This window comes from Streptomyces sp. NPDC060002, from assembly GCF_042737245.1.
Taxonomy (GTDB): Bacteria; Actinomycetota; Actinomycetes; order Streptomycetales; family Streptomycetaceae; genus Streptomyces.
In genome coordinates, this window is record NZ_JBHWUW010000004.1 from 168,945 (window position 1) to 226,249 (window position 57,305).

Below are 57,305 nucleotides of genomic sequence, written 5' to 3' on the forward strand. Positions count from 1 at the left end.
TAGGAACGGGCGCACCCCTCACGTCGGCTGGCGGCGCGCGGCTGCCCGCCCCGAGCACGGCACCGCGCACCGCCATCCGACTCCGGCGCACCCTCCCCCACTCCCGGCATCGCCCGAGCGGGAGGGACCCCCACCGACTCCCCTCGGCCCTGAGGGAGCCGGCGCCGAATCACGACCCGCACTCGGCGAGAGCCTCCGTCACCGAAGCCCTCGTCGTCCCCTCTCGGCGAATCGCTGACCACAAGCGTGATCAAATGGACACGTCGCGTCAACACCTGGACGGCGATTTATTACTTAAGTCCCCTTTGTGGTGGGCGCGCACGGAAGCACAGCCGGGCGCACCGATGCCGACCCGGACCGTTCGCGACAGCGCTTTCTGCGCCCGTGCACCGCGAGCCGCGGGGCGCTCCGTACCCGTGCGCCCTCGCCCGCCGCCCACAGCACCGGCCACCCGGCCGGTCACATCGCCGGTCACATCGCCGGTCACCCGGGCGGTCACATCGCCCGCATCACCGGCAGCCCGACGCCCGGTCGCCGCTCAGACGACCTCGTAGGCGAGCCCTCCGTAAGCCGGCTCGGACGCCGCCGGGACCGCGCCCCGGCACTCCTCCGTGCCCCCGTGGTCCGCCTCGGTCCCACCGGCCCGCGCACAGCGGTCCAGTTCGCACCAGATGCGCTTGCCCGCACCCTCGACGCTCCAGCCCCAGCGGTCCGCGAGGCCGTCGACCAGGGCCAGACCACGGCCACCGGTCGCCTCGTCGCCGGCACACCGGGGCACGGGCGCCCGGTCGCTGGTGTCGGCGACCTCCAGACGGACGGTGGACGGCTCGGCCGTCCCGCCCGGCAGGGAGAGCCGCAGCACGGCCGGACAGCCGGTGTGCACCACGGCGTTGGTGACCAGTTCGGAGACGAGCAGGATCAGCGTCTCGGCGAGCGGCTCCTCGTCCCCTATTCCGGACCCGGCGAGGCGCGAGCGGGCCCACCTGCGGGCGCGCCCCACCTCAGCGGGGTCGGGCCGGATCTCCAGCTGCACTTGAAGCACCTGCACCGCTCACACCATCCGAACCGGCGGACACATGGCCGTGCGCCACGCAAGCCACGCGAGCCGCGTGTGCACCATGACGACGGGGGCCACGATCGTAGCCATTTTCTGCATGGCCAGGACAACAGCCAGAGGCAGGGTGACGGAACGTGAATCCCTTACGAGACAGCTTGGTTGACATACAGTCACCTCAACAAGCGCTTCGGGCATATTCCAGCGCGAAGGAGTACCCGTGCGGCATACTGTGCGACGCTCGTTGCGGGGAGTCGAACAGGCGGGCGCCAGAAGCCCGTCCGCCCTGCGAGCGGCGGCGCGCACCGCCGGATCCGGCACCGCCCCAGGGGCACCGTCGGCATGGCTCGTGCTCGGAACCACTCGCATCCCACAGAAGGTACCGGAGAGGCCCGCCGACTCCGGGCCGTGACGGGTCACGCATCGGACACAACCCGGTATCAACGCTCCGTGATTCCGGTATGCCACAATCCGCGACATCCGTACGGCCGTCCCCGCGCGGCCCCCGCCTTCACCGCAGGCGGGCGCCGCTAACCGCCCGCCCCGGACAGCAGGTCGGCCGCGAGCAGCTCCTCACTCTCCGTGCCGCCGCCCGCACGCCGGGTGCGCAGCCAGGCCCGCTTGAGCAGCAGATGTACGTCCGCCTCCCAGGTGAAGCCCATGCCGCCGTGCACCTGGAGGCAGTCGCGCGCGCCGCGTACGGCAGCCTCGTCGGCGAGCAGCCGGGCGGCCGCGATGTCGGCCGGGTCGGCGGTGACGGCGGCCGCGTAGACCGCCGCGCGGGCCACCTCGACCCGCACCAGAAGTTCCGCGCACAGATGCTTGACCGCCTGGAAGGCGCCGATCGGCTGCCCGAACTGTTCGCGCGCCCGGGCGTGTTGCACGGCCAGCTCGCACGCGCGCGTGGCCGTGCCGAGCTGCTCCGCCGCGGTGAGGAGAACGGCGACGGGATCGACGGCCGCCGAGGCGCCCGGAACCCGGTGCAGCGGTGTCAGCGGGTCCACCGACCGCAGCGGCACGGCCCCGCCGGTCTCTCCGCACACGACGTCCGCCTCCGTCAGCCACTCCACCAGTCCGCCGCCGTCCACGGCCGCCACGACCGTCTCCCCGTCGGCCGCGCCGGGCACGCGGCCCGCCGCGAGGTGGGTGGCCACCAGCGGCCCCGGCAACAGGGCCCGGCCGGCCTCCTCGAACGCCAACACGGTCTCGGGCAGCCCGAGTCCGACCCCGCCGTCCGCCTCGGGCAGCCGCAGCGCGAAGAAACCGGCCGCCCCCAGCTCCCGCCACAGCGCCCGGTCCAGCCGCCCCGGCCGGTCCACGGCGGCCCGCAGCGCCGCCCGGTCGAAGCGGCGCGCCACCAGCTCCCGCATCCCGTCACGCAGGGCCCGCTGGTCCTGCGTCAGTCGAAAACGCATGTCGGAGAGTTCACCGTCCCTTCGGCAGACCCAGGATCCGTTCGGCCACGATGTTCCGCTGGATCTGGGAGGTTCCGGCCGCGATGGTGTACGAGAGGGAGGACAGCCGGTCGTGGACCCACGGGCGGCCGGCGTCGAGGGACTCGTCGCCCAGGACGTCGGCGGCCGTGTCGTACAGCTCCTGGCGGGCCTGCGAGTACCTCAGTTTGAAAACCGAACCCCCGACGCCCGGCAGGCCGCCCTTGGCCTCCGCCTCGCTCACGTTCCACTGCGTCAGCCGCCAGAGCGCCCGGAACTCGGCGTTGAGGGCGCCCAGCCGCCGCCGCAGGGCGGGATCGTCCCAGCGGCCGTTCCTCCGTGCCTCCACGGCGAGTTCGCCCAGCACGCGCCGGCAGGCGACGACCTCGCCCACGAAGGCGGTGCCGCGCTCGAACGACAGCGTCACCATCGTCACCCGCCAGCCGTCGTTCTCCTCCCCCACCCGATGGGTGACCGGCACCCGCACCTCGTCGAGGAACACCTCGGCGAACTCGGCGGATCCGGCGAGGGTGCGCAGCGGCCGTACGGTGATGCCCGGGGCGTCCATGGGCATGGCCAGCCAGGTGATGCCCTTGTGCTTCGGTGCACCCGGATCCGTGCGGACCAGCAGTTCGCACCAGTCGGCGACCTCCGCGTGCGAGGTCCAGATCTTGGACCCGCTCACCACGTAGTCGTCGCCGTCGCGCCACGCGCGCGTGCGCAGCGCCGCGAGGTCCGACCCGGCGTCGGGCTCGCTGAAGCCCTGGCACCACACCTCCTCGCCGCGCAGGATGGGCGGCAGCCAGCGTGCCCGCTGTTCGGCCGTTCCCTCGGCGGCGATCGTCGGCCCGGCGTGCAGCAGCCCGACGAAGCCGGCCCCCACATAGGGCGCGCCCGCCTTCTCCGTCTCCTCCAGGAAGATCAGGCGGACGCCCGGCGAGGCCTGCCAGTGCACATCGGCGTACCCGGCGTCGTACAGCGTCCGCTGCCAGCCGAGGTCGTAGGCCCGGCGGCCGGGCCAGTCGTCCGGGGACGGCTTCGGCGGGAGCGTGGGCAGCACCTTGCCGAGCCATTCGCGCAGCCGGGCCCGGAACCCCGCGTCCTCGGGGCTGTCCGCGAGGTCCATGGTCCTGGTCCCCGTCCCGGCTACTTGTCGAGGTCCAGGTCCAGCATGCGGATCGCGTTGCCCCGCATGAGCTTGTAGACCGTCTCGTCGTCGAGGCCCTTGACGTGGTCGAGGGCGACCTCCTTGGTGTGCGGGAAGGTCGAGTCGACGTGCGGGTAGTCGGTCTCGAAGGTCGCGTTGTCGCGCCCCACGACGTCCAGGGACGCGACCCCGTGCTTGTCGCGGAAGAAGCAGCAGAAGATCTGCCGGTAGTAGTACGTGGACGGCGGCTCGGGGACGATGTCCCTGACCCCGCCCCACGCGCGGTGCTCCTCCCAGACGTCGTCGGCACGCTCCAGGGCGTACGGGATCCAGCCCATCTGACCCTCGGAGTAGGCGAGTTTGAGGCGCGGGAACTTCACCAGCACCCCGCTGAAGAGGAAGTCCATCATCGAGGCCATCGCGTTGTTGAACGAAAGGGACGCCTGGACGGCCGGCGGCGCGTCCGGCGAGGCGGCCGGCATCTGCGAGGACGAACCGATGTGCATGTTGACGACAGTCCCGGTCTCCTCGCACACCGCGAAGAACGGGTCCCAGTACCCCGAGTGGATCGACGGCAGCCCCAGGTGGCTGGGGATCTCGGAGAAGGTCACCGCGCGCACCCCGCGGGCCGCGTTGCGCCGGATCTCGGCGACCGCCAGGTCGATGTCCCACAGCGGGATCAGGCAGAGCGGGATGAGCCGCCCGCCGCTGTCCCCGCACCACTCCTCGACCATCCAGTCGTTGTAGGCGCGCACACAGGCCAGCGCGACCTCCTTGTCGTGCGCTTCGGCGAAGGTCTGTCCGCAGAAGCGGGGGAAGGAGGGGAAGCAGAGGGAGGCCTCGACATGGTTGAGGTCCATGTCCGCCAGCCGGGCCTTCGGGTCCCAGCAGCCGCGCCGCATCTGCTCCCGGGTGATGCCCTCCAGCGTCATCTCGTCCCGGTCGAAGCCGACGGCGGCGATGTTGCGCTTGTACGGGAACTTCAGGTCCTCGTAGATCCACCAGTCGGTGGGCTGACCGTCCGGGTCCATCGTGATCTGGTACTTCCCGGCGACGTAGGCGAGCTCGCCGATCCCGGCGGTGAGGGGTTGCGGGCCCCGGTCCCGGTACTTCTGCGGCAGCCAGGTCGCGAAGAGGTGCGCGGGCTCGATCACATGGTCGTCGACGCTGACGATGCGCGGCAGTTCGGTGCTCATGGCTTCCCCTCCGCCTGGCGGAACGCCAGTTGTCCGATGGACGTGTCCGGTGCGCCTGTCCGATGGGCCGTCCCGACCGGCCATCCGGCCTGCCGTGCGGCCGGCCTGCTCTCCGGCCTGCCGCCCCGCAGCGATCTGATGACCCGTCAGATTGGCTCTCCCCAGCAGGCTAGCCCCCGCCCCCTGGACCGACAAGGCGACCAGCCCTACGCTCTGCCCAAATCTGACAGTCCGTCAGTTACGCCAGGGGGCCGACGTGAACGACATCGCCACCGCCACCGCCACCGCCCACGAGCTGAGCGCGTCCCGCACCCTCTGGGACCTGCTCGCCCGCCGCGCCGACCGCACCCCCGGCCGCCGGGTCCTCCTCCAGGACGACCGGGCCCTGACCTTCGGCGAGCTGCGCGAGCGCGCCGAGCGGGTCGCGGCCGGGCTGCACGACATGGGCGTACGCCCCGGCACGGTCGTCGCCTGGCAGCTGCCGACCCGCCTGGAGACGGCCGTCCTGTCCTTCGCGCTGGCCCGCCTGGGGGCCGTGCAGTCGCCCGTCATCCCGTTCTACCGCGACCGCGAGGTCGGCTTCGCACTGCGCGAGTCGAAGGCGGAGTTCTTCGCGGTGCCCGGCGTCTGGCGGGGCTTCGACCACGCCGAGATGGCACGGCGGCTGGGCGCGAAGGGCGTCTTCGAGGCGTACGACGAGCTGCCGGACGGGGACCCGGCCGTGCTTCCGCCGCCGCCCGCCGAGGGCACCTCGGTGCGCTGGATCTACTGGACCTCGGGCACCACCTCCGACCCCAAGGGCGTGCTGCACACCGACCGTTCGCTGATCGCGGGCGGCTCCTGCCTCGCCCACGCGCTGCGCCTCACCGCGGACGACGTCGGCTCGATGGCGTTCCCGTACGCCCACATCGCCGGCCCCGACTACACCGTCATGCTGCTGCTCTACGGCTTCCCCGCGGTGATGTTCGAGCACTTCGCGCTGCCGGACGCGCTGGAGGGCTACCGACGGCACGGGGTGACGGTCGCGGGCGGCTCGACGGCGTTCTACTCGATGTTCCTCGCCGAGCAGCGCAAGCGGCCGGACGCGCCCCTGATCCCCTCGCTGCGGCTGCTCGCGGGCGGCGGAGCGCCCAAGCCGCCCGAGGTGTACCACTCCGTCGTGCGCGAGATGGGGGTGCAGCTGACCCACGGGTACGGGATGACCGAGGTGCCGATGATCACCATGGGGGCGCCGGACGACACCGCGGAGAACCTCGCGACGACGGAGGGCCGGCCACCGCAGGGCATGCGGATACGCGTGGTGGAGGGCGAGGTGCGGCTGCGCGGGGAGGCCGTGTGCCAGGGGTACCTGGATCCCGCCCAGACGGCCGAGGCCTTCGACGCGGAGGGGTTCCTGCGCACCGGCGACCTGGGGCACGTGACCGACAGCGGGCATCTGGTCCTCACCGGGCGGCTGAAGGACGTCATCATCCGCAAGGGGGAGAACGTGTCGGCCAAGGAGATCGAGGACCTGCTCGCCGCCCACCCCGCCGTCGGGGACGTGGCCGTGGTCGGCCTGCCCGACGCGGAGCGCGGGGAGCTGGTGTGCGCGGTGGTGGAACCGGCGCCGGGGACCGGGGAACCGTTGACGCTCGAGACGATGACCTCGTATCTGCGCGCGGGCGGACTGTCGGTCCACAAGCTGCCGGAGCGGCTGGAGGTGGTGGACGCCCTGCCGCGCAACGAGACACTGCGAAAGGTACTGAAGTACAAGCTGCGCGAACGCTTCTCCCGATGAGTACCGCTCGGGTGGCTGCCGCTCGGGCGACCTCTGCCGGGTGACTGCCGCACGGGCGACCTCTGCACGGGCGACCTCTGCACGGGTGACTGCCGCACGGGTTACTGCCGCACGGGTGACTGCCGCACGGGTGACTGCGGCACGGGTGACTGCCGCACCGGCGACCTCTGCACGGGTGACTGCCGGTCGGCTGTGTGCCGGTCGGCTGTGTGCTACTCGGCGACCGTGAAGTAGCGGGCGAAGGCGGGGACGATCTCGGCCTCGCCGACCTTGCCGTCCGCGTCGGCGTCGAGGACGGCGGCGGCCCCCCGGGCGACCTCTTCGGGCGCTCCGAGCGCCCTGAGCACCCGTACGGTGTCCGCGACCGTGGCCCGGCCGTCGGCGTCGCTGTCGGCGATGTCCAGGGCCGCGTGCAGGAAGGGGCGGGCGATCTCGGCGAACCGCTCCGGGTTGTCGCGCAGGCGCTTGACCGCGCCGTTCACGAACTCGTCCCGGGTGATGCGCTGGTCGCCGTCCCGGTCGGCGATGCCGGCCATGCCCTGCCAGAACGCCTCGGCGCCCGCGTACAGCGCCTGCCCCTTGTCGGACCGGGCCGCGGTGCCGAACTCGGCGAGCAGCGCCTTGGCCGCCGCGGCGAAGTCCACCCGGTCGATATAGCCGTTGCCGTCCTGGTCGAAGGTGGCGAACCGGGCGGCGATCCTGCGTTCGTACTCACTGCTGACCATGTCTTCTCGGGCCGCCTTACGTCATCGCGTGGAGATGCTGCCGGTAGTGGTTCCGGCAGGGAGCGTACGACGCCGACGACTCCCGGGCGGCGGGAAAGCGGCGCCTGTGCCAAGACCGGGGGAATTCCGGGACGAGGGTGTAGCGGAGCGAGCCCCCCGTCGGCTCGCGCGGACCTACGCCGAGAGCGGCTCCGTCCCGTCGTCCACGGCCGCCGCGAGGTCCCCGTAGACATCGAAGAGGCGGCGGACGCCCAGCGCGCCCAGCACCCGGTTGACGTGGGAGCCCTCCGCCGCGCCCCGCGCGGGAAGTATCAGGCGCAGGCGTCCCCGGCAGGAGCGGATGAGGCGGCGCGAGGCGATGAGGACGCCGACGCCGCTGGAGTCGCAGAAGTACACCTCGGAGAGATCCAGGACGAGACTGTGGCGCCCCTCGGCCACCTCGTCGTGCACCTTCTGCCGCAGCACCGGCGACGTCACCAGGTCCAGCTCGCCCGACACATGGAGCACGGCCCATCCGCCCTGCTCCAAGCCGGTCACTTTGAAGGCCACCACCACGCCCTTCGCTCGCTGTAGCTCGCGGAAACGGAAGCTGCTCCTTCGCTTCCTTGCAGCGCGGCTGCCCAGCGGCCGTGCCCCGAAACGCCGAAGCAAAAACAGAAACAGAGAGAAAGAGGCTTGTTCCAGTCGCATCCCGTCCGGTTCGATCCTTGTCTGTCGGGTAGGCACCGCCCATACCACCCTCTCGCGGACAGGGGGCGCACATTGAAACAAAGGGGCGTGCGTTGTCGGACGTGCCGACTACATTCAAGGTGACGGTGGACGCACGCTGGACACACGCACGGTCAGAGACACGCGCACGGGTGAAGGGGGGGCCACATGGCGAAGAAGGACGCACCGCCCCGCTGGGACCGCAAGATGCAGCAACGACTCGCGCGCGGTGAGGCGGCCGCCCTCGGCGAGCTCTATGACCGGTTCGCTTCGCTCGTGCACGGTCTCGCCCATCGCGTGCTCGGGGACGAACGGGCGGCCGACGGGATCACCCGCGAGGTCTTCGCGCATGTCTGGGAACACCCCGACTCCTACGACCCGAAGCAGGGCCCGCTGCGCACCTGGGTCGCCGCGTTGACCCACCGCCTCGCCGTGCAGCGCCTGCGCGCCACCGAGACCGCCGCGCTGGCCGAGGCCGGCCCCGGCTCCGCCGAAGCGACCGAGGAACTGGAACACAGGGTGCGGCACGCCTCGGTCGCCGCCCGCGCCGACTACATCGTCCAGGCCATGCCCGCCCCGCTGCGCGCCGCCCTGGAACTGGCCTACTTCCAGCGGCGCGACTACCGCCAGACCGCGGTCGACCTCGGCGTCACCGAGGACGAGGCCCGCCGCCGGCTCCGCCTCGGCCTCCAGCTCCTCTCCACCGCCCACGACTCCGCGTCCCCCGGCGCACCGCCCGGATACGGAGGTGCTGCGTGAGTGGCGAGAACGTGTTCCCGCCGCCCGGGAACGGCGGAGACGAAGAGGACATGAAGAGGGACCAGGACCGGGATCAGGAACGGGATCAGGAACGGGATCCGAAGGAGGGCAGGACGACGGCGTCCGGCGACGACGGCAGCGACGGCAGCGACGGCAGCGACGGCAGCGACGGCAGCGACGGCAGCGACGGCAGCGACAACGGACCGAGCCGCTTCGGCGGCGGTGGTTCCGGTGGCCGGAACGGCACGCCTCCGGCCCGCGACCCCGGCCGCCCGCCGCGCATCCCGCTCCCCCGCGCCTCCGTGGAGGACGTCGGGCTGCCGCTGCCGCCGGCGGAACCCGCCGGCCCGGGGCCGCTCACGCTCGAGCACCCGGTGCTCAAGTCCCTGCTGGGCGCCTGGGCGCTGGCGGCCTGCTCGGCCGAGGAGACGGAGGCCGTAGAGGAGCACCTCGGCGACTGCGGGGCCTGCGCGGACGAGGCACGGCGGCTGCGCGAGGCAGTCGGCCTGTTCCAGCGCCCGGAGAGCCTCGACCTCGACCCGGGCCTGCGCACCCGCGTCCTCGACGGCTGCCTGGCCCGGCGTCCGCCCCGCATCCCGGTGCCCGTCTGGGCGGCGTCGTACGACGCCGAGACCGCGCGGCTCGACGCCCTGCTCCAGGACTTCGGGGACGCCGAGTGGCACGCGCCGGTGCGGCTGCGCTGGTTCCGCGGCGAGGGCGCCACGAGCCGCCGGACCACCGTCGCCGGAGTCATCGCCCACCTCCTCGCCGTGGACGGGCTGGTGGCCGTCGCCCTGGGGCTGGACGACCCGCTGGCCCCGCTCGCCCCCGACGACGGGCCGGGCAGGACGAACGAGACGGACAGGACAGACAAGACGGGCGGGACGAGCAGCAGTGCGGGCGAGACCGACGGGCGGGGCGGGTCTCCCGCGCCGGGCGGGACGGTGGACACACCGGCCCGGCGCACCGAGTCGTTCTGGGCGGGCTCGCACTTCCCGCCCACCCGTTCCGTGCGCGGCCCCTGGCGCGAACAGACCCACGCGCTCGTGCGGACGGTGTCCTTCACCGGCGGAGGCCCCGGCACCATGCCGGTGTCGTACGGCGGCTTCGAACTGCCCCTGCGCGACGCGATGCTGGACCGCGCCTTCGAGTGCTGGGTGCACGCCGAGGACATCGCGGAAGCGGTCGACTACCCCTACGCACCGCCCGCCCCACGCCACCTGCACGGCATGATCGACCTCGCCGCGCGGATGCTGCCCGAGACCCTCGCGGCCCGCCGCCGCGCCGGGCTCGCCGCTCCCTCGCGCACGCGTCACCTGGTGACCGCGGGCCGCCCCGGCCGCAGCCTGCGCCTGGAGATCGAGGGCTCGGGCGGCGGCCAGTGGCTGATCCCGCTGGACTCACCGGGTGCGGTGGGCTCCGCCGACCACGAGGTGGCCCACGTCGCCCTGGACGACGTGGAGTTCTGCCGCCTGGCCGCCGGCCACGTCTCCCCCGAGGAGGCCGCGGCGGGCCAGCTCGGCGACCGCGAGGCGATCAGGGACGTGCTGTTCGCGGCGGCGTCGCTGAGCCGGATGTAGCCGGGCGGGGCCGAACGAAGCCGGATGTAGCCGGGCGGGGCCGAACGAAGCCGGATGTAGCCGGGCGGAGCCGAACGAAGCCGGGTGCAGGGGCTGAGCCGTCGGCGGGACTGCGCGACGCGACGGCTAGGCGAAGACGACCGTACGTCGCCCGTTGAGCAGGATCCGCCGCTCCGCGTGCCACTTCACGGCCCGCGCCAGCGCCTGGCACTCCACGTCCCGTCCGACGGCGACGAGCTGGTCCGGCGTGACGCCGTGCCCCACGCGCTCGACCTCCTGCTCGATGATCGGCCCCTCGTCGAGGTCGGCCGTCACATAGTGCGCCGTCGCCCCGATCAGTTTCACGCCCCGCGCGTGCGCCTGGTGGTACGGCTTGGCGCCCTTGAAACTCGGCAGGAAGGAGTGATGGATGTTGATGATCCGGCCGCTGAGCTGCTTGCACAGGTCGTCGGAGAGGACCTGCATGTAGCGGGCGAGGACGACCAGCTCGACGTCCTGCTCCCGCACCAGCTCGAGCAGCTGCGCCTCGGCCTGCGCCTTGTTCTCCCTCGTCACCGGGATGTGGCGGAAGGGGATGTTGTACGAGCCCACCAGCTCGGCGAAGTCGGTGTGGTTGGACACCACGGCCGCGATCTCCACCGGCAGCGCGCCGATACTGGCGCGGAACAGCAGGTCGTTCAGGCAGTGCCCGAACTTGCTGACCATCAGGACGACGCGCATCTTCTCGTCGGCCCGGTTGAGCTGCCAGTCCATGTGGAAGGAGTCGCCGATCGCCGCGAAGCTCGCCCGGAGCTTGTCCACGGTCACCGGGGGCTCGGCCGAGAAGTGGACGCGCAGGAAGAACAGACCCGTGTCGTGGTCGCCGAACTGCTGACTGTCCTCGATGTTGCAGCCGGTCATGAAGAGATAGCTCGACACGGCGTGCACGATGCCCTGCTTGTCGGGGCAGGAAAGGGTGAGGACGTACTGGTCGTCGGCCGTCGCCGCGGCTCGGGTGGGCTGCGCGTTCATGCCCGACAGGGTCGCACACCGGCCCACGCCGTGGGCAATCGTCCCGCAGGACGGAACACGGCGCCCGCCCCGCTGCCCCCGGACCCGCTCGCGACCTACGCGGCCCGCGTCATGATGCGCAACACCTCGAGGGTGCGCGGCGGCGCGTCGGCGTCGTCACCGTCGCTCGCCGCCATCCGCACGTGCGCGTCCCGCGCCGCCCGCACCGCCTCCGGCCACGCCTCGTGGTCGACGTACGCGGAGACCTGGGCGTCCGGCCCGACCTGGTGCATGATCCGCAGCACCCGCAGCACCGCGGTGTCGACGAGGGCCGCCTCCTGCGAGTCGCGGAAGATCGTGCCGACGTACTTCTCGGCGGACCAGTTGTCGAGCCAGGTGTCCTCGACGAGGCGGTACACGGCGTCGGTGACGTCCCCGTACCCCTCGACGCCGGCCAGCCAGACGTTCTGCTGGAACACCGGGTCGGAGAGCATGTGCAGCGCGGAGCGCACATTGCTGCGCCAGCGCCACCACGGCATGTCGTTGAGTGGCATGCCGCCCATGGTGGGGGAGCGACGGCCGCGACGGGAAGAGTTCTCCGAACCTTGCACGGTCATGGATCGTACGTTTCCCGGTCCCACGTACTTCAAGTGCCCCTGCAATTCACCTGGCCGTCACCACCCGTTGACCGTGGGTCACTCCCAGGTTGGTGATGTGACGAAATCGTGTGTGTCCATGACCGGCAAGCGACGCACGTCAACGCGAAGCACCTTCCTCCCCAGGTCCTTCCGCTTCACCAGGTCCGTCAGAGCGACCGCCCTCTCGGCGGGTGCCCTGGCCGCCTGCGCGTCGCTCGCCGTCGGCTGCGGGGTCGTCCCCGGTGTCTCGGGGGGCTCCGGGGACGACCCGATCGTCGTCATGACGTGGGCGCCCGAGGGGACGTCCGCCACCAACAAGCCGGGCATGCCCGCCTTCGCCCTCGCCTACGCCCGCTGGGTCAATGCGAACGGCGGCCTGAACGGTCGCAAGCTCAAGGTCCTGACCTGCAACGACCACAACGACGCGGTGTCCGCCGCGGCGTGCGCCCGGCGTGCCGTCAAGGAGAACGCGGTCGCCGTGGTCGGCTCCTACAGTCAGCGCTCCGACGCCTTCTTCCCGCACCTGGAAGGCGCCGGCATCCCCTACATAGGCGGCTACGGCGTCACGAACGCCGAGTTCACCAGCCCGCTGTCCTACCCCGTCAACGGCGGCCAGCCCTCGCTGCTGGCCGGTCTCGGCAAGGAGCTCGGCACGACCTGCGGTCCCGTCTCGCTCGTCCGCCCCGACACCATCGCCGGCGACGCGCTGCCCCCGATGCTCGACGCCGGACTGACCGCGGGCGGGCACGACAAGGCCGAGGACCAGCGGGCGCCGGAGGACGCCACCGAGTACGGGACGCAGGCCGAGGCCGCCCTGGAGAACGCGACCGGCGACTCGGCCGGGGGCAGGAAGGGGTGCGTGGTGACCGCGCTCGGGGACCGCACCGCCACCTTCATGGACTCCTTCCGGCGCACCCGCGAGGACCACCCCGGCATCCGCACCGGCACCGTCCTCGGCAGCGTCGACCAGACGGTGATCAACGCCGCCGGCGCCGCCTCCGGACCCTTCGAGGGGGCTTACGTCACCGGCTGGTACCCGGTGACGAGCGACCCGGCCTGGGCGCCGATGAAGAAGGTGATCAGCGAGGAGGCGTTCTCCGACACCCGGATCGACCCCACCGACACCGGCGTGCAGACCGCCTGGATCGCCTACACCGTGTTCCGGCAGGCCGTGGAGTCGCTGGACGGCGGCGAGGTGAGCGCCAACTCCGTACGGAGCGCCCTGGACGACGGTCTGAAGGTCACCACGGGCGGACTCACGCCGACGCTCCGCTGGGAGTTCACCGACCAGCTCGCCTCCATCGGCTTCCCCCGCCTGGTCAACGCCGAGGTCACCCTCCAGGCCGTACGGAAGGGCCGGCTCGTGGCCGCCAAGAAGGGCTTCGTGGACGTGACGAAGACCCTGGAGAAGGCCGACGTCGACTGACCCGCCCGACCCGCCCAGGCGTCGGCGTCGGCGTCGGCGTCGGCCGGACCGTGTCTACAACTGCGTGGGCTGGCGCTCCGTCAGGCCGTAGGTCCGCGCGATCTTGTTCCACAACTTCGCGGCCTGCGTCTTCTGGGCGCTGGCGGTGCCGCTCGCGCGGTTGCCGGCCTGGGTCTCCGAGGTGGTGCGGGCCGAGCCCTTCTTGCAGCTCTTGTTCCTGCTGCCGGCGACCTGGTCGGCCCAGGCCGCGTAGTGGCTGTCGGCGGACGCGGACGCCTGCCACGCCTTGGTGAGGGCGGTGGTCAGCGCCGCGTGGTCCGGCAGCTGGTCGACCTTCAGCGCGGACAGCCTGGTGACCAGTTCGGTGCGCTGCTTCGCCGCGTCCCGCAGGTCCGTGGCGGCCTGGGCGAGATTGCCGCACGCCTTCACGTCGGCCACCGCGCTGATCACACTGGCCCGGCTGCTGCCGCTGTCAGCGAGCAGCTTGTCGAGTTCGACGGCCTGCTGCTCGGCCGCGCCGGTGGTCGCCGACGCGGACCCCTCGGCCGCGGGGGCCGACGCGGCGACGGTCTTGCTGTCGTCCCCCTCGCCACCGCCGCCACCCGCGAGCAGCGCGCCCGCGCCGACGCCGACGACCGCGAGAGCCACGCCGATCGCCGCGAACAACGGCAGCCGCGAGCCGGTACGGCCTCCCCGGCCGCCGCCGTCACGCGCCCCGCGCCGCCCGCCCGCCGCCGGGTCACCGGGCGGGGTGTGGGCGGTTTGCGGGGAGCGGGCGGCGGGTCCTGCGCCGTAGCCCGGCGCGCCACCGCGCCCGCCCGGGCCCCCACGGCCGCGTCCGGGGGTCTCCGGCCCGGAGAAGCGCGGGAGCTGCTGAGTGGACCCTTGTGGGCTGTCGCTGCCCGGCCCGCTGCGGAAGAGGTTCTCGAACTCGGCGGGCGGCTGCCGGTCCCCGCCGTCCTGCGCGGGGACGGGCGGGATGTACTGCGTGGGCTCGGAGTCGGAGTACGCGCCGGGCTGCGTTCCGGAGGCCGGCATCGGTCCCGGGGCGTTCTGCGGGGTACGGCCCAGGTACTGGGTCGACTCGGCCGGAACCTCGGGCGGCAGCGCGCCCGGTGCGACCGGCGGTATGTACTGCGTGGCGCCCTCGTCGACCGGGGCGGCGGGGACCGGCGGCAGGTACTGCGTGGCACCGTCGTCGGCCGGGGCGGCGGGGACCGGCGGTATGTACTGCGTGGCGCCCTCGTCGGCCGGGGCGGCGGGGACGGGCGGCAGATACTGCGTGGCGCCCTCGTCGGCGGCGCCGGGCGCGGCGAACGGCGGCAGGTACTGGCCGCGGCCGTCGGCGGCGGGGCCGGCCGGGACCGGCGGTATGTACTGCGTCGCGCCGTCGTCGATCGAGGCGGGGGTGGCCGGCGGCAGGGGTGCGCCCGGCGCCGGTGCGCTCTCGGGCGGGAGCGGGCCGGCGCCCGCAGGGGCGCCGCCGTTCCACGGGACCGCCTGCCCGCCGTTCCACTGGGCCTGCGGCTGGTGCGGGTGCTGTGACTGGTGCTGTGGCTGGTGCTGCTGGTGTCTCTGGTCCGTCAGGCCCGGTCCGTCCGTCTGGTCCGCCGGAAGCGGCCAGCCCTGGGCGGGCTGCTGTGGGGCGGGCTGCTGCTGGGCGGCTGTCTGGCCGCCGGGACCCCAGGGATCCCCCCAGGTCTGCCCGCCGGCCGGCGCCTGCTGCCCGTACTCGGGCTGCCCCTGGGGCGGGTGCTGCCCGTGCTGACCGTGCTGTCCGTAGTCCGGTTGCCCGTACTGCTGCTGCCCGTACTCGTCCTGGCCGTACTGCTGCTGCCCGTACTGCTGAGCGCCGTACTGACCGGGGTGGTGGCCCGACGGCGGTCCCGACGGCGGTCCGGGCGGCGGGCCCTGGCGGGGCACCGGCCGCGGTGCGCTCGTCGTCATTCCCGGCAGCAGGGGTTCCCCGCCGTCGGAGGGCAGCACGATGCCTTCGCGCGCGGGTTGCGCCGAGGGCTCCTCGCCCTGTCCACTCTGCGTCACCGGGACTCCTACGAATGGGGGACCTTCGGAATCGTCGGTTCACGCTACCGGGTCCCCCGAACCCCGTGCCACGCAGCTCAGATCGTGATCTCCCTTCCGCCGGGTTCGGCTGTGACATCGGTGACAGATCCGGAGCGCCGCGCGCTGTATCCGCCCTTCTTCCGCGCAACCGTGCCGTTTCCCGCGCGTTCACGCGGCGGCGCCCCGTCCTTCACGCCCCGCCCCCTCACGCCGCGGTCTGCAGCTCCAGTCGTGCCCCGAACTCCCTTACCACCGACTCGTCCCGGAACGGTTCCAGTCGCTGCTGGAAGTCCTCCAGGTACTCCGCGCCCCGATTGGAGCGGAGCGTCTCGAGGAGCTCGACCGCCTTGAGGCCCGTGTGGCAGGCCTGTTCGATCTCGCGCTGCTGCACCTGCGCGGTGGCCAGCAGGACGTAGCCGATCGCGCGCCGGCGCGCACGGCTCTCCGGGTGCCCGGCCAGGGACTCCTCGGCACAGCGCGCCGCCGCCTCGGCCTGGCCCAGGTCGCGGTGGCAGTGCGCCAACTCGTCGGCCAGATAGGCCTCGTCGAAGTGCGCGATCCACGCGGGGTCGTCTCCGGCGGACGGATCGGCCGCCTCCAGCGCCGACACCGCCCGCCCGGACGCCGCCTGCGCCCCGCGCGCGTCCCCGAGCAACGCGTGGCCGCGCGCCTCCGCCGCGAGGAACATCGCCTCCGCGCGCGGCGTCACCCGCCCCCGCGTTCCCTCCTGCGCCGCGCGCGCCAACTGCGCGATCTCCCGCGGGTTTCCGAGCTGCGCGGCGAGGTGGCTCATGGAGGCGGCGAGAACGTATCCGCCGTACCCTCGGTCGCCCGCCGCCTGGGCGAGCCGCAGCGCCTGGATGTAGTAGCGCTGGGCGAGGCCGGGTTGGCCGGTGTCGATGGCCATGTAGCCGGCGAGTTCCGTCAACCGGGCCACGGACGCGAAGAGTTCCCGGCCCACCGCCTCCCGGTAGGAGCCGGCCAGCAGACCCGAGACGACGCTGTTGAGGTAGTGCACGACGACCGGGCGCACATGCCCGCTGCCGTACTGGTGGTCCAGGTCGACCAGCGCCTGGGTCATCGCCTTGACGGCCGCGACGTCGGAGAGGCCCACCCGTGGCCCGGCCGACCGTGCGACCTGCGCGTCGGGGGAGGAGATGAGCCAGTCGCGGCTCGGCTCGACGAGCGCGGAGGCGGCCACGGACGAACCGGAGAGGAAGTCGCGTCGGCCCACGTCACTGCGCCACAGTTCGCAGACCTGCTCGATGGCCCCCAGTACCGTCGGCGAGAACTGGAGACCCACGCCCGAGGCGAGGTTCTTGCCGTTGGCCATGCCGATCTCGTCGATCGTGACCGTACGGCCGAGCTTGCGGCCCAGCGCCTCCGCGATGATCGCCGGGGCGCGGCCGCGCGGCTGCTGTCCACGCAGCCAACGGGCCACGGACGTCTTGTCGTAGCGCAGGTCGAGACCGTGTTCGGCGCCGCACATGTTGACGCGGCGGGCGAGCCCGGCGTTCGAGCACCCCGCCTCCTGGATGAGCGCCTGCAACCGTTCGTTCGGCTGCCGCGCGACTAGCGGCCTTGCGGCCATGGGCACTACCCCCTGTGGCTGCGGTGACCGGGACGGCGGGTGCCCGCCCACACACCGAGTTGACGTGTCTTCCACCGAAAAGTTCCGGCCGAGAAGATCAATGCCCCACAGCCACAGTGAAAATGCGAGGCATGTGAGGATTGCCAAGACTTGCCGAGGAATACAGAGAATTGCCGGGTTACCGACGGAAGCCCGCCCCCTCTACCTGGTTACCCGCTCCCGCGCCCGTTCCTCCCGCGCGCCCCCGCCCGTGCACCCATGCGCCCCGAACGCGGAATCGATGCTCCTCCCCCGCGCAATGTGGCGGGCGTAACCCCTGGTGACGACTAGAGTTGTGTTCATCGTGGAAGAGACCATCGCGGGCGCCGAAGCCACTCAAATCCCGAAGCAGCGCGGGGAATCGCTGCTCGAGACCGCCGTTCGTTACGCCGAGGAACGTCATTGGGACGTGTTCCCCGGCACCTGGCTGGAACCCGTCGCCGGAGTGCAGCGCTGCTCCTGCGGCGACGGCGCGTGTGTGGCGCCTGGCGCGCACCCCGCGCGCCCCGACTGGGCGACCCAGGCCACCGGCAGCGCGACGGTCGCGCGCCGGATGTGGCAGAAGCAGCCGACCGCCTCGATCCTGCTGCCGACCGGGCGGACGTTCGACGCGATCTCCGTTCCGGAGACGGCCGGGTTCCTCGCGCTGGCGCGGATGGAGCGTATGGAGTTGACGCTCGGTCCGGTCACGTTGACGCCGGACCGGCGGATGCAGTTCTTCGTGTTGCCCGGGGCGTCGGCGAAGGTGCCGGACCTGGTGCGCAAGCTGGGCTGGTCGCTGGGCGCGCTCGATCTCCTGACGCTCGGCGAGGGCATGTACGTCGCCGCGCCGCCCACGCGGTTCGGGTCCCGGGGCGCCGTGCAGTGGGCGTGCCGGCCCACCGCCGCCAACCGGTGGCTGCCGGACGCGGAGGAGTTGATCTCACCGCTCGCCTACGCCTGCGGGCGCGATCGCTGACGGCGTCCTTTGATCCGCGTGGTCGGTCTTCGACGGCGGGTGCGGGTTCGTCGTGGTTGTTCGCGCCCACGCGGCGGAGTCGCATGTCGAGCAGAGTCCAGCGCCCCCGCGTGCGGCGTTCCGCCGTAGGGTTCGGGCATGACGTCCGTACGCGTGCGCAACCTCTGGAAGCGGTTCGGGCAGCAGGTCGCCGTCGCCGGGATCGATCTCGATCTGCCGTCCGGGAAGTTCATCGGGCTCGTCGGGCCGAACGGGGCCGGGAAGACCACGACCCTGTCGATGGTGACCGGGCTGTTGCGGCCCGATCAGGGGTCCGTGGAGGTCGTCGGGCACGACGTGTGGCGGGATCCTGTCGAGGTGAAGGCGCGGATCGGGGTGCTGCCGGAGGGGCTGCGGCTGTTCGAACGGCTGTCGGGGCGTGAACTCCTCGGCTACAGCGGGCGGTTGCGGGGGATGCCGGGACCAGAGGTCGACAAGCGGGCCACGCAGCTGCTCGACGTCCTCGATCTGGCCGGGGCGCAGCACAAGCTCGTCGTCGACTACTCGACCGGCATGCGCAAGAAGATCGGGCTCGCGGCCGCGCTGCTGCACAACCCCGAAGTGCTGTTCCTGGATGAGCCGTTCGAGGGCGTCGACCCGGTGTCCGCGCAGATCATCCGGGGCGTGCTGGAGCGGTACACCGCGTCCGGGGCGACGGTCGTCTTCTCCTCCCATGTCATGGAGCTCGTCGAGTCGCTGTGCGACTGGGTGGCGGTGCTGGCAGCGGGCCGGATCCGGGCGCACGGGACGCTGGAGGAGGTGCGCGGGTCGGCCCCCTCCTTGCAGCAGGCGTTTCTCGAACTCGTCGGGGCGCAGGGGCGGGACACCGCCTCCGACCTCGACTGGCTGGGCGGCGGGGCGGCCCGGTGAGCGGGCCGACCTCCCCGCCGGGTCTCGTCCCCACCGTCGTACGGCTGAAGCTGTCGCTGCTGCGCAACGGGCTGCGGCAGTCGGGCGGGCGGCGGGCCGCGTACGTCGCCTCGGCACTCGTCACGCTGCTGTTCGCCGCGCTTCAGCTGCTCGGGCTGATCGCGTTGCGCGGGCACGACCACGCGGTGTCGCTGGTGGTGCTGCTCGCCGCGGTGCTGGGGCTGGGCTGGGCGGTGATGCCGCTGTTCTTCCCCAGTGGTGACGAGACCCTGGACCCGACCCGGCTGGTGATGCTGCCGCTGCGGCCCCGGCCGCTGGTGCGGGCGCTGCTGGCGGCCTCGCTGGTGGGCGTCGGACCCTTGTTCACACTGCTGATGCTGGTGGGGTCGGTGGTGTCCGTGGCGCACGGGGCCGCCGCGTGGGCGGTGGGCGTGCTCGCCGTCGTTCTCGGGCTGCTGGTGTGCGTGGCGCTCGCCCGGGCCGTGGCCGCCGCCAACATCCGGCTGCTGACCAGCCGTAAGGGACGCGATCTCGCGGTGCTGAGCGGGCTGGTCATCGCGATCGGGGCGCAGGTCGTCAACTTCGGGGCGCAGCGGCTCGGGACGTCCGGTCTCGGGCAGCTCGATCCGGCGGCGGACGTGCTGCGCTGGCTGCCGCCCGCCTCGGCGATCGGCGCGGTGGACTCGGTGAGCGAGGGCGCGTACGGGGTGGCCGCCGCGCAGATCGCCGTCAGCGCGGGCGCTCTGGTGCTGCTGGTGCGGGCGTGGACGCGGAGCCTGACCCGGTTGATGATCTCGCCCGACGGTTCCACCCTCCGGGCGGCCGAGCCGGCCGCCCGGGAACGGCGGAGCTCGGCGGGGCTCGGGCGGCTGCTGCCGGGCGGGCGCACCGGCACCGTGATGGAGCGCGGACTGCGCTACATCTGGCGCGACCCGAAGACGAAGGCGGCCTGGGTGACGTCGCTGGCCATCGGGCTGATCGTGCCCGTCTTCAACGCCTTGCAGGGCACCGGCTCGATCTACTTCGCCTGCTTCGCCGCCGGGATGCTCGGCATCCAGATGTACAACCAGTTCGGGCAGGACACGTCCGCGTTCTGGATGGTCGCGATGACGATCTCCTCGCGCCGGGACGCGTATGTCGAGCTGCGCGCGCGGGCCCTGGCCCTGCTGCTGATCACCCTGCCGTACGCGACGCTGGTGACCGTGCTGACGACGGCGATGCTCGGCGACTGGTCGAAGCTGCCCGAGGCGCTGGGGCTGTCCCTCGCGCTGCTCGGCGCGATGCTGGCGACGGGCGCCTGGACCTCGGCCCGCTTCCCCTACTCGATCCCGCAGGAGGGCTACAAGAACGTCGCCCCCGGCCAGGCCGGTCTCGCCTGGATCGCGGTCTTCGGCGGGATGGTCTCGGCGGCCCTGCTGTGCGCGCCCGTCATCGCGGTGACGATCTGGCTGCACGTCACCGAGGGCGGGGACTCCTGGACCTGGCTGCTGCTGCCCGGGGGCGCGGTGTACGGCGCGGCGATCACGCTGCTGGGACTGCGCCTGGCCGCTCCCCGGACGGCGACGCGCCTTCCGGAGATCCTGACGGCGGTGAGCAAGGGCTGACCGCCCGGCCCGCCCGACCGGCCTGCTCGGCCGCCGAGGGACCGGACCGCAGGCCCCGGAGGGCCTCAGAGAGCTTGACGGGCCTCAGATGGCTTGGCGGGCAGGAGAGGCCTTCGGGGGGCTCAGAGGGCACCTCAGGGGGCATCGGGGGCGAGTACGGCGTCGAGGAACGGTTCGATCGCCGTGCGCCATCCCTCCGGCTGGTCGTAGTGCACGAGGTGCCCGGCGTCCACGACCTCCGCGTACGCGCCGCGCGGCAGGACCCGCACCATCTCCTGGGCCTCGGCGCGGCCGAGTTCGCCGTCCAGACCGCGCACCACCAGCGCCGGGCACTGGACCTGGGTGAGCTCCTCCCAGTGCGCGTCGTAGACCCAGGTCTCGCGGGACTTGAGCATCTGCTCGGGCTCGAAGACGGGACGCCAGCCGTCCGGCGACTCCTGCATCACCTCGGCGTAGAACTCGCCCCGGGACGGGTTCGGGCGCTCCACCCAGGGATCGTCCTCGCCGAACCACTTGCGGACGTCGGCGAGCGTGGCGAAGGGGGCGGGCCAGGACTTGAACCAGTCGCCCCACTCGCGCTGCGAGGCCGCTCCCAGCGCGGAGGCCCGCATGTCGCAGACGATCAGGCCCTGGACCAGGTCGGGGCGCTTGGCGGCGAGCTGCCACGCGGTGAGGGCGCCCATGGCGTGGCCGATGAGGACGGCCGGGGCGAGGCCGAGCTGCTCCAGGGCGGCCTCCGCGTCCTCGACATAGGCCTCGCGGGTGAAGGCGGCCTCGGGCGACTTCGCGCTCTGGCCGTGGCCGCGCTGGTCGAGGGCGACCGCGCGGTGCCGCTCGGAGAGCCAGCGGGCGGTGGACGACCAGTGCGAGGCCCGGCCCATCAGACCATGCAGTAACAGGACGCCCGGCCTGCTTCCGGCGCCGTTCTCGAGGGGCTCGGTGGGCCGCCCCCTCTCCCGCTTCCGCGCGGACTGGGGCGGAATCACGGGCTCCGCCACCGCATTCGCCGGGTCGCCCTTGGGCGGGTCACCGAACTCCCAGGCCGCCAGGCGTACGCCGCCCGCCCCGGTCACGTCGATGCGTCGCGCCATAGGTCCTGGCACCCCCTAGCCGTCATACCGCTGCGCTTCCGATGCCTTGGTACTGCCTTCAATCACCCGCAGGCTATCGAATGGCCTTTCGAGAAATGCACTCTCCGCGCACAACACCCCTCGTTCGAGTGACCACACTCAAGGAATGATCGCCGCTGCCGAGGGGAGACCTTCAACGGGAGGCGGACCGCTCGGGGAAATCGGTCCGAGGGGAATGACCCTGAGAGCTCGGGGCTCCGGGTCAGTACAGGGGAGGACAGGCCCCGGTGCCATACGGCACCGGGGCTCTCCACTGCTCCGCGGCACGGCATCCGGCCCCCCCCCTCAGGTCATATGCCCCACGCGACAGCCTGGCACGTACAGCGCCGGAGCGCTGCGATTCGACACAGGGAATCTGCGATTCGACGAGATCGACGGGACGGCCCAACTTCCTCACGCTCCCCAGGAGTTGAACAATGCTCAGCGTTTCGACGACGACCGGCGGTCGCCCCGACGACGCCCCGCGCCCGCCCCGGCGGAGCTCAGCGCTTCGCGACGAAGACGTGGGACGCGACGTCCGACTCCAGCTCGGCCGCCTCGCCGCCGCTGCCCACCAGGACACCGCCCGCCGACTCCGTCACACTCACCACGGAACCGGGCTGCACGCCCGCGCGGCGCAGCGTGTACATCAGCTGCGCGTCCGTCTGGATCGGCTCGCCGATACGGCGAACGACGACCGTCTTGCCCTCCAGGCCCGGGTCGAGGTCGGCCAGCGAGACCATGCCCTCGTCCAGGAACGGGTCGGCGCCGTCCTTCTCGCCCAGCTCCTCCAGGCCCGGGATCGGGTTGCCGTACGGCGACTCGGTCGGGTGCCGCAGCAGCTCCAGCACGCGACGCTCGACGGCCTCGCTCATCACGTGCTCCCAGCGACAGGCCTCGGCGTGCACCTGCTCCCACTCCAGGCCGATCACGTCGACGAGGAGACACTCGGCGAGGCGGTGCTTGCGCATCACGCGCGTGGCCAGCCTGCGGCCCTCGTCGGTGAGCTCGAGGTGGCGGTCGCTGGCCACGGAGACCAGACCGTCGCGCTCCATGCGCGCCACCGTCTGGCTCACCGTCGGCCCGCTCTGGTCGAGGCGTTCGGCGATCCGGGCACGCATGGGCACCACGCCTTCCTCTTCCAGCTCGAGGATGGTGCGGAGATACATCTCCGTGGTGTCGATCAGTCCGGACATGTGTGCCCCTCGATTAGCTCTGCTGGCTCTGCCGAAGGCTGAACGGCTCTCCGGCGCGTGCGCTGGCCCTGGAGTCAATTCTGCCGGATACCACTGACAAGCGTGCCGCGCCGTTGGAACGAGGCGGTTACATCGGGGCGCGCGCACCCGGCGCGGGCCGCCCGGCGCCCCGTCCGCCCCACCGTCACCGGGCGTATTGACAGCGCACTGGTCCAGACCGCACGGTGATCCGCGACACGGACATCCGCTACGGCAAAGGGGCCCTTCGGATGAGCGACCGCAAGCTCGCCGCCCAGTTCTTCGACGCCGCGATCGCCCTGCTCCAGCGGGCCCGCGACGAGGAGGCCGCCACCGTCGAGGCCGCCGGCACGCTGCTCGCCGACACCGTGGCCGCCGGCGGCCGCCTCTTCGCCTTCGGCGCCGGTCACTCCTCCCTCGCCGCCCAGGACGTCGTCTACCGCGCGGGCGGCCTCGCCCTGATGAACCTGCTCGCGGTCCCGGGCGTGGTCGGCGTCGACGTCAACCCCGCCACCCTCGGCTCCGCCCTGGAGCGCGTCGACGGCCTCGCCGGCGCCGTCCTGGACACCTCACCCCTGCGCGCGGGCGACGCCCTCGTCATCATCTCGCTGTCCGGCCGCAACGCCCTGCCCGTGGAGATGGCCCGGAACGCCCGCGCCATGGGCGTCCGGGTCATCGGCCTGACATCGGTGGCCTACGCCGCGGAGACGACGCCCCGCAACGTCTCCGGAACGTTCCTGAAGGACCACTGCGACATCGTCCTCGACTCGAAGATCGCGGTCGGCGACGCCGAGCTCACCCTCGACACCGTCCCCGCGCCCTTCGCCCCCGCCTCCACGGTCGTCACCTCGGCCCTCCTCCAGGCCGTGATGGCCACCGCGGCCGGCGTCCTCGCCGAGCGCGGCATCGAACCCCCGCTGCTGCGCTCCGGCAACGTCGACGGCGGCCACGAGTGGAACGGGCGGATCATGGAGGAGTACCGGGACCGGATCTTCTACCGCCGCTGAACCCGCGCCACCGGCGGCCCGGCGGGGCCGACCGTCCGACCGTCCGACCGCGCGGGTCAGGCGCCGTCGCCCCGGCCCGCCGCTTCGGCGGCTCCGGTCAGATCGGCGAGGTCCAGGGCCGCCGCCATCCGGACGGCGACATCCTCGGCGTAGGTCGCGTCGGAACGTTCGAAGGCCGTGCGGCCACCGCCGCGCAGGAACGTCACGACACCCAGGGTGCGGCCCCGGCTGCGCAGCACCGCGCACAGGGCGTGCACCGTGTCGTCGGGCCACAGGCGCGCCCGGGCCCACTCCCGCGCCTCGTCGGCCGGCACGGAGCCCACCCCGGCCCGCACCGAACCGGCCCGCGCCACGCACTGGAGGGCCGGGTGCGCCTCGCCGTAGCGGACGGGCAGGCCCGTGTGCCCGGTGAGCGCGGCGGGACCCGGCCCGCCCGACGGGGTGGCCGCGATCCGCATCAGCCGCAGCGGCCCGGCCCCCTCCGTGTCGGCCGAGGCGCCGCCCATCACCCGGTCGACCAGGGCGTGGTCGGCGAACCCGGCGAGCGCGAAGTCCAGGTGCACGGTGGCCGCCTCGGCGGGGTCCTCGCACTCGGCGGCCGCGCGGGCGGCCCGGTGCAGCTGGTTGGCGCGGAAGCGCAGCAGCGAGGCTTCCTGCTCGCCCTGCTTGGCCTCGGTGACGTCCTGGAAGATCCAGCCGACCCCGAGAGGCACCGGCTCCTCGGCGAGCGGCGAGGCCAGCCGCAGGAAACCGCTGCGCCAGCAGCGCCGCTTCTCGCCCTCCGGCGTGCGCACCCCGACCCACAGCTCGGCGGGGGCCGGCGGGGCGCCCTCGGCGAGGACGTGCGTCAGCGCGTTCTCCAAATCCTCGACGCCCCGGGTGAGCAGATCGCCCAAGGGGCGGCCCAGGGCGGCCGTACGGCCCGTGCCGAGCGCGCGGGCGGCGTGCGCGTTGACGACGGCGGGACGCAGGTCGGCGTCGACCAGGACGACCCCCCAGGAGGCGTCGTCGAAGAGGGCCTCGCTGAGCGCGATGGAGCGCTCCAGGTCGATCTGGGCGTGCACCTCGCTGAAGGCGAAGTACAGCCCCGCGGGTTTGCCGTCGGGTCCGCGCACGGCGGCGGACTGGCTGCGCACGAGGACGCGGCCGCCGTCCTTGGTCAGCAGCGCGAACTCGTGGACCTGGCGGCCCGGCGCGTGCATGGCGGACATCAGCCGGCCCTCGATGTCCTCGGCGTCGGCCTCGCGCACGGCCCATCCCGCGAAGCCGTGCCGGCCGACCGCCTCGCCGGCGCTCCAGCCGAGGATGCGCTCGGCCTCGCGGTTCCAGTGGGTGACGATGCCGTCGCCGTCGAACGCGCAGAGCGCCGCGTCCATGCCGTCGAGCAGCGCGGCGAGCAGATCGGTGCCGTCCGGGCCGACCGGGCCGATCGTGGTCTCCGCGCCGTCCGGGGGCGTGGGGCCGTCACCGCCCGACCGCTCGGGCTCGTCCGGCCCCAGCTCGTCGGTGGTCCCACTACGTCGGGAAGCACTCACCTGGACCCCCTGCAGGTTCGCTCACTTGCCCTCATTCAACTCGAACGTGACGCAGCCCACATATGGTTCCCGCAAGATTGCAGAGGAATCGTTGTACCGCGCCCTACTCATCGCGGGGCAGGAGCCGCAGGTCTACCCATTCCGCCGTCCCGCCGTCGAGCACGTACCGCTCGACCTCGACGAAACCGCGTGCCCGCGCGAACCGCAGGCCGTCCTCGTTGACGGCCAGCACGCATGTCTCGACCACCCGGGCGCCGAGCACGCGCGCGTGGGCGAGAGCGTGGTCGTACAGGGCGGCGCCGTGGCCGCGCCCCCGGTACGCGGGCAGCACGCGCGCGATGACGGTCGCCACCGCCTGCTCGCCCTCGGGCGGCCGCACGGTCGAGCAGCCGACGAGGACGTCACCGACGTAGGCGTTCTCCAGCCGGTAACGCCCCGCGCGCTCGCGCACCTCGCCGAGGGACATCGCGGCCGGCGGCACGATCGTGTTGTGGACGTACCGCCACTGTTCGAACGCGGCCTCACCGGCCACGACCTCTGTACGCAGACGAAGACCGGTCACGCGAGCAGGGAATCGTCTCCCGGTCCGCCGAGTCAACATCCGAGAAAAACACTTGAGCGACCGGAGATGGGTTCCTAGGGTGTGGCGTACCGAAGGAAAGGAGGTGGTCCGCAGCATGTATGCACACCGGACGTCGGAGGTGGCTGCGGGCTAGTGGCCCGTCGCCCACTGAGTGCGGTGCCGGACCGGCGCGTGTGAGTTGCGCGCAACCGGCCAATTCAACGCAGTCACCCGACCCGCGAGTCGCCGGTACGTCCGGCCGGCCCTCCTGAGCGAGGACCAGACTCGCGGGTCGCCTGCGTTTCCGGCCCTCGGCTTTCTGGTCCTAGGCGTTGCCGGCCCTCGGTTTTCCGGGCTCTCGGCGTTGCCGGCCCTCCGCCTCTCCGGCCCTCCGCCCGCAGGGTTTGCGGGGCGTGATCCGCGCCACGTACGGATCTTTCGTCAGGCAGTACCCTGGGCGCATGCTTGCGCTCGTTCGACGCCGCCACGTGGACTACGTCCGCGTCACGAGCATGGGCTGTCGACGCTCCCTCTGAGCCTCCAGCCCCTTCCGCGGTTCACATCCGCCTGCGTTCCCCCTCCCCCTTGCCCACTTGGCACCCGTGCGCCGCCCACCCACGGCGGCGGCCGGGCCCCGTACACCTGCGGACGTACCATGACGAACCCGTCGTACCAGCAACTGCCGATCATCGATCTCTCCGCCGCCGACCGCGGTCCCCAGGCGCGGGCGCTGCTGCACGCGCAGCTGCACAGTGCCGCGCACGACGTGGGGTTCTTCCAGCTGGTCGGGCACGGGGTCGGTGAGCGGGAGACCGGCGAGCTGCTGTCCGCCATGCGGGCCTTCTTCGCGCTGCCCGAGGCCGAACGGCTCGCCATCGACAACGTGCACTCACCGCACTTCCGCGGCTACACGCGGACCGGTGACGAGCGGACCGGCGGGCGGCAGGACTGGCGGGACCAGCTCGACATAGGGGCCGAGCGACCCGCCCGGACGCCCGGGCCCGACGAGCCCGCCTACTGGTGGCTCGAGGGGCCCAACCAGTGGCCCGCCGGACTGCCCGCGCTGCGGGCCGCCGCGCTCGCGTGGATCGAGCGGCTGAGCGCCGTCGCCGAGAAGCTGCTGCACGAGCTGCTCGCCTCGATCGGGGCGCCCGTCGACTTCTACGACCAGGCTTTCGGGGAACGGGCGCATCCGCATCTGAAGCTCGTGCGGTATCCGGGAAGCGCGGGCGACGGCGCCGGCCAGGGCGTCGGGGCGCACAAGGACTACGGGTTCCTGACGCTGCTGCTCCAGGACCAGGTCGGCGGGCTCCAGGTGCAGCGCGCGGACGGGCTGTTCCATGATGTCCCGCCGCTGCCCGGCGCCTTCGTCGTCAACCTGGGTGAGCTGCTGGAGGTGGCGACCAACGGGTATCTCGTGGCCACCAACCACCGGGTCGTGTCGCCGCCGAGCGCCGTCGAGCGGTTCTCCGTGCCCTTCTTCTACAACCCCCGTCTGGACGCCCGCGTCGAGCCGCTGCCCTTCCCGCACGCCTCCGCCGCGCCAGGCGTGACCGACGACCCGGCCAACCCGCTCTTCGCCGAGTACGGCTTCAACGAGCTGAAGGGCAAGCTGCGGGCCCATCCGCTGGTGGCCGAACGGCATCACGCGGAGCTGCTCAGCCCCGCGTGATGCCGTGTTCCGTTTCCGCCGGCGGGCCCGTCCTAGCCGCTGATGGCCCCGTAGCCCTCGATGTCCCGAGGGCTACGGGAGCCCGGTCCGATGTAACGGGCCGAGGGGCGGACCAGGCGGCCGGTGCGCTTCTGCTCCAGGATGTGCGCCGACCAGCCCGCCGTACGGGCGCAGGTGAACATCGAGGTGAACATGTGCGCCGGGACCTCGGCGAAGTCCAGGATGATGGCCGCCCAGAACTCGACGTTCGTCGCCAGGACCCGGTCGGGGCGGCGGGCGTGGAGTTCGGCGAGGGCCGCCTTCTCCAGGGCTTCGGCGATCTCGAAGCGCGGCGCCCCCAGCTCGCGGGCCGTACGGCGCAGCACACGCGCGCGTGGGTCCTCGGCGCGGTAGACGCGGTGGCCGAAGCCCATGAGCCGCTCACCCTTGTCGAGGGCCTGTTTGACGTACGCCTCCGCGTCCCCGGTCCGCTCGATCTCCTCGATCATGCCGAGGACGCGGGAGGGGGCGCCGCCGTGCAGCGGGCCCGACATGGCTCCCACGGCGCCGGACAGGGCGGCGGCGACGTCGGCGCCCGTGGAGGCGATCACCCGCGCCGTGAACGTGGACGCGTTCATGCCGTGTTCGGCGGCTGACGTCCAGTAGGCGTCGACCGCGGCCACGTGCTTGGGGTCCGGCTCGCCGCGCCAGCGGATCATGAACCGCTCGACGACGGACTGCGCCTTGTCGATCTCCCGCTGCGGGACCATCGGCCGGCCCTGGCCGCGCGCCGACTGGGCGACGTAGGAGAGGGCCATGACGGCGGCGCGCGCCAGGTCCGCGCGGGCCTGCTCGGCATCGATGTCGAGCAGGGGCTTGAGGCCCCAGACGGGCGCGAGCATGGCTAGCGCGGACTGCACGTCGACGCGGATGTCGCCGGAGTGGACGGGGATCGGGAACGGCTCGGCGGGCGGCAGGCCGGGGTTGAAGGCGCCGTCGACGAGCAGGCCCCAGACGTTGCCGAAGGAGACGTGGCCGACCAGGTCCTCGATGTCGACGCCCCGGTACCGCAGGGCGCCGCCCTCCTTGTCGGGTTCGGCGATCTCCGTCTCGAACGCGACGATTCCTTCGAGTCCGGGTACGAAGTCGGGCATCGGGCGGCTCCTCGTGATCTGTGCGACGGGATGTGCGGGACGGAAGGTGCGGAACGGGATGTGCGGAACGGGAGGTGTGAGACGGGACGCGTCCGGTGGATCGTGTGCGGAGGATCTGTGCGGCGGGTTGTGGATGACAGCGGGTGTGCGACGGGCGGCGCCGATGGTTCCACGGTCCTGTGCACCTCGGGTGCGAAGACTCGCGGTCCTGGGCGGTACTCCAGTGATGCCCCGTGCGGTCGTCGGTCACCCGACCGGCACCCCACCGGGACGGGACGGCGGCGACGGGTGCCTCTGCACCATATCCCCGAGTGCCACCATTGGGGAGTGGTCGCGGCACTCAGTGCCACCTTTGGTGGGCCGGTCTGCGGCGGTGGGTCATACGGCAGGATGACCACGTGACCGACGCAGACGCCGTCTCCCCCGGCCCCGCCCCCGATCCCGCCGCCATGCGCAAGCAGTACCGGGCCGAGGGGCTGTCCGAGGCCGAGCTGGCCGCCACGCCCGTGGAGCAGTTCGCCCGCTGGTTCAAGGACGCGGCCGTAGAGGCCCATCTCTTCGAGCCGAACGCCATGGTGGTCTCCACCGCGGACGCCGAGGGCCGGCCCGGCTCCCGCACGGTGCTGCTGAAGCACTTCGACGAGCAGGGCTTCGTCTTCTACACCAACTACGACTCCCGCAAGGCCCGCGACCTCGCCGAGAACCCGTACGTCTCGCTGCTCTTCCCCTGGCATCCGATGGCCCGGCAGGTCATCGTGCGGGGCGTGGCCCGGCGCACCGGGCGCGACGAGACCGCCGCGTACTTCCGGACCCGGCCGCACGGCTCCCAGCTCGGCGCCTGGGCCAGCGCCCAGTCCTCGGTGATCTCCACCCGCGCCGATCTCGACACCTCCTACGCCGAGCTGGCGGCCCGCTACCCGGAGGGCGAGCAGGTGCCGGTGCCGCCGCACTGGGGCGGTTTCCGGGTGGCCCCGCAGTCGGTGGAGTTCTGGCAGGGCCGCCTGAACCGGCTGCACGACCGGCTGCGGTACGTGGCGGAGGCGGACGGAAGCTGGCGGGTGGAGCGGCTCAGCCCGTGAGGGGGGCTTCGGACTGAGACCGGAACCGTCGGGACCGGGGGGCGGAGCCGTCGGACCAGGGGCGGGGCCGCCAGACCAGGGGCGGCGCCGCCAGACCAGGGGCGGGGCCGCCAGACCGGGGGCGGCGCCGTCGGACCGAGGCCAGGACCGTCGGACCGAGGGCAGGAACCGTCGGACCGAGGGCAGGAACCGTCGGACCGAGGCCAGGAACCGTCGGAGGTGGGTTCAGCCCAGCGTGTCGTCCAGCAGCCCGGCCCACTGCGCCACCACTCGCTCGCGGCGCCCCGCGTCGTCGGTGAGCAGGTTGGCGAGGCCGAGGCCGCGGGCCATGTCCAGCAGCCCCTGGACGGTCTCGCGGACGCCGGGCGCGGACTCGTCGGCGCCCAGGAGTTCGACGGCTATGCGGTGGCTCTCGCGGCCCACGCGGGCCTCCAGCTCGGTCACGCGCGGGCGCAGCTGCTCCTCGTTGGAGGCGGCCACCCACAGGTGCAGGGCGGCGCGGAAGAGGGGGCCGGTGTAGAGGCCCACGAGGGCGGTGACGACCGCGCGCCGGTCGCCCGTCGCACCCTGCGGGAACAGCGCGCGCAACGCCTCCGAGCGTTCCTCGGCGACGTACTCGACAGCCGCGGTGAAGAGGTCCTCGCGGGTGGGGAAGTGGTGCTGGGCCGCGCCCCGGGAGACGCCGGCGCGTTCGGCGACGACGGAGACCGTGGAGCCCGCCCAGCCGCGTTCGGCGAGACAGGCCACGGCGGCCGCCAGGAGCCGCTGCCGGGTGGCCCGGCTGCGGTCCTGCTTGGGCACCCGGTCACCCGACCCGCGGCCGCCCGGGGTGCGGTCGCCCGGGGTACGGTCGCCCGGGGCACGGCCGCCCGGGGTGCGGTCGTCCTGGGTCCGGCCGTCCTGGGTCCGGCCGTCTCCCGGGGTGCGGTCGTCCTGGGTCCGGTCGCCCGGGGTCCGGTCGTCCTGGGTTCGGTCGTCTCCCGGGGTGCGGTCGTCCGTGGTCACAACACCCATGGAGGATCCCGTCGTTCGAGGAAGGCCGTCATTCCCTCGCGGGCGTCGGGGCCGGCGAACAACGAGGCCGAGAGCCTGGTCATCTCGCCCGCGTCCTCGACGAAGGCCTCCAGCACCTTAGCCGTGAGCAGCTCCTTCGTCCTGGCCAGGGCCCCGGGTGCGGCCCGGCGCAGGCCGTCGAGGACGGGTGCGAGGGCTTCGTCCAGGTCGGCGTCGCCGGCCGACCGGGTGACGAGGCCGATCCGGGCCGCCTCGGCCGCGTCGAAGGTCTCGCCGGTGAGGCAGTAGCGGGCGAGGGCGCGCGGCTCGACGCGGGGCAGCAGCGGCAGCGAGATGACGGCGGGCGCGACCCCGATGCGCACCTCCGTGAACGCGAAGGTGGCCGTCCCGGAGGCGAACGCGATGTCACAGGCGCCGAGCACGCCCAGGCCGCCCGCCCGCACATGCCCGGCGACCCGGGCCACCACGGGCTTGCGCAGCTCGAGGAGCCGCTGGAGCAGCGCGGGCACCGCCTGGGGCGGCGGCGGGTCCTTCAGGTCGGCGCCCGCGCTGAAGGTGTTGCCGGTGTGGGTGAGGACGACGGCGCGTACGTCGTCGTCCTTGTCGCACCTGGCGAGCGCGTCCGTCAGTTCGCTCACGAGGGCGCCTGAGAGGGCGTTGCGGGTGGCGGGCGAGTCGAGGCTGAGGGTCTCGACTCCTCGGACGCGGGTCCGTCCGACCAGGGCGGTCGTCATGCACGCTCCCTCAGTTGGCGGCGCAGGATCTTCCCGGAGGCGGCGCGCGGCACGGCGTCGATGAAGGTGACCGCGCGGACGCGCTTGTAGGGGGCGACCCGCTCGGCGACGTACATCGCGATCTCGCCTTCGGAGAGGCCGGGTGACGTGGGCTGCCGGACCACGTACGCGTGCGGGACCTCGTTGCCGTCGTCGTTGTAGACGCCGATGACGGCCGCGTCCGCTATGCCGGGGTGGGTGAGCAGGAGGGCCTCGAGTTCGGCGGGGGCCACCTGGAAGCCCTTGTACTTGATCAGTTCCTTGACCCGGTCGACGACGAACAGCCAGCCGTCCGGGTCGACCCGCCCGACGTCGCCGGTGTGCAGCCAGCCGTCGCCGTCGATCATGTCGGCGGTGGCGTCGGGGCGCCCCAGGTAGCCCTTCATGATCTGCGGTCCCCGGATGAGGATCTCGCCGGGCTCGCCGACGTCGAGGTCCCTGTCGGGGTCGTCGAGGGAGACGATCCGCATCTCGGTGCCGGCGATGAGCTTGCCGACGGTGCCTGCGGGAGCGTCCCGCATGGCGTCGAGCGGGACGACATGGGTGCCCGGGGAGAGTTCCGTCATGCCGTAGGCCTGGCCGACCGGGGGCAGGCCCAGGCGCTCGGCGCAGGCGGCGGCGAGGCCGGCGTCCAGGGGCGCGGCCGCGCTGACGACGTACCGCAGGGACGACAGGTCGTACTGGGCGACCGCCGGGTGCTTGGCGAGGGCGAGGACGATCGGCGGGGCCACGTACAGGCCCGTGATGCGGTGGTTCTGGATGGCCGCGAGGAACGTCTCCAGGTCGAAGCGGGGCAGCACCACGACGGTGGCGCCCTCCCGCAGAGGCGCGTTCATCAGGGCGGTCAGGCCGTAGATGTGGAAGAAGGGCAGCACGGCGAGGATGCGGTCGCCGGGACCCGCGGACATCGCCGGCCGTAGCTGGGCGAGGTTGGTGGCGATCTGCCGGTGGGTGAGCATCACGCCCTTGGGGACGCCGGTGGTGCCGGAGGAGTACGGCAGGACCGCCACGTCCTCCACCGGGTCGATGTCCACCTGCGGTTCGGGGGCCGCCGAGGCGAGCATGTCGACGAGCGAGCGGTGCCCGGTGACGGTGTCACAGACGAAGATCTCCTTGACGCCGCCCGCGAGTTCGGCCGCCCGCCGGGCGGTCTGGAGCAGCGGGGAGACGGTGACGATCCAGCGGGCGGCGGAGTCGCCGAGCTGTTTGGCGAACTCCTCCGCGGTGGCGAGCGGGTGCACGGTGGTGACCGTGGCGCCCGCGCGCGTGGCCGCGTAGAAGGCGAGCGGGAAGGCGACGGTGTTGGGGCTGTGCAGGGCCAGTACGTCGCCCTTGCGGACCCCGGCCTCGGCGAGCGCGGCGGCGACCCGCCGGTGGAACCGGTCCACCTGGTCGTACGTGAGGGTGGTGCCGTCCGTGCCGTCGACGAGCGCCGGCAGTTCGCCGAACTCGGCGGCACGGCCCAGCACGGCGTCGTGGATGGGGAGTTCCACGGGCGGGACGTCTGCGAACTCGCTGCGGAACATGGTTCCTCCTCGCGCGCGCCGGACACGACGGTTGCCGGCTGCGGTCAGTACGACTTGGGCAGACCCAGGGTCTGGTGGGAGACGTAGTTGAGAATCATCTCCCGGCTCACCGGGGCGATACGAGCCACCCGGGAGGCGGTTATCAGTGAGGCGAGGCCGAACTCGCGCGTGAGGCCGTTGCCGCCGAGGGTGTGCACGGACTGGTCGACCGCCTTCACACAGGCCTCCCCGGCCGCGTACTTGGCCATGTTGGCGGCCTCGCCCGCGCCGACGTCGTCCCCCGCGTCGTACAGGTGGGCCGCCTTCTGCATCATCAGGCGGGCGAGTTCCAGGTCGATGTGGGCCTGCGCGAGGGGGTGCGCGATGGCCTGGTGGGCGCCGATCGGGCTCTTCCAGACGGTGCGGTCGCGCGCGTACTCGATGGCCTTGGAGAGCGCGTGACGCCCCATGCCGATCGCGAAGGCGGCCGTCATGATGCGCTCGGGGTTGAGTCCGGCGAAGAGCTGGAGCAGGCCCGCGTCCTCGTCGCCGACGAGCGCCTCCGCCGGGAGCCGCACGTCGTCCAGGACGAGCTCGAACTGCTTCTCCACGCTGGTCAGTTCCATGTCGATGCGGCGGCGGGAGAAGCCCTCGGCGTCACGCGGGACGATGAACAGGCAGGGCTTGAGACTGCCCGTGCGGGCGTCCTCGGTGCGGCCGACGATCAGGGTGGCGTCGGCGATGTCGACGCCGGAGACGAAGACCTTGCGGCCGGTCAGCAGCCAGTCGCCGCTCGCCGGGTCGCGGCGGGCGGTGGTGGTGATGCGGTGGCTGTTGGAGCCGGCGTCGGGTTCGGTGATGCCGAAGGCCATGAGGCGGCTGCCGTCGGCCAGGGCGGGGAGCCACTCCCGCTTCTGGGCCTCGGTGCCGAAGCGGGCGATGACCGTGCCGCAGATCGCCGGGGAGACGATCATCATCAGGAGCGGGGCTCCCGCGGCGCCGAGCTCTTCGAGGACCAGGGAGAGCTCGGTGATACCGCCGCCCCCGCCGCCGTACGCCTCCGGCAGGTTGACGCCGATGTAGCCGAGCTTGGCGGCTTCCTGCCAGAGGCCGCTCTTGTCCGCGTCGGAGTCGTGGGCGTGGCTTTTGGCGAAGGACGAGACTGCCCTGCGGAGTGCCTTGTGCTCGTCGGATTCGATCAGCGTGCTCAATGTGGCTCCTTCGTCTGCGGGTTCGTCGTGGCTTGTCGCGCCCCTAGGTTTCCTGCACTACCGCCAGCAGGGTGCCGACCTGCACCTGCTGTCCTGTCGTCACCGGCAACGCCGTCAGCGTCCCGTCCACCGGGGCCGCGATGACGTGTTGCATCTTCATCGCTTCGAGCCACAGCAGCGGTTCGCCGGCCCGGACACTCGATCCGGTGAGGAGACCGTCCGCGAGCTTGACGACCGTGCCGGGCATCGGCGCGAGCAGGGAGCCGGGGGCGTGCTGGTCCTCCGGGTCGGGGAAGCGCGGCAGGGCGGTGAGGGTGGCGCCGTTGACGTGGACGCGATCGCCGTAGCGGGCGACCTCGAAACGGCGCCGTACGCCGTCGATCTCCAGGACGACCAGGCCGGGGTCGGCGTGCACCACCTGTACGCCCTCGGCGGTGAGGCCGGTCCGGGTGTGGCGGTAGCGGACCTCCGTCTCCTCGCCCGCCGCCGCGTACCGCTTCGTCTGCGGCTGGGACGGCAGGTTGCGCCAGCCGCCCAGGGGCGAGCGGGTGCGCGCGTCCGCGAGGGCGGCGGCCAGCGGGGCGTACGGGTCGGGGGCCGGGACGGTGAGGTCGCCGAGGTGCCGGTCGTAGAAGCCGGTGTCCATGCGGGCGGAGGTGAACTCCGCGTGGCGCAGTGAGCGGACCAGCAGGTCGCGGTTGGTGACCGGGCCGTGCAGGACCGTGCGTTCCAGGGCGCCCGCGAGCTTGCGGATCGCTTCCGCGCGCGTGGGGGCATGGGCGACGACTTTGGCGAGCATGGGGTCGTAGTGGACGCCGATGTCGTCGCCGTCGCCGTAGCCGGTGTCCAGGCGGACGCCGTCGGGGACGGTCAGGCGGAGCAGCGTGCCGGTCTGCGGGGTCCAGTTGTTCGCCGGGTCCTCGGCGTAGAGGCGGGCCTCGACGGCGTGGCCACGCGCGCGTGGGGGCTCGGGGTCCAGGGCGGCGCCCTCCGCGACCCGGATCTGTTCGGCCACCAGGTCGAGGCCGAAGACGGCCTCCGTGACGGGGTGTTCGACCTGGAGGCGGGTGTTCATCTCCAGGAAGTGCGCGCGGCCGTCGGCGACGAGGAACTCGACGGTGCCGGCGCCGACGTACGAGACGGCCCGCGCGGCGCGCACGGCCAGCGTGCGCAGTTCCTCCGCCGACCGCTCGGACAGGCCCGGCGCCGGCGCCTCCTCGACGACCTTCTGGTGGCGCCGCTGGAGGGAGCAGTCGCGGGTGCCGAGCGCCCACACCGTGCCGTGCGTGTCGGCGAGGATCTGCACCTCGACATGGCGGCCGTTCTCGACGTACGGCTCGACGAACACCTCGCCGTCACCGAAGGCGCTCGCGGCCTCGGCGCGGGCTCCCTCCAGCGCGGGCCCCAGCTCCGCCAGACGGCGCACGATGCGCATACCGCGCCCGCCCCCGCCCGCGGCCGCCTTCACCAGCACCGGCAGATCGGCCTGCGTCACCTCGTCCGGGGCAAGCGGGGCGAGCCCCATGAGCTGCTTGGCGCGTGTCTTGGACGCCATCGCCTCGATCGCCTCGGGCGGCGGCCCGATCCAGACGAGGCCCGCGTCCAGGACGGCGCGCGCGAAGCCGGCGTTCTCGGAGAGGAAGCCGTAGCCGGGGTGCACGGCGTCCGCGCCCGCGCCGACGGCGGCCTTCACCACGAGGTCGGCTCGCAGGTAGGTGTCCGCGGGCGCGCTGCCCGGCAGTCGTACGGCCGCGTCGGCCACGCGCGCGTGGAGGGCGTCCGCGTCGGCGTCCGAGTGCACGGCGACGGTACGGATGCCCGCCTCGCGGCAGGTGCGGAAGACGCGGCAGGCGATCTCGCCGCGGTTGGCCACCAGAACGGAAGTAATCATGAGCCTCACATCCGGAAGACGCCGAAGCCGCCCCGCGCGCCTTCGAAGGGCGCGGAGTGGACGGCCGACAGGCACAGGCCGAGAACGGTGCGGGTGTCGCGCGGGTCGATGACACCGTCGTCGTACAGCCGCCCGGACAGGAACATCGGCAGCGACTCGGACTCGATCTGCTGCTCCACCATGGCGCGCAGGGCGGCGTCCGCGTCGTCGTCGTAGGGCAGGCCCTTCGCGGCCGACGACTGCCGGGCGACGATCGACAGGACCCCGGCGAGCTGCTGCGGGCCCATCACCGCCGACTTGGCGCTCGGCCAGGCGAAGAGGAACCGGGGGTCGTAGGCGCGCCCGCACATGCCGTAGTGGCCGGCCCCGTACGAGGCGCCCATGAGGACGGACAGGTGCGGGACCTTCGAGTTGGCGACCGCGTTGATCATCATCGCGCCGTGTTTGATGATGCCGCCCTGCTCGTACTCCCTGCCGACCATGTAGCCGGTGGTGTTGTGCAGGAAGAGGAGCGGGATGTCGCGCTGGTTGGCGAGCTGGATGAACTGGGCGGCCTTCTGGGATTCCGCGCTGAACAGCACGCCCTGGGCGTTGGCCAGGATGCCGACCGGGTAGCCGTGCAGGGTCGCCCAGCCGGTGACGAGGCTCGTCCCGTAGAGGGGCTTGAACTCGTCGAAGTCGGAGGCGTCGACGATCCGGGCGATCACCTCGCGCGGGTCGAAGGGGGTGCGCAGATCCCCGGGGACGATGCCCAGGAGTTCGTCCTCGTCATACCTGGGAGGGACGGCCGGGCCCGGATCCCGGTACGCCTTGCGGTGGTTGAGACGGGCCACCACGCGGCGCGCCTGCCGCAGCGCGTCCCGCTCGTCGACGGCGAAGTGGTCGGCGAGGCCGGACACGCGCGCGTGCATCTCCGCGCCGCCCAGGGACTCGTCGTCGCTCTCCTCGCCGGTGGCCATCTTCACCAGGGGCGGTCCGCCGAGGAACACCTTCGCCCGCTCCTTGACCATGATCGCGTGGTCGGACATGCCGGGGATGTACGCGCCGCCCGCGGTCGAGTTCCCGAAGACGACGGCGACGGTCGGGATCCCGGCGGCGGAGAGCCGGGTCAGGTCGCGGAAGACGGCCCCGCCCGGGATGAAGATCTCCTTCTGCGACGGCAGGTCGGCCCCGCCCGACTCCACCAGGCTGATGCAGGGCAGCCGGTTGGCGAGGGCGATGTCGTTGGCGCGCAGGGCCTTCTTCAGGGACCAGGGGTTGCTGGCGCCTCCGCGGACGGTCGGATCGTTGGCGGTGATCAGGCACTCCACGCCCTCGACGACCCCGATGCCGGTGATGAGGGAGGCTCCCACCGTGTAGTCGCTTCCCCAGGCGGCCAGCGGCGACAGTTCCAGGAACGGCGTGTCGGGGTCGAGGAGCAGCTCGATGCGCTCACGGGCGAGGAGCTTGCCGCGCGCACGGTGCCTGGCGACGTACTTCTCCCCTCCCCCCGCGAGCGCCTTCGCGTGCTCGGTGTCGAGGTCGGCGAGCTTGGCGAGCATGGCCTCGCGGTGCGCGCGGTAGTCGGGGCCCTGGGTGTCCAGGGCGGACGTGAGAGCCGTCACAGGAGGGCCTCCGGGATGTCCAGGTGTCGGGAGCGCAGCCATTCGCCGAGTGCCTTGGCCTGCGGGTCGAAGCGGTGCTGGGCGGCCACCCCGGCGCCGAGGACCCCCTCGACGACGAAGTTCAGGGCGCGCAGCCGGGGCAGGGTGTGACGGGTGACGGTCAGCTCGCGGCTCTCGGGGACCAGCTGCCGGAACCTGTCGGCCGTCAGTTCGTGGGCGAGCCAGCGCCAGGCCTCGTCCGTGCGGGCCCACACGCCCACGTTGGCGTTGCCGCCCTTGTCGCCGCTGCGGGCGCCGGCCACGAGCCCGAGGGGGGCGCGCCGTACGGGGCCGGGAGGCAGCGGATCCGGCAGGTCCGGTTCCGGTACCTCCCGAAGTACGAGGGTGCCGGCGGCCGGGGGCGCGGCAACGGCCAGGCGGCGGCCGTCGTCGAGGACGGCGATGTGCTCGACGTCCTCCTGCGGCACGTACGCGGCCTCGAACACCCCGTAGGGGGAACCCTTCCCGGGCGGTGCGAGCACATGGAAGCCGGGATAGCTGGCCAGCGCCAGTTCCACGGCCGCCCCGCTCAACGCCCGTCCCACGGCTCCCTGGTCGGGGTCGCGTACGACGAGCCGGAGGAGGGCGCTCGCGGTCTCCTCGGTGTCGGCGTCGGCCCGGTCGGTGCGGACCAGTTCCCAACGGACCTCCGCCGGGCGTGCTTTGAGGAAAGCCTGCGCCATCTGTTCCCGCACGAGCGCGGCCTTGGCCTCGATGTCCAGGCCGGTGAGCACGAAGACGACCTCGTTGCGGAAGCCGCCGAGGCGGGTGCGGCCGACCTTGAGGGTCGGCGGCGGGGCCTCCCCGCGCACGCCGTGGATCCGTACCCGGTCGGGGCCGTCCTGGGTGAGCCGTACGGTGTCCAGGCGGGCGGTGACGTCGGGTCCTGCGTACCGGGCGCCCGTCGTCTCGTACAGCAGCTGGGCGGTCACCGTGCCGACGTCGACGAAGCCGCCGGTGCCGGGGTGCTTGGTGATGACACAGCTGCCGTCCTCGTGGACCTCGGCGAGCGGGAAGCCGGGTCGCCGCAGGTCACGGCCGCCCTCGGCGAAGAAGGCGTAGTTGCCGCCGGTGGCCTGCGTCCCGCACTCCAGGACGTGTCCGGCGACGACGGCGCCCGCGAGCCGGTCGTACTCCTCGGGCTCCCAGCCGAAGTGGGCGGCGGCGGGGCCGGTGACGAGGGCCGCGTCGGTGACCCGTCCGGTGACGACGATGTCCGCGCCCTCGCGCAGACACGCGGCGATGCCGGAGCCGCCGAGGTAGGCGTGGGCGGTGAGGCTGCCCGGATAGCGGGCGCCGAGGTCGTCGCCCTCGACGTGCGCGACGCGTGCCGGGATGCCGAGCCGGGCCCCCAACTGCCGTACGGCGTCGGCGAGTCCGGCCGGGTTGAGACCTCCGGCGTTGGTGACGACGCGTACGCCGCGGTCGTGGGCGAGGCCGAGGGACTCCTCCAGCTGCCGGAGGAAGGTGCGGGCGTATCCGCCTGCGGGGTTCTTCAGCCGGTCGCGGCCGAGGATCAGCATGGTCAGCTCGGCGAGGTAGTCGCCGGTGACGACGTCGAGTTCGCCGCCGGTGAGCATGTCGCGCAGGGCGTCGAAGCGGTCGCCGTAGAAGCCGGAGGCGTTGCCTATGCGCAGGACCGTCACCGGGTTGCCTCCTTGGGCGGACGGCCGCTGCCGGGCGGGCCCGCGAAGGCCTGGGCGATGTCCAGCCAGCGGTCGGCGTCGGGGCCCTCGGCGCGCAGGGCGAGGTCGGCGCGGTGGGCGCGCTGGGTGACCAGGAGACAGAAGTCGAGGGCGGGGCCGGTCACGCGATCCGTGGCGTCCTCGGGGCCGTATGTCCACAACTCGCCGGACGGGCCGTCGAGTTCGACGCGGAACTCCTCGAACGGCGTGGGCAGTCCGTGCACGCCGAAGGCGAAGTCGCGGGTGCGGACGCCGAGGCGGACGATGTGCCGGAGCCGGTCGGTGGGTGCGGGCGCCTCGCCCAGCGCGTCCGCCACGTCCTGGCCGTGGGCCCAGGTCTCCATGAGCCGGGCGGTGGCCATGGATGCGGCCGACATGGGCGGCCCGTACCAGGGGAAACGAGCTCCCGCGGGCGCCTTCCGCAGGGCGTCCGCGAGGGCCTCGCGACCGGCCCGCCAGTCCGCGAGCAACCGCTCGGGCGGCTTGGCGGCCCCCTCCCGCGCGCCGTTGTCGACGAAGTCCCCGGGCGCGGCGAGCGCCTTCTCGACCTCACGGGCGAACGCGTCCTGATCGGTCACGGCCAGCACGGAGGAGTGGTCGGTCCAGGCGAGGTGCGCGATCTGGTGGGCGACGGTCCAGCCGGGGGCGGGGGTCGGGAGCGTCCACCGCTCGGGACTCAACTCGGCTACCAGCCTGTCGAGTTGATCGCTTTCGGCGCGGAGGTCGTCGAGCACGGGCGTCGGGTCGGCCATGGGGTGGAGCATGGCAGCGGGGCAAGAAACAATCAAGCATGCTTGCATTAATTTCCCTCCACCCGCTCCTCGATCGACGTCGGGCGGGAAGAGACGCGGCCGTCCGCCTCCGGCCCGGTCAGTCGTCGACCGCGGGTGCCGGCAGGACGCCCGGACACGCACCGGAAACGGCCGGCCGCCGACGCCCCTCGCGCCTGCCCAGCGCCGCGAGGGCCAGGGTCACGGCGACCGAGCCCGCCGCCGTCAGCGCCATCGCGGCGGCCGGGGAGATCAGTTGGGCCAGCGTGCCCGCGAGGACGGCGCCGACGCCCCGCAGCGCGGCCCTGCCGGTGACGTGCAGGCCGAGAGACTGCCCCGCGAGTTCGTCGGGGGTGAACCGGCACCCCCGCCTCGGCCGGATCGAGCCCTTGCCGCACTCCCTTGAGTACGACCCGACCGGTCGTCGTGACCGGGCCGCCTCCGGCGGTCCGTGGGCGGTCGAGGCGTCCGTCAGGCCTCCGGGACCGCCGGCTTCGACCGCCCCACCTGCGTCCGGACCGCGCCCATGCTCGCCGCGACGACCAGGGCGATCGCGGCCGCCTGGATCGTGGTCAGGGTCTGGTCGAGGATCAGGAAGCCCGCGACGGCGGCGACGGCCGGCTCCAGACTCATCATGATCGCGAAGGTGGAGGCGGGCATGCGGCGCAGGGCGAGGAGTTCGAGGGTGTAGGGGAGGACCGAGGAGAGCAGGGCCACCGCCGCGCCCAGGCCCAGCGTCACCGGGTCGGCCAGTTTCGTGCCCGACTCGGCGAGGCCCAGCGGGAGGAAGAGCAGCGCGCCCACCGCCATCGCCAGCGCCAGACCGTCCGCCTGCGGGAAACGGCGGCCGGTGCGGGCGCTGAAGACGATGTACGCCGCCCACATCGCCCCCGCCCCCAGCGCGAACGCGACACCCGCCAGGTCGAGGCCGCCGCCGAACCCCCCGCCGTGCCCGCCGTCCCCGCCGCCCCCGCTGAGCAGGAAGACGCCCGCGAGAGCCAGGCCGGCCCAGACGAGGTTCAGCGCGCGGCGCGAGACCACGACCGACAGTGCGAGGGGGCCGAGGACCTCGAGCGTCACCGCCGCGCCCAGCGGGATGCGGTCCACCGCCTGGTAGAAGAGGCCGTTCATCGCGGCCATCGTGACGCCGAAGGCGACGACCGTGCCCCAGTCCGTGCGGGAGTGGCCGCGCAGCCGTGGCCGGCAGATCACCAGCAGGACCACCGCCGCCACCAGGAGCCGCAGCGCCACCACGCCCAGCGCGCCCGCCCTCGGCATCAGCGTCACCGCCAGCGCGCCGCCGAACTGCACCGAGATGCCTCCGGCGAGCACGAGGCCGACCGGGCCGAGGGCTCCCAGACGGCCCGGGGATCCGGGGGCGCCGGCCGCTGGGGCGGTGGGGGCGAGCTGGGGTGTGGCGGCGGTGCCGGGGGCAGTCACGGGCGGTCCTGGGGCTCGACTCGAGGTGTGTACATCACGCTGCACTGTCAAGTCCAGGGTAATGGACTTCGTCAGGTGTGTGAAGCCGTCATGCCACTGTCTCGGGCTGTGAGACGTCAGATGCCCGGCGGCGCCCCGTACTCCTCGTCGCGGAACAGCGGACGGCCGTCGGCGAGGGTCGTCGGGACGGTTCCGTACATCCCGGGAGCGGGCTGCCCCACGCCCCAGGCCGTGGCTCCGACTCCGGCGCCGGATGCGGCTCCGGCGCCGGAAGCCCCGGCTGCGGCAAACGCCTCAGGGGCGCGGACCCCGGGCGTGTGCGCCTCCGGGGCGTACGCCTCCTGGACGTATGCCTCCGGAACGTATTCCTCCGGGGCGGGCCCCTGCCCGTACGCCTGCCCGTGCCCGTATGCTTCCCCGTTCCCGTACGCCTGCCCGTGCCCATAGGCCTGCCCGTACCCGTAGCCCTGCCCGTAGGGGTCGGTGTGACCGGCGTATCCGTGGTCGTATCCGTCGCCGTACCCGTACGCCTGGTACCCGTACGCCTGGTACCCGTATGCCTGGTACCCGTACGCCTGGGGTGCCGCCGTCGGCGTCTCTGCCGCCGGTCCCGCCGCGAACAGCGGCAACCGCAGCTCGCCCGTGTCCATCACGGCGTTGTTCTGCGAGCGGTGCAGCCGGGCGTAGGCGCCGCCGCGGGCCAGGAGTTCCTCGTGCCGGCCCGTCTCCACGACCCGGCCGCCGTCCACCACGAGGATGCGGTCGGCGTCGGGGGCGAGGTTGAGGTCGTGGGTGATCATGATCGTGGTGCGGCCCGCCATCAGGCGGCGCAGGGGCTTCACGACCCGACGGGCGGCGATCGCGTCCAGGCCGGTGGTCGGCTCGTCCAGGACCAGGACCGGCGCGTCGCGCAGGATCGCCCGGGCGATCGCCAGGCGTTGGAGCTGGCCGCCGGAGAGGCGGGCGGAGTTGGGGTCGACCCTGGTGTCGTAGCCGTCGGGAAGTGCGGCGATGAAACCGTGCGCGTCGGCCGCCCGGGCCGCCTCCTCGATCGCCTGGTCGCTGGCGCCGGGCCGACCGCAGGCGATGTTCGCGCGGACGGTGTCGTGCAGGACGAGCGTCTCCTGCGGGAGCAGGGTCACGTACTCACGCAGCCGGGCCAGGGGGAAGTCCCGTAGGGGCACGCCGTCGAGCAGGACATCGCCCGCGTCCGGGTCGTAGAAGCGCAGCAGCAGCTTGGAGACGGTGGACTTGCCCGCGCCGCTCGGACCGGTGATGATCACCAGCTCGCCGGGGCGCACGGTGAACGACAGTCCCCGCAGGGCGCTCCGGTCCGCGCCGGGGTAGCGGAAGCCGACGTCCCTCACCTCGACCGTGCCGTCCGGGCGGCCCACCTCCACCCCGCCCGCGGGGTCGCCGACCGAGGGTTCGACGTCCAGGATCTCGATCAGCCGTTCCGCGCCCGCCGTGGCCGCGGTGACGGTCAGGCCGAGCTGGGCCAGACCCTGGACGGGGGGGTAGAGGTAGCCGAGGAAGGCGGCGAAGGCGAGGAGCTGGCCGAGGGTCATCCGGCCGGTGGAGATCTCCCAGGCGCCGATGCCGATCACCGCGAGCACGCAGACCGTCTCGATGACCTGCACCGACTGCTCGTACGCCTCGTTCAACCGGGTCGACCGGACGGACGCGCGGAACCAGGCGGTCGCCTCCTCGTGCAGACGCCGGCGTTCGGCGTCGCGACGGTCGTAGGCCTGGGTGAGGACGATGTTGCCGAGGGACTCCTCGACGACGGAGGTGATCGCGCCGTCCGCCACCCGGCCCGCCCTCGACACGTCCTTGATGGAGCCGGAGAAGCGGCGGGCGGCCAGCCAGAAGAGCGGGGCCAGGACGAACGTGGCGACGGCCAGGTCCCAGCGCAGCCAGAACGCGGCGGCCGCGTAGAAGAGCGCGCTGAAGACCGCCGAGGCGGCGCCCACCAGCCCGGACACCACCATCGTCTCGATGGCCTCGACGTCACTCGTCAGGCGGGACAACAGGTCGCCCTGGCGGTGACGTTGGAAGAAGTGGGGCGGCAACCGCTGTACGTGGTCGAAGACATGCTCGCGCAGCCGCATGACGAAGCGTTCGGTGGCCCATGCGGCCAGGGAGTTGCCGGCGTAGGCGATGAACGCGCCGACGACGGCGACGCCCAGCCACTTCGCGGCCGGCGCCCAGAACGCGGCGAGCGAGCCCTGTCGCAGGGCGTTGTCGGTGAGTTCACCGAAGAGCAGGATCGCCTCGGTCTCGGCGAGCGCGGCGAGGACCGTGCACACCCAGACGATCACCAGCCACTTCCGCAGTCCTCTGGTCAGCGGAAAGAAGCGGCGGAACGCGGTGCGGGCCGGAATGGCGGGAGTTCCGTACTCGAATTCTTCTTCCTCCGCACCGTCCTCCCCTTCCTCATATTCCCTGCCCATTTCGCGCCTCCAGCTCAGGAATAATAAAAAGAAGGGCCGACGGTGCACCATCGGCCCTTTTCAGGAGCTGCTCAGCTGTCCCGGCCGGGAAGCGGCGGCTGCGGCTGGAGCTTCTTCTTCGGCTTGGGCTTCGGCGGAGGCGGGAGCTGCTTCGACTTGGGCTTGGGGGGCAGCGGGGCAAGCTTCTTGAAGCTCATTGCGACTCCTAGGGGGAGATGGCGCTTTACTTTCGTCAACCGTTCGGGAATTCCGCGTCCGGTTCCCGACATCCAGAAACTTACACGCTTCTCATTCAAGCGAACGTCAAAACGAGCAAAGCCCTCCTGTGAATACCCTTGGAGAACCTGGGAGTTCGCGCAGGCGGCTATCTGCGCGCCATGTAGAGGTCCAGCACCCTGTGCAGCAGCTTGTTGAGCGGGAAGTCCCACTCGCCCAGGTACTCCACGGCCTGTCCGCCCGTGCCCACCTTGAACCGGAGCAGGCCGAGCAGGTGGTTGGACTCCTCCAGGGTGTCGGTGATGCCCCTCAAGTCGTAGACGGCGGCGCCGAGTTCATGGGCGTCGGCCATCATGCGCCACTGCATGGCGTTGTTCGGCTGGACCTCGCGCCTGCGGCCGGTGGAGGCGCCGTAGGAGTACCAGACGTGCTCGCCGACGGTCAGCATGGTCGCCGCGGCGAGCACCTCGCCGTCGTGGTGGGCGAGGTAGAGCCGCATACGGTCGGGGTGTTCGGCGTTCAGCGCGCTCCACATGCGCTGGAAGTAGGACAGGGGACGCGGGATGAAACGGTCGCGTCCGGCGGTCTCGGTGTACAGCCCGTAGAACGCCGGGAGGTCCTCAGCGCCGCCCCGGACGACCTTCACGCCCGCCTTCTCGGCCTTCTTGATGTTGCGCCGCCACTGCTGGTTGAGGCCGCTGTGGACGTCCTCCAGCGTGCGTCCGGCGAACGGGATCTGGAAGACGTAGCGGGGCTGACCGGCCGCGAAGCCGTCCTCCGTGCCCGGCTCGGTCTGCTGCCAGCCGGCCCGGCGCAGCCGGTCGGCGACCTCCAAGGCGCGCGGGTCGTACGAGCTCGCCTCGGCGTCCCGCAGCCGGTGGGCACCCGGATCGGCGATGGCCGCCTTGACCGCGTCGGCGCTCCACCGCCGTACGACGACGGGCGGGCCCATCTTCACCGAGAACGCCCCCCGCGCCTTCAGCCACGCGAGCATCGGCTCCAGCCAGCGTTCGGCCAGATCCGGCGCGTGCCAGTCGATGACCGGCCCCTCGGGCAGATACGCCAGGTACTTCTTCAGCCTCGGCAGCGGCCGCAGCAGCACCAGCCCCACCCCCACGAGCGCACCCGTCCCGTCGGTCCAGCCCAGGCTCCGCGCCCGCCAGTCCGGCTTCACGTCGCCCCACGACGGGATCTGCATATGACTGGCGGAGGAGCGGGCCGCGACGAACGCCAGGTGCTCCTCACGGGTGATGGACCGGACACGCAGGCTCATACAGGGAACCCCTTCGAATCATTGTTCGAATCGCCCGTTCGCATCGCCGGACGACCGTCCCGGCCAGCGTAGGAGCCGCCCCCGCCCGTCCCGGGGTCAGCCACGCCCGCCACCGCCCGCGCAGCCCCCTCCCCTCAGCGCTCCCGTCCCTCGTCCTCCAGATGGTCTGCCAGGACCTCCGCGAGGTGTCTTCCCCGTGCCCCCGCCAGCTGGTCCAGCTGGGTGCGGCAGGAGAAGCCGTCCGCCAGGACCACCGCTCCCTCGGGGGCGTCCCGCACGGCCGGCAGGAGCTGCTCCCGCGCGCAGGCCGCCGACACCTCGAAATGGCCCTTCTCGAAGCCGAAGTTGCCGGCGAGGCCGCAGCACCCGCCGCTCAGGTCGCCGGTGAGACCCGCGGCCTCGCGCAGCCGCCGCTCGGCCGCGTCGCCCAGGACCGCATGCTGGTGGCAGTGGGTCTGGCCGACCGCCGGACGGTCCAGGCGCGGCGGGGTCCAGTCGGGCGCGTGCCGCTCCAGAGCCTCCGCGAAGGTCAGGACGCGGGCGGCGAGGCGGGCCGCGCGCGGGTCGTCGTGCAGCACCTCGGGCAGATCGGTGCGCAGGGCGGCCGCGCAGCTCGGCTCCAGGACGACCACCGGCGCGGCCGTCTCCAGCACCGGCTCCATCAGGTCGAGCGTGCGGCGCAGCACCACGCGCGCGTGGTCGAGCTGGCCGGTGGAGACGTACGTCAGCCCGCAGCAGACCCGGCCCCGGCGGGCGGTCAGCAGCGCGGCCGCGCTCCTGGAACGGCCGTCGCCCACCGGCCGGCCCCGCATCCGCAGGGTCGGCGGCAGCGCCACCCGCAGCCCCGCGTCCTCCAGGACCCGCACGGCGGCCCGGCCCACGGACGGTGAGAGGTGCTCGGTGAAGGTGTCGGGCCACAGGACGACCAGGTCGCCGGCCCGCCCCGGCCCGGGAGCGGGCGCCCTGCGCCGCCACCACCCGCTGAACGTCTCCCGCGCCAGCCGCGGGATGTCCCGCTCGGCCGCGATCCCGCCCAGCCGCTTGGCGACGCCCGCCAGTGTGCCGACCGAGGCGAGCGCGTTCAGCGGGACGGCCGCCCGCAGCCGGCTCGCCCACCGCAGCCACACCGGCAGCCACCCCATGCTGTAGTGGGCGGCCGGACGCCGGCGCCCCTCGTAGTGGTGGTGCAGGAACTCCGCCTTGTAGGTGGCCATGTCGACCTCGACGGGGCAGTCGGAGCGGCAGCCCTTGCAGGACAGGCACAGGTCGAGCGCGTCCCGGACCTCCGTGGAACGCCAGCCGTCGGTCACCAGCTCCCCGGCCAGCATCTCGTGCAGCAGCCGGGCACGCCCGCGCGTGGAGTGCTCCTCCCGGCCCGTGACCCGGAACGACGGACACATCACCCCCGCCCCCGGCACGGACCCCGGCACCGTCGTCGTACGGCACTTCGCGACGCCGACGCACCGGCGCACCGCCGCCGAGAAGTCACCGCCGTCGGACGGGTAGCCGAAGGCCACGTCGACCGGCTCGCGCGGGAGCACGGCGAAGCGCAGATTGCCGTCGAGGGGCGCGGGACGCACCAGCATCCCCGGGTTGAGGAGGTCGTCCGGGTCCCAGACCGCCTTGGCCCGCTCGAACAGCGCGACCATGTCCTGCCCGTACATCCTCGGCAGCAGCTCGGCCCGGGCCTGTCCGTCGCCGTGTTCGCCGGAGAGGGAGCCGCCGTGCGCCACGACCAGTTCGGCAAGTTCCTCGGAGAACCGACGGAAGCGGGCGATCCCCGCCCCCGTCAGCAGGTCGAAGTCGATACGGACGTGGATGCAGCCGTCCCCGAAGTGCCCGTACGGCGTACCGCGCAGACCGTGGCCGGTGAGCAGCACCCGGAAGTCCCGCAGGTACGCGCCGAGCCGGGCCGGCGGCACCGCGCAGTCCTCCCAGCCGGGCCAGGCCTCCGTGCCGTCCGGCATGCGGGTCGCCGTCCCGCTCGCGTCCTCGCGGATCCGCCACAGCGCCCGCTGCCCGGCGGGATCCCGTACGACCCGCGCGTCCAGGACGTCCGCCGCGCGCACGACGGCCTGCGCACGCGCGCGTGCCTCGCTCTCCGACTCGCCGCCCGTCTCCACGAACAGCCAGGCCCCGCCCCGCGGCAGCCCGGCCGCCGCGCCGGGCGGCACCAGGTCGGCCGCCATCCCCTCCACCGTCAGCGGCCCGAACGGCAGCAGCCCGGCCGCCGCCTCGGCGGCCGCGCCCTCGTCGGCGTACCCGAGCACCGCGAGCACGCGCGCGCGTGGAGCCTCGACGAGCCGTACGACGGCCTCCGTGAGCACGCCCAGGGTGCCTTCGCCGCCGCAGAAGGAACGGGCGACGTCGGCGCCGTTCTCCGGCAGCAGCGCGTCCAGCGCGTACCCCGAGATGCGGCGGGGCAGCTCGGGAAAGCCGGTCCGCAGCCGGGCGAGCTCCCCGTCCACCAGTGAGCGCAGGCCGTCCGGCGCCCCCGCCCACCCCTGCCCGAGCCGCAGCAGCCACCCCCGCGCGGTGACGACCTCCAGCTCGCGCACACCGTCCGCCGTCGTCCCCCACGCCACCGAGTGGGAGCCGCACGAGTTGTTGCCGATCATCCCGCCGAGCGTGCAGCGGCTGTGGGTGGACGGGTCGGGGCCGAAGCGCAGCCCGTGCGGGGCGGCGGCCTCCTGGAGCCGGTCGAGGACCAGCCCCGGCTGCACGACGGCCGTCCGCGCCTCCGGATCCAGGGCGACCAACCGGTTCATATGACGGGTGAAGTCCAGCACCACACCCGTTCCGGTGGCCTGCCCCGCGATGGACGTACCGCCGCCGCGCGCGACGACCGGCACACCGTGCGACCGGCACACGGCGAGCACCGCCGCCACGTCGCCGGCATCCCGCGGGGCCACGACCCCGAGCGGGACCCGCCGGTAATTGGACGCGTCCATGGTGGTGAGCGCCCGGGAGGTCACGTCGAACGCGACCTCGCCCCGGACGACCTTGCGCAGATCGGCTTCGAGATCCGTCATGGGTCCACCCAACCAGCCCGTCCGGCGTTCGAGGACGAGGCCGTCCAGGCCGAAGGGGGCCCGGGAGCACCGCCGCCGGCACCGCGACACGACCCGTCTCACCCGACGGACCAGGTTTCACCCAGGTTTCCCCCACCGGCTAACCTCGCCTTCGTGGCTGAGATCCGGATTCCTGCTGACATCAAGCCCGCCGACGGTCGATTCGGCGCGGGCCCCTCCAAGGTGCGGGTGGAGGCGCTGGACGCCCTGGCCGCCACCGGCACGTCCCTCCTCGGCACCTCCCACCGCCAGGCCCCGGTCAAGAACCTGGTCGGCCAGGTGCGCGAGGGCATCTCCGAGCTGTTCTCCCTCCCCGAGGGATACGAGGTCGTCCTCGGCAACGGCGGCTCCACCGCGTTCTGGGACATCGCGACCCACGGTCTGATCGAGAACAAGTCGCAGCACCTCACGTTCGGCGAGTTCTCGTCCAAGTTCGCGAAGGCCGCCAAGCTGGCCCCGTGGCTGGCGGAGCCGACGGTCCTCTCCTCCGACCCGGGCACGCACCCCGAGCCCGCGGCCGAGGCGGGCGTCGACGTCTACGCCTTCACCCACAACGAGACCTCCACCGGTGTCGCCGCCCCGATCCGGCGCGTAGCGGGCGCCGACGAGGGCTCCCTCGTCCTGGTGGACGCCACCTCCGGCGCCGGCGGTCTCCCGGTCGACATCGCCGAGACGGACGTCTACTACTTCGCCCCGCAGAAGTCCTTCGCCTCCGACGGCGGCCTGTGGATCGGCGTGTTCTCCCCGGCCGCGATCGAGCGCGCCGAGCGCGTCCACGCGTCCGGCCGCCACATCCCGGAGTTCTTCTCGCTGCCCACGGCGATCGACAACTCCCGCAAGAACCAGACGTACAACACCCCGGCCCTCTCCACCCTCTTCCTGCTGAACCAGCAGCTGGAGTGGATCAACGGCCAGGGCGGCCTGGACTGGTCGGTGCGCCGCACCGCCACCTCCGCGCGCACGCTGTACGGCTGGGCCGAGGACGTCAAGTACGCCAACCCGTTCGTCACCGACCCGGCCAAGCGCTCCCAGGTCATCGGCACGATCGACTTCTCCGACGACGTGGACGCGGCCGCCGTCGCCAAGGTGCTGCGCGCCAACGGCATCGTCGACACCGAGCCCTACCGCAAGCTCGGCCGCAACCAGCTGCGGGTCGCGATGTTCCCGGCGGTCGACCCGGCCGACGTCGAGGCGCTCACGAAGAGCATCGACTACGTGATCGAGAAGCTGTAGTCGCTCTCCGTAGGGCAACGGCCGTACGACGACGACCGTAGGACGACGAAGGGCGCCCGGTGCACACCGGGCGCCCTTCCTCACATAGAAGCCCGGGCAGAAGCTCATCCGGCCGCGAAGTTCACGCCGCGGTGCAGCTCACGCTCGGCACACCCCCGCCCCCGGGCGCGCCCCCGAAGCCGAAGCTCGCCGAACCGCCCGCCGGGACCGCCCCGTTGTGCGAGGCGTTCACCGCGGTCACGCCGGCCCCGCTCTGGGTGTACGAGGCGTTCCACATGCTGGTGATCTGCTGCGCGCCGCCGAAGGTCCAGGTCACCTTCCACGAACCGATCGCGGTGGTACCGGTGTTGGTGACCTTCACCTCGGCGTTGAAGCCGCCGCCCCAGTCGCTGCTGACGGTGTAGGCGGCGGCGCAGGAGGCCGTGCCGCCACCGCCGCCCCCTCCGCCGCCACCGCCGGTCCCCGGGAAGCCCGGCGCCTTGACGCTCGCCAGGTATCCGTCCTTCACGGTGTCGACGGTCTGCCAGTCGTCCTTGAGGATGCCGCCCGTGTCACCGGAGTTGGGGTTCCAGGACCAGAAGGTCCAGTGGAAGGAGTCGGCGCCGTACGTCGACGTCGGCCGGAGGTAACTCACCAGTGCCGCCAGCCACTTCTGGTCCACCGTCGACTGGAGCGTGGTGCCGAACTCGCCCACCCACACGGGCGCGATGTTCTGCTTGAAGATGTAGCCCCAGTACTTGTCCCAGATCCCCGGCATGTTCGCGGGGAACGTCGGGTCGCTGAACCAGCTCTGCTGGGCGACGCTCGTCGCGTAGTCGTGGGCCGAGTACACGACCCGGTTCGCCACGTCGAGCTGCACCGGGTACTGGCCGACGCCCATCAGGTTGCCGCCCCACCAGCCGGAGACGCCGTTGAAGGACTGCACGCCCTCGACGAAGATCAGGAGGGCGGGGTTGACCGACAGGACGGCGTTGCCGGCGCGTTGCGCGGCCAGCCGCCAGTCGGTCGCGGTGTCACCGCAGCCCCAGCAGGCGGGATCGTGGGGCTCGTTGTGCAGATCGATGCCGACGACCGTGTCCTGGCCCTTGTAACGGGCCGCGAGGGCCTTGAGGTTGGTGATCCACGTCGACTCGGGGACCGCGGCCGTGTACCAGAGCGCCGACTGCCCGCCCGCGTCCGGCCGGTGCCGGTCGAGGATGACCTTCAGACCGTCCTGACCGGCGTACGAGACGATCCTGTCCAGGATCTGGAGCGAGTTCAGGCCCTGGAGGTCGGTGTTCTTGCCGCTGCTGAAGTCGATGCTGTTGGGGACGGTCGTGCTCTTGAAGATGTCGTCGCTGTAGGGGACGCGGATCGTGTTGTAGCCCAGCGACCTCATCTGGTCGATCATGCTCTTGTAGTCGCGGGACCAGAGTCCGTGGACGACGTAGTTGCCGGTCTCGAAACCGAACCAGTTGATCCCGGCGACCCGGACCGGCTGTCCGGCGGCGTCCAGGATCTGCCGGCCGCTGGTGTGCCAGTAGCCGGCTCCGGCCTCGGCCGCGACGGCGTCCGAGGCGACGGCGTCCGCCGCGCGCGCCGTCTGCGCTCCGGCTCCCAGCGGTATCAGAAGCGCGGCGGCCAGGCCGCACAGCATTCTTCGCAAGCTGCGGAACATCTCGCTGCTTCCTCTCGGGAGGCGCGGGCCCGAAACATGTGGGAGCGCTCCCACCCACCGCGCACCACCCAGGAAACTGACACACCCTGGCCACGTCAAGAAGAGCGGCGACAGCGGCAGCGCGCAAAGGTGCTCAGTCGCGGCGCAGAAGCCTGCGGAGACCGAAGACGGCGACGCAGACCGCGGCGGCCGCCAGCGCGCCGAACTTGACGCCGCTGCCGGCCGAGGATCCGCCGTCCTCCCCCGAGGCGCTCGAACTTCCGCTCCCGGAGGGCGACTTGGCACCCGAAGCGGCGCCTTCGGGCGCGTCCTCCGCCACCACCGAGCTCCCGGAACCCTCGCTCCCGTACATGAGCTTGCTGCCGTCGGCGGAGTAGCTGACGGACTCCCCCTGCCGTTGCAGCGGCACGTCGAGCCGCCCCTCGCGCTTGATCTTGCCGCCGTTCCAGGCGTAGGAGATGCCGCCGAAGTAGCCGCGGACGGCGAGCTGGGTGCCGTCCGGGGAGAAGGCGGCGTCGGTGGCCCAGAGGTCGACGGCGGTGACGGGCCTGAAGATGTTCGCCCCGGAGGCGGAGAGCTCCGCCGGCCCCTCGTAGAGGTGCCCGCCGTCCTCCTTCTTGTCGATGATGTAGACCCGCCCGGTCTTCGGGTGCACGAGGAGCGACTCGGCGTCGCGGGCGCCGTCGGAGTACTTCACGACGTACTGCGTGGCCTTGACGGTCTGGTCGACGAGTTCCTTCGGCTCGGGCAGCTTGTAGATCCACACGTACTGCCAGGTGCCGCCGAGGTTGTCGCCGATGTCGCCGACCCAGATCTCGTTGCCGGGACCGATGGAGACGGCCTCGACGTCGCGGGGCGTGCCGACGCCGGTCAGGGTGAGCCGGGCGACGGTCTTCCCGGTCGCGCTGTCGACGGCGTAGAGGTAGGGGCCGTCGTCGCTGTCGTTGTGCGTCCAGTAGACGCCCGGGTGCTGACGCGAGGCGGCGAGACCGCTGGACTCGGTGATACGCGGATCCTCGATGGTGAATCCCTTGTCCCCGTCGGCCGCGTACGCGGAGGGCGCGGTGGACGCGGCGAGCACGGTGAAGGCACCCGAGAGGAGAACTCCGGCGAGAAGGGCTCCGGCTCGGACGGCGAAAGATCGGCGCATGCCACAAGCCTGCCATCCCGCCCTCCCGTTCACGGGTTCGTGGCCCGTCTCACACGCCCCCGGCGGCGGTGATCCTTTGCCGATCCTCCATCATGAGCGGATGCTCAGGTTCATGCCCGTAGGCGACTCGATGACGATCGGCAGCACGGGCGACCACACATGGCGCTACCACATGTGGCGGCACCTGTGCGCGACGTACGGCGGCCCGTTCACCCTGTCCGGCCCCCGCGAGACGCTCTACGACAAGTCGACGGACTCTCCCGCGTCGTACGCCTACGCCGACCCCGACTTCCCGCGCGGTCATCTGGCCGGCTGGGGCGAGGGCTGGCTGCACATGGCCCCGCTGATCGGCGAGGCCGTGCGGAAGTCCCGGGCGGACGTCCTGCTGGTCTCGCTCGGCCTGATCGACCTGGGCTTCTACACGAACGCCGAGCAGACCGCGGAGAACGCGCGCGCCTTCGCCGCCGAGGCCCGCGCGGCGAACCCGCGGATCGCCATGGTGTGGCTGCCGGTCATCCCCAACATCCGCGCCGCGAACGACGAGCCCTTCGCCGCCCAGGTCGCCCGCTTCAACGAACTCCTGGCGAAGACGGCCGCCGACCTGGACGAGCCGGGCTCCCCCATCCTGCTGGCCTCGGTCCCGCCGACCTGGGACATCGACACCGACACCTACGACGGCACCCATCCGAACACGAACGGCGAACACCAGCTGGCGTCGGCCTTCGCGGAGGCGATGTACCAGGGTTGGGAACTTGGCGGGGAGTACGCGGGCTGAGGGCCGCGCCCGCGCCCGGCTCTGGCATATGCGCTCCGCGCCGTGACCTCGTCACCGTGCGTATCGTTGTACTGCGCGGCGGCACTCGAGCGAGTGCGGCCGGGGAGGAGCGCCACGATGACCGTCCTCGAAGACAGGATCGCGATGGCCGAGAGCGACAACACGATCACGCTCGACGAGATGTTCGAGCGGCTCGAGACGATGCCCGTCCCCGAGGGATACAAGGTCGAGATCGTCGAGGGGACCGTTTTCATGTCGCCACAGCGGGACACCCACTGGGAGATCATCCTGGACATCGTCGAACAGCTGCGGACCAAGTACCCCCGCGAGCGCGTGAAGTCCGACGTGCGCATCGACTACCCAGGGCATCTGAACGGCTTCGCGACCGATGTGACGGTGATGGCCGAGAACGCCGCCAGGTCGGAGGACGGCCGCTGGAGCCACGAGGACGTCGAGTTCGTCGCCGAGGTGATCTCCAAAGGCACCGCCGTCAACGACTACGGCCCCAAGATGACGGCCTACGCGACCGCCGAGGTTCCCCTCTACCTGATCGCCGATCCCTACCAGCGCCGCTGTCACATCTACACCCAGCCCAAGAACGGCGAGTACATCACGGAGACGAAGGTCGACTTCGGCGACGACATCGACCTCACCGGCACCGTGGTCGGCCTCACTCTCAAGACCGACGAGTTCCCCCGCGACTGACCCGTTCCCCGACCGGCCCCCCTTGCGTCGAGCGCACTCCAAGTCGTTGGCTTGAGTCATGAAGTACACGCAGCTCGGACGTACCGGACTCAAGGTCAGCCGCCTCGTCCTCGGCACCATGAACTTCGGCCCGCAGACCGACGAGACCGACAGCCACGCGATCATGGACGCGGCGCTCGGCGCGGGCATCAACCTCTTCGACACCGCGAACGTGTACGGCTGGGGTGAGAACAAGGGCCGTACCGAGGAGATCGTCGGCAGTTGGCTCGCGAAGGGCGGCGGGCGCCGTGACCAGGTGGTCCTCGCCACCAAGGTGTACGGCAACATGGCCGCCGACGGCGAGGCCTGGCCGAACCACGACAAGCTGTCCGCGCTGAACATCCGGCGGGCCGTCGACGCCAGCCTCAAGCGGCTCGGCACCGACCACATCGACCTCTACCAGTTCCACCACGTCGACCGCAGCACTCCCTTCGAGGAGATCTGGCAGGCCATCGACGTACTGGTGCAGCAGGGCAAGATCCTCTACGCCGGCTCGTCGAACTTCCCCGGCTACAAGATCGCCCAGGCCAACGAGATCGCCGCCCGGCGTGGCGGCACCATCGGGCTCGTCAGCGAGCAGTGCCTCTACAACCTCGCCGAGCGCCGCGCCGAGATGGAGGTCATCCCGGCCGCGCAGGAGTACGGGCTCGGGGTCATCCCGTGGTCGCCGCTCCAGGGAGGTGTCCTCGGCGGTGTCATCAGGAAGGAGGTCGCGGGCGGACGCCGGTCCTCCGGCCGGGCCGCCGACACCCTAGCCGACCCCACCGCACGCGCACAGATCCAGGCCTACGAGGACCTCCTCGACAAGCACGGCATCGAGCCCGGCGAGGCCGCCCTGGCCTGGCTGCTCACCCGCCCCGGCGTGACCGGCCCGATCGTCGGTCCGCGCACCGCCGAGCAGCTCGACTCGGCCCTGCGCGCGGTCGAACTGGAGCTGAGCGAGGAGCTGCTGTCCGGCCTGGAAGAGATCTTCCCCGGCCCGGGACCGTCCCCGGAGGCCTTCGCCTGGTAGCGGCGGCAGGGCCCTGACAGGGGCCCGTCCGCTCACCCGGGCACGGCACGGCGGCGGCGGTCGGTCCGGCGGCTTCGGCTATCTGCCGACCGCCGCCGCCATCGCCACCACGACGAACATCAGCACAAGCGCACCGGCCATGATCCGGTTCCGGGTCTTCGGGTCCACGTGTCGAGCCTAACCGGCCCCGCCGAGCGCCCAGCGCCCGACCGGCTCGTAACGGGGCTGCTCCCCGGGAACGCCGGACTTCGGCAGGTCGCTGCGCACCAGCACCAGCTCCCCCACCGTCCAGGTACGGCCCTCGAAGGCGTCCAGCGCCTCGGCGAACTGCCGCACGTCCACCGCGTCCCGGCTGCGGGCCAGCGTCAGGTGGGCCTTGTAGCGGCGGTGCTCCCCCATCTCCACGCCGGCCTTGCGGGCCGCCGCCTCCGCCCGGTCGGCCAGCAGCCGCAGCGCCGGTACGTCCCCGGCGGCCCCGGCCCACAGCGCCCTCCCGTGCCCGAAGTGTCCCCCGCCCCGGACGGCCAGCTCGAAGGGTGTGCCGCGGTGCGCGGCCCGGCTCAGCCGTGCCGTCAGCTCCGGTACGAGACCGTCGTCGACCTCTCCGTAGAAGGCGAGGGTGAAGTGCCAGCCGGGGCGGCCCGTCCAGCGCAGGCCGTCCGCACCGGGCAGTGTGTGCAACCGGGCGATCTCCGCGGCGAGTTCGTCGGCGATGTCGTCCGGGGGCAGCACGGCGGCGAAGAGTCTCATGCCCCCGATTTTCCCGGTCGGCGGGGCCGCCCGCCCGGCATGATGGGCGTCATGCGCATCACCATCAGAGAAGGCGGACCCGACGACGTCCCCGTGATGCTCGGCATGCTCGACAGCAGCGTGGAGTGGCTGGTCGCGCAGGGGCGCCCCGGTCAGTGGGGGACGAGTCCCCTGTCGGAGAACCCGAAGACGGCCGAGTCGGTCGCCCGGTACCTGGACGAGGGCTGGGCGTTCATCGCCGAGGCCGACGGGGTGCCGGCCGCCACCCTCACCCTGACCGACTCGCCCGGCGCGTACCTGGCCCATCTGCCGCCGCCCGGGGAGCCCGAGCGGTACATCCACTGGCTCGCCTCCGACCGGCGCTTCAAGGGCCACGGGGTGGGCAGCGCGCTGCTCGCGCACGCCGCCGAGGAGACCCGGCGGGCGGGCGTCGCCCTGCTGCGGGTGGACTGTTACGCGGGCGACGACCGCGGGCTCGTCGCCTACTACGAGGCCAACGGCTTCACCTCGACCGAGGCGTACACCGTCGGGGAACACGCGTGGCCGGGCCAGGTGCTGGCCCGGCGGCTGCGGCCCCCCGCCGCATCCTCCGGGTGACGGGTGACGCGTGACGTCTGACGCGTGACGGGTGGCGTCTGACGCGTCACGGGTGACGCCTGACGCGTGACGGGTGGCGTCTGACGCGTCACGGGTGACGCCTGACGCGTGATGACGGGTGACCTCGTACGGCGTCATGCCACCGCGGCGAGTTCCCGGTTCTCCCGGGGCACGAACCGCACGCTCGGGTGGCCGCGGTTCCAGCCCACCGACAGGCGCAGGTTGCCCATCCGGGCCAGGACCAGGCCGATGGTGACGGCCGCGACGGCCGAGACGACGCCGCCCGCCGCCAGGCCCGCCCGGACGCCGTACGCGTCGGTGATCCAGCCGGCGATCGGCGCGCCGATCGGGGCGCCGCCCATGAACACCATCATGTAGAGGGCCATCACCCGGCCGCGCATGGCCGGGTCGGTGCTCATCTGGACGCTGCTGTTGGCGGTGACGTTGACCGTCATGCCGAACATGCCGATCGGGGCCATGAGCAGGGCGAACAGCCACAGGGAGGGGGCCATGGAGGCCACGATCTCCATGGT

48 protein-coding genes (2 of these 48 cut by a window edge) are annotated in these 57,305 nt (G+C 72.5%); 16 read left to right on the forward strand and 32 right to left on the reverse strand.

Features of this window, described 5'->3' with window-relative positions:
- Nucleotides 1-3, forward strand: partial view of a cyclase family protein gene (locus tag ACFWBD_RS06075; protein ID WP_385663269.1) — the end only. The gene continues 924 nt to the left of window position 1, outside the view; 3 of the gene's 927 nt are visible here — the last part of the coding sequence; the start codon falls outside the window, past its left edge; it ends in the stop codon at nt 1-3.
- 535 nt (nt 4-538) lie between these two features.
- Here the strand turns inward: ACFWBD_RS06075 and ACFWBD_RS06080 are convergent.
- From ACFWBD_RS06080 to ACFWBD_RS06095, 4 genes are all read right to left on the reverse strand, one after another.
- A complete protein-coding gene (locus tag ACFWBD_RS06080; protein WP_385663618.1) occupies nt 539-1,033 on the reverse strand; it encodes an ATP-binding protein in 495 nt (164 codons plus the stop codon).
- 551 nt (nt 1,034-1,584) lie between these two features.
- The gene (locus ACFWBD_RS06085) at nt 1,585-2,469 is read right to left on the reverse strand and encodes an acyl-CoA dehydrogenase family protein (RefSeq protein ID WP_385663272.1); all 885 of its coding nucleotides are present in this window, start codon (nt 2,467-2,469) and stop codon (nt 1,585-1,587) included.
- Between the two features lie 10 nt (nt 2,470-2,479).
- Complete coding sequence (locus ACFWBD_RS06090; protein WP_385663275.1) at nt 2,480-3,613, reverse strand: acyl-CoA dehydrogenase family protein; 1,134 nt, start codon at nt 3,611-3,613, stop codon at nt 2,480-2,482.
- Nucleotides 3,614-3,633: 20 nt separating this feature from the next.
- Nucleotides 3,634-4,830, reverse strand: coding sequence for an amidohydrolase family protein (locus ACFWBD_RS06095; protein ID WP_385663279.1), 1,197 nt, complete (start codon nt 4,828-4,830; stop codon nt 3,634-3,636).
- Nucleotides 4,831-5,086: 256 nt separating this feature from the next.
- Here ACFWBD_RS06095 and ACFWBD_RS06100 point away from each other — a divergent pair, with 256 nt between their 5' ends.
- On the forward strand, nt 5,087-6,607 hold the full coding sequence (locus ACFWBD_RS06100; protein WP_385663282.1) for a class I adenylate-forming enzyme family protein: 1,521 nt from the start codon (nt 5,087-5,089) through the stop codon (nt 6,605-6,607).
- A gap of 212 nt (nt 6,608-6,819) precedes the next feature.
- On the opposite strand, the gene ACFWBD_RS06105 is transcribed toward ACFWBD_RS06100, so the two are convergent.
- Entirely contained in the window at nt 6,820-7,332 is a 513-nt protein-coding gene (locus tag ACFWBD_RS06105; RefSeq protein ID WP_385663285.1) for an EF-hand domain-containing protein, read from the reverse strand.
- A gap of 174 nt (nt 7,333-7,506) precedes the next feature.
- Nucleotides 7,507-7,887 (reverse strand): STAS domain-containing protein, encoded by a 381-nt coding sequence (locus ACFWBD_RS06110; RefSeq protein ID WP_385663287.1) that lies wholly within the window; start codon nt 7,885-7,887, stop codon nt 7,507-7,509.
- A 321-nt stretch (nt 7,888-8,208) separates the two neighbouring features.
- Here ACFWBD_RS06110 and ACFWBD_RS06115 point away from each other — a divergent pair, with 321 nt between their 5' ends.
- Nucleotides 8,209-8,799: an RNA polymerase sigma factor gene (locus ACFWBD_RS06115; protein WP_385663290.1), complete on the forward strand. Its 591-nt coding sequence runs from the start codon at nt 8,209-8,211 to the stop codon at nt 8,797-8,799.
- A complete protein-coding gene (locus tag ACFWBD_RS06120; RefSeq protein ID WP_385663293.1) occupies nt 8,796-10,379 on the forward strand; it encodes an anti-sigma factor family protein in 1,584 nt (527 codons plus the stop codon). The genes ACFWBD_RS06115 and ACFWBD_RS06120 overlap by 4 nt, the downstream gene beginning before the upstream one ends.
- Nucleotides 10,380-10,505: 126 nt before the next feature.
- Here the strand turns inward: ACFWBD_RS06120 and purU are convergent, their stop codons facing one another.
- Nucleotides 10,506-11,390 (reverse strand): formyltetrahydrofolate deformylase, encoded by an 885-nt coding sequence (gene purU / locus ACFWBD_RS06125; RefSeq protein ID WP_385663296.1) that lies wholly within the window; start codon nt 11,388-11,390, stop codon nt 10,506-10,508.
- Between the two features lie 95 nt (nt 11,391-11,485).
- Nucleotides 11,486-11,986, reverse strand: coding sequence for a hypothetical protein (locus ACFWBD_RS06130; protein WP_383475648.1), 501 nt, complete (start codon nt 11,984-11,986; stop codon nt 11,486-11,488).
- 118 nt (nt 11,987-12,104) lie between these two features.
- Between ACFWBD_RS06130 and ACFWBD_RS06135 the strand changes: the two genes are divergently transcribed.
- Nucleotides 12,105-13,433, forward strand: coding sequence for an ABC transporter substrate-binding protein (locus ACFWBD_RS06135; RefSeq protein ID WP_385663300.1), 1,329 nt, complete (start codon nt 12,105-12,107; stop codon nt 13,431-13,433).
- 54 nt (nt 13,434-13,487) lie between these two features.
- On the opposite strand, the gene ACFWBD_RS06140 is transcribed toward ACFWBD_RS06135, so the two are convergent.
- Together ACFWBD_RS06140 and ACFWBD_RS06145 are read right to left on the reverse strand one after the other, a co-directional pair.
- Nucleotides 13,488-15,476, reverse strand: coding sequence for a hypothetical protein (locus ACFWBD_RS06140; protein WP_385663304.1), 1,989 nt, complete (start codon nt 15,474-15,476; stop codon nt 13,488-13,490).
- 226 nt (nt 15,477-15,702) lie between these two features.
- Nucleotides 15,703-17,088, reverse strand: coding sequence for a transcriptional regulator (locus tag ACFWBD_RS06145; protein ID WP_385663307.1), 1,386 nt, complete (start codon nt 17,086-17,088; stop codon nt 15,703-15,705).
- A 334-nt stretch (nt 17,089-17,422) separates the two neighbouring features.
- On the opposite strand from ACFWBD_RS06145, the gene ACFWBD_RS06150 reads away from it, so the two are divergent.
- From ACFWBD_RS06150 to ACFWBD_RS06160, 3 genes are all read left to right on the forward strand, one after another.
- Nucleotides 17,423-18,085 (forward strand): bifunctional DNA primase/polymerase, encoded by a 663-nt coding sequence (locus ACFWBD_RS06150; protein ID WP_385663620.1) that lies wholly within the window; start codon nt 17,423-17,425, stop codon nt 18,083-18,085.
- Nucleotides 18,086-18,223: 138 nt separating this feature from the next.
- Nucleotides 18,224-18,994, forward strand: a complete 771-nt coding sequence (locus ACFWBD_RS06155) for an ABC transporter ATP-binding protein (RefSeq protein WP_385663309.1) — start codon at nt 18,224-18,226, stop codon at nt 18,992-18,994.
- Nucleotides 18,991-20,598: a transporter gene (locus ACFWBD_RS06160; RefSeq protein WP_385663311.1), complete on the forward strand. Its 1,608-nt coding sequence runs from the start codon at nt 18,991-18,993 to the stop codon at nt 20,596-20,598. The genes ACFWBD_RS06155 and ACFWBD_RS06160 overlap by 4 nt, the downstream gene beginning before the upstream one ends.
- Before the next feature lie 134 nt (nt 20,599-20,732).
- Here ACFWBD_RS06160 and ACFWBD_RS06165 read toward each other — a convergent pair whose 3' ends face one another.
- Both ACFWBD_RS06165 and ACFWBD_RS06170 read right to left on the reverse strand, forming a co-directional pair.
- A complete protein-coding gene (locus ACFWBD_RS06165; RefSeq protein ID WP_385663314.1) occupies nt 20,733-21,689 on the reverse strand; it encodes an alpha/beta fold hydrolase in 957 nt (318 codons plus the stop codon).
- Nucleotides 21,690-22,210: 521 nt separating this feature from the next.
- Nucleotides 22,211-22,903, reverse strand: coding sequence for a metal-dependent transcriptional regulator (locus ACFWBD_RS06170; RefSeq protein ID WP_020130217.1), 693 nt, complete (start codon nt 22,901-22,903; stop codon nt 22,211-22,213).
- Nucleotides 22,904-23,172: 269 nt separating this feature from the next.
- Between ACFWBD_RS06170 and ACFWBD_RS06175 the strand changes: the two genes are divergently transcribed.
- On the forward strand, nt 23,173-23,928 hold the full coding sequence (locus ACFWBD_RS06175; protein WP_385663317.1) for an SIS domain-containing protein: 756 nt from the start codon (nt 23,173-23,175) through the stop codon (nt 23,926-23,928).
- A gap of 56 nt (nt 23,929-23,984) precedes the next feature.
- Here the strand turns inward: ACFWBD_RS06175 and ACFWBD_RS06180 are convergent, their stop codons facing one another.
- On the reverse strand, nt 23,985-25,463 hold the full coding sequence (locus ACFWBD_RS06180) for a PAS domain-containing protein (protein ID WP_385663320.1): 1,479 nt from the start codon (nt 25,461-25,463) through the stop codon (nt 23,985-23,987).
- 103 nt (nt 25,464-25,566) lie between these two features.
- A complete protein-coding gene (locus ACFWBD_RS06185) occupies nt 25,567-26,025 on the reverse strand; it encodes a GNAT family N-acetyltransferase (protein WP_385663323.1) in 459 nt (152 codons plus the stop codon).
- 655 nt (nt 26,026-26,680) lie between these two features.
- Between ACFWBD_RS06185 and ACFWBD_RS06190 the strand changes: the two genes are divergently transcribed.
- The gene (locus ACFWBD_RS06190; RefSeq protein ID WP_385663326.1) at nt 26,681-27,697 is read left to right on the forward strand and encodes an isopenicillin N synthase family dioxygenase; all 1,017 of its coding nucleotides are present in this window, start codon (nt 26,681-26,683) and stop codon (nt 27,695-27,697) included.
- 32 nt (nt 27,698-27,729) lie between these two features.
- Here the strand turns inward: ACFWBD_RS06190 and ACFWBD_RS06195 are convergent, their stop codons facing one another.
- The gene (locus ACFWBD_RS06195; protein ID WP_385663329.1) at nt 27,730-28,830 is read right to left on the reverse strand and encodes a citrate synthase 2; all 1,101 of its coding nucleotides are present in this window, start codon (nt 28,828-28,830) and stop codon (nt 27,730-27,732) included.
- A 398-nt stretch (nt 28,831-29,228) separates the two neighbouring features.
- Between ACFWBD_RS06195 and pdxH the strand changes: the two genes are divergently transcribed.
- Nucleotides 29,229-29,909: a pyridoxamine 5'-phosphate oxidase gene (gene pdxH / locus ACFWBD_RS06200; protein WP_385663332.1), complete on the forward strand. Its 681-nt coding sequence runs from the start codon at nt 29,229-29,231 to the stop codon at nt 29,907-29,909.
- Nucleotides 29,910-30,134: 225 nt separating this feature from the next.
- On the opposite strand, the gene ACFWBD_RS06205 is transcribed toward pdxH, so the two are convergent.
- From ACFWBD_RS06205 to ACFWBD_RS06265, 13 genes are all read right to left on the reverse strand, one after another.
- A complete protein-coding gene (locus tag ACFWBD_RS06205) occupies nt 30,135-30,923 on the reverse strand; it encodes a TetR family transcriptional regulator (protein ID WP_385663335.1) in 789 nt (262 codons plus the stop codon).
- On the reverse strand, nt 30,911-31,657 hold the full coding sequence (locus ACFWBD_RS06210) for an enoyl-CoA hydratase family protein (RefSeq protein ID WP_385663339.1): 747 nt from the start codon (nt 31,655-31,657) through the stop codon (nt 30,911-30,913). Before ACFWBD_RS06210 ends, ACFWBD_RS06205 begins: the two co-directional genes overlap by 13 nt.
- Nucleotides 31,654-33,222 (reverse strand): 4-coumarate--CoA ligase family protein, encoded by a 1,569-nt coding sequence (locus ACFWBD_RS06215; RefSeq protein ID WP_385663342.1) that lies wholly within the window; start codon nt 33,220-33,222, stop codon nt 31,654-31,656. The genes ACFWBD_RS06210 and ACFWBD_RS06215 overlap by 4 nt, the downstream gene beginning before the upstream one ends.
- 44 nt (nt 33,223-33,266) lie before the next feature.
- Entirely contained in the window at nt 33,267-34,412 is a 1,146-nt protein-coding gene (locus ACFWBD_RS06220) for an acyl-CoA dehydrogenase family protein (protein ID WP_385663345.1), read from the reverse strand.
- A gap of 43 nt (nt 34,413-34,455) precedes the next feature.
- A complete protein-coding gene (locus tag ACFWBD_RS06225; protein WP_385663347.1) occupies nt 34,456-36,303 on the reverse strand; it encodes an acetyl/propionyl/methylcrotonyl-CoA carboxylase subunit alpha in 1,848 nt (615 codons plus the stop codon).
- A 5-nt stretch (nt 36,304-36,308) separates the two neighbouring features.
- Nucleotides 36,309-37,907, reverse strand: coding sequence for an acyl-CoA carboxylase subunit beta (locus ACFWBD_RS06230; RefSeq protein ID WP_385663350.1), 1,599 nt, complete (start codon nt 37,905-37,907; stop codon nt 36,309-36,311).
- A complete protein-coding gene (locus tag ACFWBD_RS06235) occupies nt 37,904-39,592 on the reverse strand; it encodes an acyclic terpene utilization AtuA family protein (protein ID WP_385663352.1) in 1,689 nt (562 codons plus the stop codon). Before ACFWBD_RS06235 ends, ACFWBD_RS06230 begins: the two co-directional genes overlap by 4 nt.
- Nucleotides 39,589-40,383: a TIGR03084 family metal-binding protein gene (locus ACFWBD_RS06240; protein ID WP_385663355.1), complete on the reverse strand. Its 795-nt coding sequence runs from the start codon at nt 40,381-40,383 to the stop codon at nt 39,589-39,591. Before ACFWBD_RS06240 ends, ACFWBD_RS06235 begins: the two co-directional genes overlap by 4 nt.
- Nucleotides 40,384-40,872: 489 nt before the next feature.
- Complete coding sequence (locus tag ACFWBD_RS06245) at nt 40,873-41,841, reverse strand: DMT family transporter (protein WP_385663358.1); 969 nt, start codon at nt 41,839-41,841, stop codon at nt 40,873-40,875.
- 116 nt (nt 41,842-41,957) lie between these two features.
- The gene (locus tag ACFWBD_RS06250; RefSeq protein WP_385663361.1) at nt 41,958-44,294 is read right to left on the reverse strand and encodes an ABC transporter transmembrane domain-containing protein; all 2,337 of its coding nucleotides are present in this window, start codon (nt 44,292-44,294) and stop codon (nt 41,958-41,960) included.
- Between the two features lie 71 nt (nt 44,295-44,365).
- Nucleotides 44,366-44,491, reverse strand: a complete 126-nt coding sequence (locus ACFWBD_RS06255) for a hypothetical protein (RefSeq protein WP_385663364.1) — start codon at nt 44,489-44,491, stop codon at nt 44,366-44,368.
- 167 nt (nt 44,492-44,658) lie between these two features.
- Nucleotides 44,659-45,783 carry a lipid II:glycine glycyltransferase FemX gene (locus ACFWBD_RS06260; protein ID WP_385663367.1) on the reverse strand — a complete coding sequence of 375 codons (1,125 nt, stop codon included), beginning with the start codon at nt 45,781-45,783 and terminating at the stop codon, nt 44,659-44,661.
- Between the two features lie 134 nt (nt 45,784-45,917).
- Nucleotides 45,918-48,815, reverse strand: a complete 2,898-nt coding sequence (locus ACFWBD_RS06265) for an FAD-binding and (Fe-S)-binding domain-containing protein (RefSeq protein WP_385663370.1) — start codon at nt 48,813-48,815, stop codon at nt 45,918-45,920.
- A 153-nt stretch (nt 48,816-48,968) separates the two neighbouring features.
- Between ACFWBD_RS06265 and serC the strand changes: the two genes are divergently transcribed.
- Nucleotides 48,969-50,087 (forward strand): phosphoserine transaminase, encoded by a 1,119-nt coding sequence (gene serC / locus ACFWBD_RS06270; protein ID WP_385663372.1) that lies wholly within the window; start codon nt 48,969-48,971, stop codon nt 50,085-50,087.
- Between the two features lie 121 nt (nt 50,088-50,208).
- Here serC and ACFWBD_RS06275 read toward each other — a convergent pair whose 3' ends face one another.
- On the reverse strand, nt 50,209-51,744 hold the full coding sequence (locus ACFWBD_RS06275) for a cellulase family glycosylhydrolase (protein WP_385663375.1): 1,536 nt from the start codon (nt 51,742-51,744) through the stop codon (nt 50,209-50,211).
- Between the two features lie 133 nt (nt 51,745-51,877).
- Nucleotides 51,878-52,894, reverse strand: coding sequence for a WD40 repeat domain-containing protein (locus tag ACFWBD_RS06280; RefSeq protein WP_385663378.1), 1,017 nt, complete (start codon nt 52,892-52,894; stop codon nt 51,878-51,880).
- 100 nt (nt 52,895-52,994) lie between these two features.
- Between ACFWBD_RS06280 and ACFWBD_RS06285 the strand changes: the two genes are divergently transcribed.
- The 3 genes from ACFWBD_RS06285 to ACFWBD_RS06295 all read left to right on the forward strand — a co-directional run bounded on the left by ACFWBD_RS06285 (nt 52,995) and on the right by ACFWBD_RS06295 (nt 55,425).
- Nucleotides 52,995-53,669 carry a GDSL-type esterase/lipase family protein gene (locus ACFWBD_RS06285; protein WP_385663380.1) on the forward strand — a complete coding sequence of 225 codons (675 nt, stop codon included), beginning with the start codon at nt 52,995-52,997 and terminating at the stop codon, nt 53,667-53,669.
- Between the two features lie 117 nt (nt 53,670-53,786).
- Nucleotides 53,787-54,374 carry a Uma2 family endonuclease gene (locus ACFWBD_RS06290; protein WP_385663383.1) on the forward strand — a complete coding sequence of 196 codons (588 nt, stop codon included), beginning with the start codon at nt 53,787-53,789 and terminating at the stop codon, nt 54,372-54,374.
- A 58-nt stretch (nt 54,375-54,432) separates the two neighbouring features.
- Nucleotides 54,433-55,425 (forward strand): aldo/keto reductase, encoded by a 993-nt coding sequence (locus ACFWBD_RS06295; RefSeq protein ID WP_385663386.1) that lies wholly within the window; start codon nt 54,433-54,435, stop codon nt 55,423-55,425.
- 177 nt (nt 55,426-55,602) lie between these two features.
- Here the strand turns inward: ACFWBD_RS06295 and thpR are convergent, their stop codons facing one another.
- Nucleotides 55,603-56,175, reverse strand: coding sequence for an RNA 2',3'-cyclic phosphodiesterase (gene thpR / locus ACFWBD_RS06300; RefSeq protein ID WP_385663388.1), 573 nt, complete (start codon nt 56,173-56,175; stop codon nt 55,603-55,605).
- 51 nt (nt 56,176-56,226) lie between these two features.
- Here thpR and ACFWBD_RS06305 point away from each other — a divergent pair, with 51 nt between their 5' ends.
- On the forward strand, nt 56,227-56,772 hold the full coding sequence (locus tag ACFWBD_RS06305; protein ID WP_385663390.1) for a GNAT family N-acetyltransferase: 546 nt from the start codon (nt 56,227-56,229) through the stop codon (nt 56,770-56,772).
- Nucleotides 56,773-56,906: 134 nt separating this feature from the next.
- On the opposite strand, the gene ACFWBD_RS06310 is transcribed toward ACFWBD_RS06305, so the two are convergent.
- A protein-coding gene (locus ACFWBD_RS06310; RefSeq protein WP_385663393.1) for an MFS transporter crosses the window boundary here: on the reverse strand, nt 56,907-57,305 show its 3' end. It continues 966 nt past the right edge of the window; only the last 399 of its 1,365 coding nucleotides appear in the window; its start codon lies beyond the right edge, outside the window; its stop codon occupies nt 56,907-56,909.

Excerpts from the sequence above, each read along its gene's own strand:
- ACFWBD_RS06170 (WP_020130217.1), bottom strand. The coding sequence starts at position 22,903 with ATGTCCGGACTGATCGACACCACGGAGATGTATCTCCGCACCATCCTC.
- ACFWBD_RS06115 (WP_385663290.1), top strand. The coding sequence starts at position 8,209 with ATGGCGAAGAAGGACGCACCGCCCCGCTGGGACCGCAAGATGCAGCAA.
- ACFWBD_RS06085 (WP_385663272.1), bottom strand. The coding sequence starts at position 2,469 with ATGCGTTTTCGACTGACGCAGGACCAGCGGGCCCTGCGTGACGGGATG.
- ACFWBD_RS06130 (WP_383475648.1), bottom strand. The coding sequence starts at position 11,986 with ATGACCGTGCAAGGTTCGGAGAACTCTTCCCGTCGCGGCCGTCGCTCC.
- ACFWBD_RS06260 (WP_385663367.1), bottom strand. The coding sequence starts at position 45,783 with ATGAGCCTGCGTGTCCGGTCCATCACCCGTGAGGAGCACCTGGCGTTC.
- ACFWBD_RS06155 (WP_385663309.1), top strand. The coding sequence starts at position 18,224 with ATGACGTCCGTACGCGTGCGCAACCTCTGGAAGCGGTTCGGGCAGCAG.
- ACFWBD_RS06165 (WP_385663314.1), bottom strand. The coding sequence starts at position 21,689 with ATGGCGCGACGCATCGACGTGACCGGGGCGGGCGGCGTACGCCTGGCG.
- ACFWBD_RS06215 (WP_385663342.1), bottom strand. The coding sequence starts at position 33,222 with ATGTTCCGCAGCGAGTTCGCAGACGTCCCGCCCGTGGAACTCCCCATC.
- ACFWBD_RS06225 (WP_385663347.1), bottom strand. The coding sequence starts at position 36,303 with ATGATTACTTCCGTTCTGGTGGCCAACCGCGGCGAGATCGCCTGCCGC.
- ACFWBD_RS06265 (WP_385663370.1), bottom strand. The coding sequence starts at position 48,815 with ATGACGGATCTCGAAGCCGATCTGCGCAAGGTCGTCCGGGGCGAGGTC.
- ACFWBD_RS06290 (WP_385663383.1), top strand. The coding sequence starts at position 53,787 with ATGACCGTCCTCGAAGACAGGATCGCGATGGCCGAGAGCGACAACACG.
- ACFWBD_RS06175 (WP_385663317.1), top strand. The coding sequence starts at position 23,173 with ATGAGCGACCGCAAGCTCGCCGCCCAGTTCTTCGACGCCGCGATCGCC.
- ACFWBD_RS06285 (WP_385663380.1), top strand. The coding sequence starts at position 52,995 with ATGCTCAGGTTCATGCCCGTAGGCGACTCGATGACGATCGGCAGCACG.
- ACFWBD_RS06305 (WP_385663390.1), top strand. The coding sequence starts at position 56,227 with ATGCGCATCACCATCAGAGAAGGCGGACCCGACGACGTCCCCGTGATG.
- ACFWBD_RS06275 (WP_385663375.1), bottom strand. The coding sequence starts at position 51,744 with ATGTTCCGCAGCTTGCGAAGAATGCTGTGCGGCCTGGCCGCCGCGCTT.
- ACFWBD_RS06210 (WP_385663339.1), bottom strand. The coding sequence starts at position 31,657 with ATGACGACCGCCCTGGTCGGACGGACCCGCGTCCGAGGAGTCGAGACC.
- ACFWBD_RS06095 (WP_385663279.1), bottom strand. The coding sequence starts at position 4,830 with ATGAGCACCGAACTGCCGCGCATCGTCAGCGTCGACGACCATGTGATC.
- ACFWBD_RS06190 (WP_385663326.1), top strand. The coding sequence starts at position 26,681 with ATGACGAACCCGTCGTACCAGCAACTGCCGATCATCGATCTCTCCGCC.
- ACFWBD_RS06195 (WP_385663329.1), bottom strand. The coding sequence starts at position 28,830 with ATGCCCGACTTCGTACCCGGACTCGAAGGAATCGTCGCGTTCGAGACG.
- ACFWBD_RS06250 (WP_385663361.1), bottom strand. The coding sequence starts at position 44,294 with ATGGGCAGGGAATATGAGGAAGGGGAGGACGGTGCGGAGGAAGAAGAA.
- ACFWBD_RS06105 (WP_385663285.1), bottom strand. The coding sequence starts at position 7,332 with ATGGTCAGCAGTGAGTACGAACGCAGGATCGCCGCCCGGTTCGCCACC.
- ACFWBD_RS06240 (WP_385663355.1), bottom strand. The coding sequence starts at position 40,383 with ATGGCCGACCCGACGCCCGTGCTCGACGACCTCCGCGCCGAAAGCGAT.
- thpR (WP_385663388.1), bottom strand. The coding sequence starts at position 56,175 with ATGAGACTCTTCGCCGCCGTGCTGCCCCCGGACGACATCGCCGACGAA.
- ACFWBD_RS06135 (WP_385663300.1), top strand. The coding sequence starts at position 12,105 with ATGACCGGCAAGCGACGCACGTCAACGCGAAGCACCTTCCTCCCCAGG.
- ACFWBD_RS06295 (WP_385663386.1), top strand. The coding sequence starts at position 54,433 with ATGAAGTACACGCAGCTCGGACGTACCGGACTCAAGGTCAGCCGCCTC.
- ACFWBD_RS06090 (WP_385663275.1), bottom strand. The coding sequence starts at position 3,613 with ATGGACCTCGCGGACAGCCCCGAGGACGCGGGGTTCCGGGCCCGGCTG.
- ACFWBD_RS06255 (WP_385663364.1), bottom strand. The coding sequence starts at position 44,491 with ATGAGCTTCAAGAAGCTTGCCCCGCTGCCCCCCAAGCCCAAGTCGAAG.
- ACFWBD_RS06145 (WP_385663307.1), bottom strand. The coding sequence starts at position 17,088 with ATGGCCGCAAGGCCGCTAGTCGCGCGGCAGCCGAACGAACGGTTGCAG.
- purU (WP_385663296.1), bottom strand. The coding sequence starts at position 11,390 with ATGAACGCGCAGCCCACCCGAGCCGCGGCGACGGCCGACGACCAGTAC.
- ACFWBD_RS06205 (WP_385663335.1), bottom strand. The coding sequence starts at position 30,923 with ATGGGTGTTGTGACCACGGACGACCGCACCCCGGGAGACGACCGAACC.
- ACFWBD_RS06280 (WP_385663378.1), bottom strand. The coding sequence starts at position 52,894 with ATGCGCCGATCTTTCGCCGTCCGAGCCGGAGCCCTTCTCGCCGGAGTT.